General features: G+C 72.4%; 47 protein-coding genes and 2 pseudogenes. 25 read left to right on the top strand and 24 right to left on the bottom strand.

Annotated elements, in window-relative coordinates:
* Positions 1–1,115: CaiB/BaiF CoA-transferase family protein (locus ABZ484_RS21250; protein WP_358867451.1), on the bottom strand; the 1,115-nt coding region annotated here is incomplete at its 3' end.
* A gap of 247 nt (positions 1,116–1,362) precedes the next feature.
* On the opposite strand from ABZ484_RS21250, the gene ABZ484_RS21245 reads away from it, so the two are divergent.
* Positions 1,363–2,541, top strand: coding sequence for a saccharopine dehydrogenase NADP-binding domain-containing protein (locus ABZ484_RS21245; protein ID WP_358867450.1), 1,179 nt, complete (start codon positions 1,363–1,365; stop codon positions 2,539–2,541).
* Here the strand turns inward: ABZ484_RS21245 and ABZ484_RS21240 are convergent.
* Both ABZ484_RS21240 and ABZ484_RS21235 read right to left on the bottom strand, forming a co-directional pair.
* Positions 2,538–3,278: an endonuclease V gene (locus ABZ484_RS21240; RefSeq protein ID WP_358867449.1), complete on the bottom strand. Its 741-nt coding sequence runs from the start codon at positions 3,276–3,278 to the stop codon at positions 2,538–2,540. The genes ABZ484_RS21245 and ABZ484_RS21240 overlap by 4 nt on opposite strands.
* Before the next feature lie 84 nt (positions 3,279–3,362).
* Positions 3,363–3,656, bottom strand: a complete 294-nt coding sequence (locus ABZ484_RS21235; RefSeq protein ID WP_358867448.1) for a plasmid stabilization protein — start codon at positions 3,654–3,656, stop codon at positions 3,363–3,365.
* Positions 3,657–4,088: 432 nt separating this feature from the next.
* On the opposite strand from ABZ484_RS21235, the gene ABZ484_RS21230 reads away from it, so the two are divergent.
* From ABZ484_RS21230 to ABZ484_RS21215, 4 genes are all read left to right on the top strand, one after another.
* Positions 4,089–4,505 (top strand): SsgA family sporulation/cell division regulator, encoded by a 417-nt coding sequence (locus ABZ484_RS21230; RefSeq protein ID WP_358867447.1) that lies wholly within the window; start codon positions 4,089–4,091, stop codon positions 4,503–4,505.
* Between the two features lie 336 nt (positions 4,506–4,841).
* Positions 4,842–6,467 carry an ABC-F family ATP-binding cassette domain-containing protein gene (locus ABZ484_RS21225; RefSeq protein WP_358867446.1) on the top strand — a complete coding sequence of 542 codons (1,626 nt, stop codon included), beginning with the start codon at positions 4,842–4,844 and terminating at the stop codon, positions 6,465–6,467.
* 195 nt (positions 6,468–6,662) lie between these two features.
* Complete coding sequence (ddaH, locus tag ABZ484_RS21220) at positions 6,663–7,439, top strand: dimethylargininase (RefSeq protein ID WP_358867445.1); 777 nt, start codon at positions 6,663–6,665, stop codon at positions 7,437–7,439.
* 228 nt (positions 7,440–7,667) lie between these two features.
* Positions 7,668–8,642, top strand: a complete 975-nt coding sequence (locus tag ABZ484_RS21215; RefSeq protein ID WP_358867444.1) for an acyl-ACP desaturase — start codon at positions 7,668–7,670, stop codon at positions 8,640–8,642.
* Positions 8,643–8,743: 101 nt separating this feature from the next.
* On the opposite strand, the gene ABZ484_RS21210 is transcribed toward ABZ484_RS21215, so the two are convergent.
* Positions 8,744–8,989: a WhiB family transcriptional regulator gene (locus ABZ484_RS21210; protein WP_358867443.1), complete on the bottom strand. Its 246-nt coding sequence runs from the start codon at positions 8,987–8,989 to the stop codon at positions 8,744–8,746.
* A 207-nt stretch (positions 8,990–9,196) separates the two neighbouring features.
* Between ABZ484_RS21210 and ABZ484_RS21205 the strand changes: the two genes are divergently transcribed.
* The gene (locus tag ABZ484_RS21205) at positions 9,197–9,991 is read left to right on the top strand and encodes a VOC family protein (RefSeq protein WP_358867442.1); all 795 of its coding nucleotides are present in this window, start codon (positions 9,197–9,199) and stop codon (positions 9,989–9,991) included.
* Positions 9,992–10,019: 28 nt separating this feature from the next.
* Here ABZ484_RS21205 and ABZ484_RS21200 read toward each other — a convergent pair whose 3' ends face one another.
* Together ABZ484_RS21200 and ligD are read right to left on the bottom strand one after the other, a co-directional pair.
* Positions 10,020–11,057: a LacI family DNA-binding transcriptional regulator gene (locus ABZ484_RS21200; protein ID WP_358867441.1), complete on the bottom strand. Its 1,038-nt coding sequence runs from the start codon at positions 11,055–11,057 to the stop codon at positions 10,020–10,022.
* Between the two features lie 93 nt (positions 11,058–11,150).
* The gene (ligD, locus tag ABZ484_RS21195) at positions 11,151–12,179 is read right to left on the bottom strand and encodes a non-homologous end-joining DNA ligase (protein WP_358867440.1); all 1,029 of its coding nucleotides are present in this window, start codon (positions 12,177–12,179) and stop codon (positions 11,151–11,153) included.
* Between the two features lie 74 nt (positions 12,180–12,253).
* On the opposite strand from ligD, the gene ABZ484_RS21190 reads away from it, so the two are divergent.
* Positions 12,254–13,327, top strand: a complete 1,074-nt coding sequence (locus tag ABZ484_RS21190; protein ID WP_358867439.1) for an ATP-dependent DNA ligase — start codon at positions 12,254–12,256, stop codon at positions 13,325–13,327.
* Positions 13,328–13,382: 55 nt separating this feature from the next.
* On the opposite strand, the gene ABZ484_RS21185 is transcribed toward ABZ484_RS21190, so the two are convergent.
* Positions 13,383–14,573, bottom strand: a complete 1,191-nt coding sequence (locus ABZ484_RS21185) for a zinc-dependent alcohol dehydrogenase (RefSeq protein ID WP_358867438.1) — start codon at positions 14,571–14,573, stop codon at positions 13,383–13,385.
* A 132-nt stretch (positions 14,574–14,705) separates the two neighbouring features.
* Positions 14,706–15,170 (bottom strand): MarR family transcriptional regulator, encoded by a 465-nt coding sequence (locus ABZ484_RS21180; protein WP_358867437.1) that lies wholly within the window; start codon positions 15,168–15,170, stop codon positions 14,706–14,708.
* Between the two features lie 187 nt (positions 15,171–15,357).
* Here ABZ484_RS21180 and ABZ484_RS21175 point away from each other — a divergent pair, with 187 nt between their 5' ends.
* From ABZ484_RS21175 to ABZ484_RS21150, 6 genes are all read left to right on the top strand, one after another.
* Positions 15,358–15,585, top strand: coding sequence for a hypothetical protein (locus ABZ484_RS21175; RefSeq protein ID WP_358867453.1), 228 nt, complete (start codon positions 15,358–15,360; stop codon positions 15,583–15,585).
* Complete coding sequence (gene pcaH, locus ABZ484_RS21170) at positions 15,582–16,355, top strand: protocatechuate 3,4-dioxygenase subunit beta (RefSeq protein ID WP_358867436.1); 774 nt, start codon at positions 15,582–15,584, stop codon at positions 16,353–16,355. Before ABZ484_RS21175 ends, pcaH begins: the two co-directional genes overlap by 4 nt.
* Before the next feature lie 5 nt (positions 16,356–16,360).
* The gene (pcaG, locus tag ABZ484_RS21165; protein ID WP_358867435.1) at positions 16,361–16,966 is read left to right on the top strand and encodes a protocatechuate 3,4-dioxygenase subunit alpha; all 606 of its coding nucleotides are present in this window, start codon (positions 16,361–16,363) and stop codon (positions 16,964–16,966) included.
* Complete coding sequence (gene pcaB / locus ABZ484_RS21160) at positions 16,963–18,324, top strand: 3-carboxy-cis,cis-muconate cycloisomerase (protein WP_358867434.1); 1,362 nt, start codon at positions 16,963–16,965, stop codon at positions 18,322–18,324. Before pcaG ends, pcaB begins: the two co-directional genes overlap by 4 nt.
* The gene (gene pcaD / locus ABZ484_RS21155) at positions 18,321–19,436 is read left to right on the top strand and encodes a 3-oxoadipate enol-lactonase (protein WP_358867433.1); all 1,116 of its coding nucleotides are present in this window, start codon (positions 18,321–18,323) and stop codon (positions 19,434–19,436) included. Before pcaB ends, pcaD begins: the two co-directional genes overlap by 4 nt.
* Positions 19,437–19,500: 64 nt before the next feature.
* The gene (locus ABZ484_RS21150; protein ID WP_358867432.1) at positions 19,501–20,292 is read left to right on the top strand and encodes an SDR family NAD(P)-dependent oxidoreductase; all 792 of its coding nucleotides are present in this window, start codon (positions 19,501–19,503) and stop codon (positions 20,290–20,292) included.
* Between the two features lie 35 nt (positions 20,293–20,327).
* Here ABZ484_RS21150 and ABZ484_RS21145 read toward each other — a convergent pair whose 3' ends face one another.
* On the bottom strand, positions 20,328–23,006 hold the full coding sequence (locus ABZ484_RS21145) for an AAA family ATPase (RefSeq protein WP_358867431.1): 2,679 nt from the start codon (positions 23,004–23,006) through the stop codon (positions 20,328–20,330).
* 860 nt (positions 23,007–23,866) lie between these two features.
* Between ABZ484_RS21145 and ABZ484_RS21140 the strand changes: the two genes are divergently transcribed.
* Positions 23,867–24,958: a DUF2510 domain-containing protein gene (locus tag ABZ484_RS21140; protein WP_358867430.1), complete on the top strand. Its 1,092-nt coding sequence runs from the start codon at positions 23,867–23,869 to the stop codon at positions 24,956–24,958.
* Positions 24,959–25,098: 140 nt separating this feature from the next.
* Here ABZ484_RS21140 and ABZ484_RS21135 read toward each other — a convergent pair whose 3' ends face one another.
* Positions 25,099–25,716: a TetR/AcrR family transcriptional regulator gene (locus ABZ484_RS21135; protein ID WP_358867429.1), complete on the bottom strand. Its 618-nt coding sequence runs from the start codon at positions 25,714–25,716 to the stop codon at positions 25,099–25,101.
* A gap of 195 nt (positions 25,717–25,911) precedes the next feature.
* Here ABZ484_RS21135 and ABZ484_RS21130 point away from each other — a divergent pair, with 195 nt between their 5' ends.
* Both ABZ484_RS21130 and ABZ484_RS21125 read left to right on the top strand, forming a co-directional pair.
* A complete protein-coding gene (locus tag ABZ484_RS21130; RefSeq protein WP_358867428.1) occupies positions 25,912–26,712 on the top strand; it encodes a phosphatase PAP2 family protein in 801 nt (266 codons plus the stop codon).
* Entirely contained in the window at positions 26,709–27,719 is a 1,011-nt protein-coding gene (locus ABZ484_RS21125) for a hypothetical protein (RefSeq protein WP_358867427.1), read from the top strand. Before ABZ484_RS21130 ends, ABZ484_RS21125 begins: the two co-directional genes overlap by 4 nt.
* A gap of 40 nt (positions 27,720–27,759) precedes the next feature.
* Here ABZ484_RS21125 and ABZ484_RS21120 read toward each other — a convergent pair whose 3' ends face one another.
* From ABZ484_RS21120 to ABZ484_RS21100, 5 genes and pseudogenes are all read right to left on the bottom strand, one after another.
* Positions 27,760–28,560, bottom strand: coding sequence for a phospholipid scramblase-related protein (locus ABZ484_RS21120; protein ID WP_358867426.1), 801 nt, complete (start codon positions 28,558–28,560; stop codon positions 27,760–27,762).
* A 52-nt stretch (positions 28,561–28,612) separates the two neighbouring features.
* Positions 28,613–30,667 (bottom strand): phosphocholine-specific phospholipase C, encoded by a 2,055-nt coding sequence (locus ABZ484_RS21115; protein WP_358867425.1) that lies wholly within the window; start codon positions 30,665–30,667, stop codon positions 28,613–28,615.
* Positions 30,668–30,819: 152 nt separating this feature from the next.
* Positions 30,820–30,999: pseudogene (locus ABZ484_RS21110) on the bottom strand (radical SAM protein); the annotation flags it as partial.
* 1 nt (position 31,000) lies between these two features.
* Positions 31,001–31,381, bottom strand: a pseudogene (locus ABZ484_RS21105) (coproporphyrinogen III oxidase family protein); the annotation flags it as partial.
* A 59-nt stretch (positions 31,382–31,440) separates the two neighbouring features.
* A complete protein-coding gene (locus ABZ484_RS21100; protein WP_358867424.1) occupies positions 31,441–32,664 on the bottom strand; it encodes an RNA-guided endonuclease TnpB family protein in 1,224 nt (407 codons plus the stop codon).
* 143 nt (positions 32,665–32,807) lie between these two features.
* On the opposite strand from ABZ484_RS21100, the gene ABZ484_RS21095 reads away from it, so the two are divergent.
* Positions 32,808–32,996: a transposase gene (locus tag ABZ484_RS21095; protein WP_358867423.1), complete on the top strand. Its 189-nt coding sequence runs from the start codon at positions 32,808–32,810 to the stop codon at positions 32,994–32,996.
* 68 nt (positions 32,997–33,064) lie between these two features.
* Here the strand turns inward: ABZ484_RS21095 and ABZ484_RS21090 are convergent, their stop codons facing one another.
* Genes ABZ484_RS21090 through ABZ484_RS21075 form a run of 4 tightly spaced genes read right to left on the bottom strand, consistent with a single transcriptional unit; the run spans position 33,065 to position 37,008 of the window.
* On the bottom strand, positions 33,065–33,880 hold the full coding sequence (locus ABZ484_RS21090) for an ABC transporter permease (RefSeq protein WP_358867422.1): 816 nt from the start codon (positions 33,878–33,880) through the stop codon (positions 33,065–33,067).
* Positions 33,881–33,889: 9 nt separating this feature from the next.
* Positions 33,890–34,753: an ABC transporter permease gene (locus ABZ484_RS21085; RefSeq protein WP_358867421.1), complete on the bottom strand. Its 864-nt coding sequence runs from the start codon at positions 34,751–34,753 to the stop codon at positions 33,890–33,892.
* Positions 34,754–34,755: 2 nt separating this feature from the next.
* The gene (locus ABZ484_RS21080) at positions 34,756–35,952 is read right to left on the bottom strand and encodes an ABC transporter substrate-binding protein (protein WP_358867420.1); all 1,197 of its coding nucleotides are present in this window, start codon (positions 35,950–35,952) and stop codon (positions 34,756–34,758) included.
* Between the two features lie 24 nt (positions 35,953–35,976).
* The gene (locus ABZ484_RS21075; protein ID WP_358867419.1) at positions 35,977–37,008 is read right to left on the bottom strand and encodes an ABC transporter ATP-binding protein; all 1,032 of its coding nucleotides are present in this window, start codon (positions 37,006–37,008) and stop codon (positions 35,977–35,979) included.
* Between the two features lie 237 nt (positions 37,009–37,245).
* Between ABZ484_RS21075 and ABZ484_RS21070 the strand changes: the two genes are divergently transcribed.
* Positions 37,246–37,998, top strand: a complete 753-nt coding sequence (locus ABZ484_RS21070; protein ID WP_358867452.1) for a GntR family transcriptional regulator — start codon at positions 37,246–37,248, stop codon at positions 37,996–37,998.
* A 109-nt stretch (positions 37,999–38,107) separates the two neighbouring features.
* Positions 38,108–39,016 carry a cache domain-containing protein gene (locus tag ABZ484_RS21065; protein WP_358867418.1) on the top strand — a complete coding sequence of 303 codons (909 nt, stop codon included), beginning with the start codon at positions 38,108–38,110 and terminating at the stop codon, positions 39,014–39,016.
* 67 nt (positions 39,017–39,083) lie between these two features.
* On the opposite strand, the gene ABZ484_RS21060 is transcribed toward ABZ484_RS21065, so the two are convergent.
* A complete protein-coding gene (locus tag ABZ484_RS21060; protein ID WP_358867417.1) occupies positions 39,084–39,755 on the bottom strand; it encodes a hypothetical protein in 672 nt (223 codons plus the stop codon).
* 225 nt (positions 39,756–39,980) lie between these two features.
* Here ABZ484_RS21060 and ABZ484_RS21055 point away from each other — a divergent pair, with 225 nt between their 5' ends.
* Positions 39,981–40,637: a helix-turn-helix transcriptional regulator gene (locus ABZ484_RS21055; RefSeq protein ID WP_358867416.1), complete on the top strand. Its 657-nt coding sequence runs from the start codon at positions 39,981–39,983 to the stop codon at positions 40,635–40,637.
* Between the two features lie 368 nt (positions 40,638–41,005).
* Complete coding sequence (locus ABZ484_RS21050; RefSeq protein ID WP_030183610.1) at positions 41,006–41,233, top strand: hypothetical protein; 228 nt, start codon at positions 41,006–41,008, stop codon at positions 41,231–41,233.
* A gap of 176 nt (positions 41,234–41,409) precedes the next feature.
* Here ABZ484_RS21050 and ABZ484_RS21045 read toward each other — a convergent pair whose 3' ends face one another.
* Both ABZ484_RS21045 and ABZ484_RS21040 read right to left on the bottom strand, forming a co-directional pair.
* A complete protein-coding gene (locus tag ABZ484_RS21045) occupies positions 41,410–42,090 on the bottom strand; it encodes a 4'-phosphopantetheinyl transferase superfamily protein (RefSeq protein WP_358867415.1) in 681 nt (226 codons plus the stop codon).
* The gene (locus ABZ484_RS21040; RefSeq protein WP_358867414.1) at positions 42,080–42,946 is read right to left on the bottom strand and encodes a metallophosphoesterase; all 867 of its coding nucleotides are present in this window, start codon (positions 42,944–42,946) and stop codon (positions 42,080–42,082) included. Before ABZ484_RS21040 ends, ABZ484_RS21045 begins: the two co-directional genes overlap by 11 nt.
* Positions 42,947–43,207: 261 nt before the next feature.
* Between ABZ484_RS21040 and ABZ484_RS21035 the strand changes: the two genes are divergently transcribed.
* On the top strand, positions 43,208–44,329 hold the full coding sequence (locus ABZ484_RS21035; protein ID WP_358867413.1) for an ATP-grasp domain-containing protein: 1,122 nt from the start codon (positions 43,208–43,210) through the stop codon (positions 44,327–44,329).
* A 474-nt stretch (positions 44,330–44,803) separates the two neighbouring features.
* On the opposite strand, the gene ABZ484_RS21030 is transcribed toward ABZ484_RS21035, so the two are convergent.
* Positions 44,804–46,141: a 6-phospho-beta-glucosidase gene (locus ABZ484_RS21030; protein WP_358867412.1), complete on the bottom strand. Its 1,338-nt coding sequence runs from the start codon at positions 46,139–46,141 to the stop codon at positions 44,804–44,806.
* Positions 46,142–46,288: 147 nt separating this feature from the next.
* On the opposite strand from ABZ484_RS21030, the gene ABZ484_RS21025 reads away from it, so the two are divergent.
* Both ABZ484_RS21025 and ABZ484_RS21020 read left to right on the top strand, forming a co-directional pair.
* Positions 46,289–47,134: a hypothetical protein gene (locus ABZ484_RS21025; RefSeq protein WP_358867411.1), complete on the top strand. Its 846-nt coding sequence runs from the start codon at positions 46,289–46,291 to the stop codon at positions 47,132–47,134.
* 286 nt (positions 47,135–47,420) lie between these two features.
* Positions 47,421–48,848: a glycoside hydrolase family 16 protein gene (locus ABZ484_RS21020; RefSeq protein WP_358867410.1), complete on the top strand. Its 1,428-nt coding sequence runs from the start codon at positions 47,421–47,423 to the stop codon at positions 48,846–48,848.
* 81 nt (positions 48,849–48,929) lie between these two features.
* Here the strand turns inward: ABZ484_RS21020 and ABZ484_RS21015 are convergent, their stop codons facing one another.
* Positions 48,930–49,841: an AraC family transcriptional regulator gene (locus ABZ484_RS21015; protein ID WP_358867409.1), complete on the bottom strand. Its 912-nt coding sequence runs from the start codon at positions 49,839–49,841 to the stop codon at positions 48,930–48,932.
* 166 nt (positions 49,842–50,007) lie between these two features.
* Between ABZ484_RS21015 and ABZ484_RS21010 the strand changes: the two genes are divergently transcribed.
* Positions 50,008–51,539: transketolase (locus ABZ484_RS21010; protein ID WP_358867408.1), on the top strand; the 1,532-nt coding region annotated here is incomplete at its 3' end.

The following is a 51,539-nucleotide window of genomic DNA, read 5'->3' as shown; positions in this document are numbered from 1 at the left end:
TTTCTGGACATTGTTAGTGGTGTTATGAGGTGTGATATGCGGAGCCGGGCGGGGCCGGTGCGGACGGCGGTGGGGGTGACGGAGAAGCGGGGCGCGGGGGCGGGCTGGGTGAGTCCGGCGTGCTCGGTGAACGTGGCGCGGGCGGCGAGGTGCGGGTGGCGCGGGGCCTCGCGCAGCGACAGCACGGGGGCCACGCACGCGTCGGAGTCCTCGAAGACGGTGGTCCACTCCCGCCGGGTGCGGGATCTGAAGCGGTCGGCGACCGCCTTGCGCAGTTCCTCCCAGCGGGTGATGTCGCCGTGCGCCCCGGCGAGGTCCGGCAGGCCGAGGAGGCGGAGGAACTCGTCGTAGAAGCGCTGTTCGAGCGCCCCGACCGCCATGTACTCGCCGTCGGAGGTCTCGTACGTGCCGTAGTACGGGCAGCCGCCGTCCAGGAGGTTGGAGCCGCGGCGGTCCTGCCAGCCGCCGGCGGCGAGCATGCCGTGGATCATCGTGGACAGGTGGGCGGCGCCGTCCACGATGGCGGCGTCGACCACCTGGCCGGTGCCGGTCGCGCGGGCGTGGTGCAGGGCGGCGAGGACGCCGACGACGAGGTACAGGGAGCCGCCCGCGTAGTCGCCGAGGAGGTTGACGGGCACGGCCGGGGGCCCGTCCGGCTCGCCGATCATGCCGAGGGTGCCGGTGACGGCGATGTAGGCGATGTCGTGTCCCGCGCGCGGGGCGAGCGGTCCCTCCTGGCCCCAGCCGGTCATCCGGCCGTAGACGAGCCGGGGGTTGCGGGCGTGGCAGTCCTCGGGGCCGACGCCGAGGCGTTCGGCGACGCCGGGGCGGTAGCCCTCGATGAGGACGTCCGCGCGGGCGGCGAGGTCGAGGACGCGGGCGGCGCCGTCCGGCGACTTCAGGTCGACGATCACGGAGCGCTTGTTGCGGTTGGTGATGTCGTGGGCGGGGTCGATGCCGAGTCCGGCACCGCCGGGGCGGTCCACCCGCACCACGTCGGCTCCCAGGTCGGCCAGCAGCATGGCGGCGAACGGTCCGGGGCCGATGCCGGCCAGCTCGACCACGCGCACGCCGGTGAGCGGTCCGTGCCGCCCTGGTCCCTGTGCCGTTGCCATCGAGCCCCCTTGCCGCGACCACCGTGACACAACTGATGTCACACCGACGATGCTAAGAACGTGTTCCACCGCGCACAAGCCCTGAACGAGCAAGCGCTTAGCCGAGCCATGGCGAGATGTACCCGATACGGCGGTGGCCGTACCGCTCGGTACCCCTCGCCGTCGGGTCCCGCCGCCCTTCACGCTAGCCTCGGCCACCGACAGCGGCGCGGGCATGTGGGCTGCGGGAGCGACGGCGAGGGGTGTCATGAGCAGGCTGAAAACGACGGAGCGTCCGTACGACATCGTGCTCTTCGGAGCCACGGGCTTCGTGGGGACGCACACCGCGGAGTACCTGGCCGCCCACGCCCCCGAGGGGCTGCGCTGGGCGATCGCCGGCCGCAGCGAGCACCGGCTCCGGGAACTGCGCGAACGGCTGCCCGGCGGTGCGTCCGTCGGGGTGCTGCGGGCGGACGTGGCCGAACCGGACTCCCTGCGGGACCTGGCCCGGCAGGCGCGCGTGGTGGCCACCACCGTGGGCCCCTACGTCACGTACGGGGAGGAACTGGTCGCCGCCTGCGCGGACAGCGGCACGGACTACCTGGACCTGACCGGTGAGCCCGAGTTCGTCGACCTGGTGTACGTCCGGCACGACACGCGCGCGCGGGAGACCGGATCGCGTCTGGTGCACGCGTGCGGGTTCGACTCGGTGCCGCACGACCTGGGCGTGTACTTCACCGTGCAGCAGTTGCCGGAGGGCGTGCCACTGACGGTGGACGGGTACGTCCGGGCGGACGCGGCGTTCTCGGGCGGGACGTTCGCCTCGGCGCTCAACCAGTTCGCGCGTCCGCTGAGCATGCGGGCGGCGGCCCGGGACCGCGCACGGCACGAGCCGCGGCTGATGGGGCGGCGGGCGTCCGCGCCGGTGGGCGCGCCGCGGTTCGCCGGGGAGATCGGCGCGTGGGCGCTGCCGCTGCCGACCATCGACCCGCAGATCGTGGTGCGCTCCGCGCGGGCGCTGGACCGGTACGGCCCGGACTTCCGCTACCGCCACTACGCGGCCGTACGGCACCTGCCGGTCGCGGTGGGCGGGATCGCCGCCGTCGGCACGCTCGCGGCGGCGGCCCAACTGCCGCCCGCCCGCCGCTGGCTGTCCGGCCGGCTCCGGCCCGGCGAGGGGCCGAGCGCTCAGAAGCGCGCCCGGAGCTGGTTCTCGCTGCGCTTCGTCGGCGAGGGCGGTGGCAGGCGGGTGTTCACCGAGGTCGCGGGCGGCGACCCCGGGTACGACGAGACGGCGAAGATGTTCGCCGAGTCGGCGCTGTCCCTCGCCTTCGACGACCTGCCGCACACGGCGGGCCAGGTGACGACGGCCGCGGCCATGGGCAACACGCTCATCGACCGCCTGCGCGCGGCGGGCATCACCTTCCGCACGGCGGCGAGCCGTTAGCGCGGCGCCTGTGTCCCGGCCCCGGCGCGAGACATCCCCTGTGCGTGCGCCGTGGCCTCCCGCAGGGCCCGGCGGCACAGCGCGTCGGCCCTGCGGGTCGTCTCCGGCAGCCGGTAGGCCGGGGTGAGGGCGAGGGTGTGGGCGCAGGCGTTGTCCAGGGTCGTCCGGTGGCCCACGGAGACGAAGACCGGCTTCACCCCGTCCCGGGTGCGCAGGGCGCGGCCGACCTCGTCGGAGCCGGCCAGGAGCGGGGAGGCACTGCCCCGGGGGGCGCCGGGGTCGTCGTAGGTGAAGGTGAAGGGGTTCTTGGCGACGCCGATCGTCGGCAGCCCGGTGAGGACGCCGAGGTGGCCGGCGAGGCCGAAGCGGCGGGGGTGGGCGAGGCCGTAGCCGTCGCAGACGACCAGGCCGGGCGGGCGGTCCAAGGCGTCCAGCGCGGCGAGCACGGTGGGGATCTCGCGGAAGGCGAGCAGCCCGGGCACGTAGGGGAAGGAGATCCGGCCCACGGCGGTGGCCTCGGCGACGACCCGCAGTGTGGCCGCCTCCAGCACCACGGCCGCCGCCGCGACGACGTCCCGCTCGTCGTCGTAGGCGACGTCGACGCCCGTGACGTGCCCCGCGCCGGGCTCCGGCCCCCGCTCGTCCAGCACCACGCGTGCGCGCAACTCGTCCTGCACGGCGCGAGCCTGCTCCTCGGTCACGGGCCAGCCGGCGGGAATGCCTACGGTCGTCGTCATGGTGCTGACGAGGGTACGGCGCACCGTGTCCCCCGGGAACGCCGGGGCGGGGCGGGGGTGGGCCCGCCCCGCCCCGGGCGCGGGTCAGCTCTTGCCCAGGGCCTGCCGCAGCTGCTGCTTGTTCATGTCCGAGCGGCCGTGGATGTTGCGCCGCTTGGCCTCCTCGTAGAGCTGGTCGTAGGTGGGGCCCTCGGAGCCCCGGCCGGAGCGCTGCCCGGACCGGCTCCCGGTCCTGGACTCGCCCGCACGGGCGCGCTCCTTGTTCACCGTGCGCCCGGCGATCTCCTTGGCACGGCCTGCGCTCTCCCCCCGGTCCTGAGCGCTCTCCTTGATGTGCTCGTACTGGCGCTCCCGTTTGGAACTGGAACCGCGTGGCATGCCGTTCACTTCCTCTCTGTCAAGGAACGGATACCCGCATCCTGGAACAGTTCGTCATATCAGGCGATATCCACTCCTCCAGTCGAGCGACCCGTCCCCTGTCGCCCGATGCCCGGCACCCGCGGACCCCGGGCGGCCGTCGGCGCCGGACGCGTCCGTGCCGGCCTCGGGGCCGCCGGACCGCGGCCCACGCCCCAACCGCCGGGCCACGCACGGCCGGAGAGCCGCGCCGTCGGCCCACCGGCCGGACGCCACTCGTAACTTCTGTGAATGAACGCGGTGACAGAGGTCACTCGCACTTCGTGTGCACGGATCGGCTGGTTCCGACGTCTCTTCCAGTGCCCGGCCTCGTCCGTGCGGACGTCCGTCCAGCCGTCCTACGTGATCGTCCTGTGTGATCGTGATCGTCATATGCCACAAGGGAGCAAGGCGTTGTCCACCGTCATCGAGCAGACCGTCGAGGCGCGTCTGGTCGCCGCCGCACCGCGGATGCCCAGCATTCCCGCCACACTCCACTACGACCGGAGCGACCCGTTCGCCGTCCGCATGACCTTCCCGGCCCCGGCCACCCTCGAGGGCGTGGAGGTCTGCTGGACCTTCGCGCGCGACCTGCTGGCGGCCGGCCTGCACGAGCCCGAGGGCCAGGGCGACGTACGCGTGCGGCCGTACGGCTACGACCGGACCGTCCTGGAGTTCCACGCCCCGGAGGGCACCGCCGTGGTGCATGTGCGCAGCGAGCAGATCCGGCGCTTCCTCCGCGCCACGAGCGAGCTGGTGCCGGTCGGCCTGGAGCACCTCCAGCTCGACCTGGACCACGACCTGGCGGAGCTGATGCGCGACGCCTGCTGACGCCCGGCCCGCGACGGCTTCTCGGACGTGCGCGCCGGTGGGCGCCCGGCGCGGTCCGCTATCTCGTTGACAGCCGTCTCGCGCTCTCGTACGGTGTACAGCGGTCCTGTTGCCGTCGATTGGAGAAGGACGTTGCTCGTCTGAGGTCCTGAGACACCGCGTCACACCGAGCAGGTGTGTGCGTCGCGTGCGACCTCGGCGTCCGAGCCGTCCTCCGGGTAGTCCGGCCAGGGCTTTTCTCATGCCCCGTGGGCCCTCCCCATACGGTGATCCTCGCCTTGCGGTGTCTCGACACGCGTTTGCCCCCCAACCGCACCGAGCAACCGCGAGGCGCCCATGTCCGCATCCATCACCTGTACCTCCCTGTCCTTCGCCTGGCCCGACGGCAGCACCGTCTTCAGCGGCCTCGACATCGCCTTCGGCCCCGGCCGGACCGGGCTCGTCGGCGTCAACGGCTCCGGCAAGTCCACCCTGCTGAAGCTGATCGCCGGTGAGCTCACCCCGTCCGACGGCACCGTGCGGATCACCGGCGAGGTCGGCTGCCTGCCGCAGACCGTCACGCTCGACACCGCGCTCCGCGTGGACGAGGCGCTCGGCATCGCGGCGCAGCGGGCCGCGCTGCACGCCATCGAGGCCGGCGACGCGGCCGAGGAGCACTTCGAGACCGTCGGCGACGACTGGGACGTGGAAGAACGCGCCCTGGCCACGCTCGGCGAACTCGGGCTCGGCCACATCGACCTGGACCGCACCATCGGCGAGGTGTCGGGCGGCGAGTCGGTGCTGCTGCGCCTGGCCGCGCTGCTGCTGCGTCGCCCCGATGTCCTGCTGCTGGACGAACCGACCAACAACCTCGACCTGTACGCGCGCCGGCGGCTGTACGCGGCCGTCGCCGCCTGGCCCGGGGTGATGGTCGTGGTCAGCCACGACCGCGAACTGCTGGAGCTGGTCGACCAGATCGCCGATCTGCGCGCCGGTGAGGTCACCTGGTACGGCGGCAACTTCTCGGCGTACGAGGAGGTCCTGGCCGTCGAGCAGGAGGCCGCCGAGCGGATGCTGCGGGTCGCCGAGGCCGATCTGCGCAAGCAGAAGCGCGAGCTGGCCGACGCCCAGGTCAAGCTGGCCCGCCGCAAGCGGTACGGCCAGAAGATGTGGGACAGCAAACGCGAACCGAAGATCGTCATGGGGGCCCGCAAACGCGCGGCCCAGGAGTCCGCGGGCAAGCACCGCATCATGCACGAGGAGCGGCTCGCCGAGGCCCGGGAACGGCTCGACGAGGCGGTGGAGGCGGTACGGGACGACGACGAGATCCGCGTCGACCTTCCCTGCACGGCCGTGCCGCCGGGCCGTACCGTCCTCACCCTCCAGGACCTCCGGCTGGCGTACGGCGCGCGCGTGGACGGCGGCCTCGAGCTGCGCGGTCCCGAGCGCGTCGCGCTGATCGGGCGCAACGGCGCGGGCAAGACCACGCTGCTGCGCACGATCGCCGGGGAGCTGGTGCCGGAGTCGGGCACGGTGGCCGCGCACGTCCCGATGCGGTTCCTGCCGCAGCGCCTCGACGTCCTCGACGGCGAGCTGAGTGTCGCGGAGAACGTGGCCCGGTTCGCGCCGGACGCCACCAACAACCGGGTCCGGGCGCGCCTGGCCCGCTTCCTGTTCCGCGGCGCCCGGGCCGACCAGAAGGCGGCGACGCTGTCCGGCGGCGAACGCTTCCGGGCCGCACTGGCCGCGCTGATGCTGGCCGAGCCCGCGCCGCAGCTGCTGATGCTCGACGAGCCGACGAACAATCTCGACATGGCGAGCGTGCGGCAGCTGACGACCGCCCTGGAGTCCTACGAGGGCGCGCTGATCGTGGCCAGCCACGACCTGCCGTTCCTGGAGTCGATCGGCATCACGCGCTGGCTGCTGCTGGAGGAGGGAGAGCTGAAGGAGACCGACCCGGAAGCCGTCGGGGACCCCGCGTAGCGGCGGGCGCGGGAGTGCGCGCCTCAGGAGCGCACCTCGGGAGCGCATCTCAGGAGGGCCACAGCCCGGCAACGGGGGGTTCAGTCCGTGCCCTCCGGTGACGCATGATGGCCAGTCGGTGCCCTGCCGCGCCTCGCGCCCGCAGGGCACCGGCACCACCGCACCAGTACCGCCCCGCTCGATACGGAGACCCTCGTGCCCAGCCAGAAGGCCCTCGTCCGCCGCCCCGGCCCGCGCCTCGCCGAAGGGCTGGTGACCCACATCGAGCGGGAGACGGTCGACGTGGAGCTGGCGGCGCGGCAGTGGGAGGAGTACGTCGAGGCGCTGCGGGCGAACGGCTGGGAGACGACCGAGGTCGAGCCGGCCGACGACTGCCCCGACGCGGTGTTCGTCGAGGACACCGTCGTGATGTACAAGAACGTCGCGCTGATCAGCCGGCCCGGCGCCGAGTCGCGGCGCGCGGAGACCGCCGGTGTCGAGGAGGCGGTGGCGCGGCTGGGCTGCTCCGTCAACTGGGTCTGGGAGCCGGGCACCCTGGACGGCGGCGACGTGCTGAAGGTCGGCGACACCATCTATGTCGGCCGCGGCGGGCGTACCAACGCGGCCGGGGTGCAGCAGCTGCGGGCCGTGTTCGAGCCGCTGGGCGCGCGGGTGGTGGCCGTCCCGGTCAGCAAGGTGCTGCACCTGAAGTCGGCGGTGACGGCGCTCCCGGACGGCACCGTCATCGGCCACATCCCGAAGGTGGACACGCCGTCGCTGTACCCGCGTTTCCTGCCGGTGCCGGAGGAGTCCGGCGGCCATGTGGTGCTGCTCGGCGGCGGCAGGCTGCTGATGGCGGCGAGCGCGCCGAAGACCGCCGAACTGCTGGGCGACCTCGGCTTCGAACCGGTCGTGGTGGACATCAGCGAGTTCGAGAAGCTGGAGGGGTGTGTGACATGCCTCTCGGTGCGACTGCGGGAGTTGTACGCCTGACCGGGTGAACCGAGCCCTCGTCCGGCGCCGGGACCTGCGGGTCCGAGCGCTGCTCCACCTGTGCGGCGGACACGGCCAACTCCCCCGCTCGAAGGCCTGATCAGCGGTCTTTACGGCGACCTTAACCTACGGGTTCGTAACCTACGGCTTCGTAGCCTACGATCCCGTAGGTTCCGGCACCGCTCGCCGGTACGTCCCCTCTTTCTTGTGCGTCCCCCTGGAGTTCCCGTGACGATCACCTCCCCGCACCTCGGCAGCCCGTCCGCCTGGACCGACGCCCGGCTGCTGTACGCACTGGAGGAAGTGGTCGAGAACGAGCTCAACCGGCACCTGAAGGTCGCCAAGGACTGGATGCCGCACGAGTACGTGCCGTGGAGCGACGGCCGCAACTTCCCCGGGCAGTTCGCGGACGGCGAGGCCTGGGACAAGGAGCAGTCCAAGGTCACGGAGATCGGCCGGATCGCCCTCGTCGTCAACCTCCTGACCGAGGACAACCTGCCCAGCTACCACCACGAGATCGCCACCCTGTTCGGGCGCGACGGCGCCTGGGGCACCTGGGTGCACCGCTGGACGGCCGAGGAGGGCCGGCACGGCATCGTGATGCGCGACTACCTGCTCACCTCGCGGGCGGTCGACCCGGACAAGCTCGAGCGGTTCCGCATGTCGCACATGAGCGAGGGCTTCGAGTCCGACAACCGGCACTCGATGCTGCACTCGGTCGCCTACGTCGCCTTCCAGGAGCTCGCCACCCGCATCTCGCACCGCAACACCGGCCACCAGTCCGGCGATCCGGTCTGCGACCGCATGCTGGCCCGGATCGCGACCGACGAGAACCTGCACATGGTCTTCTACCGCAACCTGCTCAAGGCGGCCTTCGAGATGGCCCCCGACCCGACCATGCAGGCGGTGCGGGACGTGGTGGTCGACTTCCGCATGCCGGGCCACGGCATCCCCGGGTTCGAACGGGCGGCGGCCCAGATGGCCATCGGCGAGGTCTACAACCTGCGCATCCACCACGACGACGTGCTCCAGCCGGTGCTGCGCTTCCTGAAGGTCATGGAGATCGACGGCCTCGGCCCCGAGGGGCGGCAGGCGCAGGAGGAACTCGGCCTGTTCCTGGGCGGTCTCAACGCGGAGGCGACCAGGTTCGACGAGAGGCTGGCGGCCCGCAAGGCGCGCATGGCGGCCCGCGCCGGCGCCTGAGCGAGCCGGCCGCAACCGCGCACGAACCGCGCCCGGTGACGCCAGGACGGACGCCCAGTGACGCCAGGACGGACGCCCGGCGACGCCCGGACGGAAGAGTCCTAGTGCGTCACCCGCCGCAGGTTCTGCCGTTCCTTCTCGGACAGTCCGCCCCAGACGCCGAAGCGTTCGTCGTTCGCGAGCGCGTACTCCAGGCAGGCCGGGCGCATCTCGCACATGCCGCAGATGCGCTTGGCCTCGCGCACGGAGCTGCCCGGCTCGGGGAAGAAGAAGTCGGCCCCGGTCTGCGCGCACAGCGCCTGGGCCTGCCAGGCGGGGTCGGCCGGGGTGAGGGTCTCGATGTGCATGAGCGAGATCGTGCCGGACGGCGAAAAACGTTCGATCAACGCCGGATCAACGGCGCGTGCGGCGACCGCCCGCGGTCTCGATGATGGCGCCGCGACCGGGACCGGCGCACGGCGGCGCGCCCGGGGAAGTCGGCGGCACGCGATTGTCAGTGGGCGGTGCGAGACTCGGCAGAGCAGACGACGGGTCTCTTCCCGAGGAGGGCGGCGATGCTCACCACCCGTTTCGTGGACGGCGCTCCGAACTGGATCGACGTCGGCACCCCCGACATCGACGGCGCCCGCTCCTTCTACGCCGCGCTGTTCGGCTGGCAGTTCCGGTCCGCGGGGCCCGAGGCCGGCGGCTACGGCTTCTTCCAGCTGGACGGCCGGACCGTGGCCGGCGGCATGCAGACCACGGCCGAGCAGGGCCCGCCGGCCTGGACCGTGTACTTCCAGAGCTCCGACGCGGAGGCGACCGCGAAGGCGGCCGAGCAGGCGCACGGCAGGGTGCTGGTGCGGCCCATGGACGTGATGGGCGAGGGCCACATGGCTATCCTCGCCGACCAGGCGGGCGTGCCGTTCGGCCTCTGGCAGCCGGGGCGGATCAGGGGCGTCGATCTGGCCGGCGACCCGGGCTCGCTGTGCTGGGTCGAGCTGTACACGCCGGACATCGCGGCGGCCGCCGCCTTCTACCACAAGGTGCTGGGTCTGGAGACCTCGGCGGCCCCCTTCCCCGGCGGGACGTACACGTGTGTCAACCCCGCCGAGGGCGGCGAGGACGCCATGTTCGGCGGCGTCGTCCCGCTGGCCGACGACCCGACCGAGGCGGAGGCCGGCCCGTACTGGCTGCCGTACTTCGAGGTCGAGGACGCGGACGCCACGGTCGCCCGGGCCCTGGAGCGGGGCGGTACGGTCCGCCGGGCCGCCGCCGACGTCCCGGGCGTGGGCCGCATCGCCCGCCTCGCCGACCCCTACGGCGCCCGGTTCGCGGTCATCAAGAGCGCGCCGCGGCAGCAGGCATGAGGGTCCCGGGCGGGCGGGCCCGGCCGGTCTACGCGGAGGCGCGCCGCACCAGGGTGGTCGGCAGGACGACACTGGCGGGCGCGGTCGCGGCCGCCGCTTCGGGGCCCTGCCGGTCGAGGCCGCGCAGCAGCAGGCGGGCCATCAGCCGGCCCATCTCCTCGATGTCCTGACGGACGGTCGTCAGCGGTGGGTCGGTCTGCTCGGCGACGGGCAGCATGTCGTCGAACCCGACCACCGCGACGTCCCCCGGCACCCGCAGCCCGCGCTCGCGGAGCACGCGCAGGGCACCGGCGGCGGCCAGGTCGTTGGCGGCGAACACCGCGTCGAGGTCGGGGCAGCGGTCCAGGAGTTCCCGCATGCCGCGCTCCCCGCCGGCGGGCGTGAAGTCGCTCTCCACGATCAGCCGGGGGTCGGCGCCGGCCATGACGTCCCGGTAGCCGTCCAGCCGGTCCACCGCCGAGGTCTGGTCCAGGGCACCGGAGATGTGCCCGATCCGCTTCCGGCCGAGCTCGACGAGGTGCCGTACCGCCTGCCGCGCGCCGCCCCGGTTGTCGCTGTCGACGTACACCACGTCCCGGGTGCCCTCGCTCCAGCCGGGCCGCCCGCCGAACACGGTCGGCACCCCGGCGCGCTGGATCAGGCCGGGCAGCGGGTCGTCGAGGTGGAGGGAGAAGACGAGCGCGCCGTCGACATGGCCGCCCGCGAGGTAGCGGCCGACCCGGGTGTGGTCGTCGCGCCCCTCGGTCAGCAGCAGCACGAGCTGGGAGTCGTGCGCCGTCAGTTCCTTGCTGATCCCGCGCATCTGGAGCGCGAAGAACGGGTCGGCGAAGACGCGGGTCTCCGGTTCGGCGATGACGACGGCGACGGCGTCGTGCCGCTTGGTCACCAGACTGCGGGCCGCCTGGTTCGGCACGTATCCCAGTTCCTCCACGGCCCGCCGGACCCGCTCGGCAAGGGGCTCCCTGACTGCGTCCGACCCGTTCACCACCCGGGAGACGGTGGCCCGCGACACCCCCGCCCGCGCGGCCACGGCCTCCAACGTGGGACGCGACGCTGTCTCGGTCACTTCGGACTCTCCTCACCGGCGGTTGCGGATCAGGATAGCCGGGGCCCGCAACAGCCCTGAGAGCGCTCTCGCAACCGGCGACCGGCAGGGGCCCTACGACTCCGGGGAGGCCTTCGCGCGCCGGGCCCGGCTCGGCTGGACCCGCTTCGGCTCGCCCGGCATCTTCGGGTATTCGGGCGGATAGGGCAGGTCGCCGAGGCCGTGGTCGCGTTCGTCCTGGGCGGCCAGCTCCAGGAGCGCCTCCAGGGAGAAGGCGTGGTCGTCCATGTCGGCGTGCACGTCGCCCACGTCGGCGTACCGCGCGGGCATGGTCACGATGTCGAAGTCCTGGGGGCGGGCGACGCCCACCTCGTCCCAGCGCAGGGGGGCCGAGACGGGGGCGTCGGGGCGGGGGCGTACGGAGTAGGCGGAGGCGATGGTGCGGTCGCGGGCGGTCTGGTTGTAGTCGACGAAGATGCGCGCCCCGCGTTCCTCCTTCCACCACTTGATCGTCACCTGCTCCGGCATCCGGCGCTCCAGCTCCCGGCCGAGGGCGATGGCGGCCCGCCGCACCTGGGTGAAGGTCCAGCGGGGTTCAATGGGCACGAACACGTGCAGGCCGCGCCCGCCGGAGGTCTTGGGCCAGCCCCGCAGGCCACCGAACTCCTCCAGCACCGCGCGCAGTTCGTGGGCGGCGCGGACGGCGTCGTCGTAGTCGGTGCCGGGCTGCGGGTCGAGGTCGATGCGGAGTTCGTCGGGGTGGTCGACGTCGTCGCGCCGTACCGGCCAGGGGTGGAAGGTGAGGGTGCCGTACTGGGCGGCCCACACCACGGCGGCCTCCTCGGTGGGGCACATCTCGTCGGCGCTGCGGCCGCTGGGGAAGGTGATGTGGGCGGTCGGGATCCAGTCGGGCATGCCCTTGGGCGCCCGCTTCTGGAAGAACCACTCGCCGGTGACGCCGTCGGGATAGCGCTCCAGGGTGGTGGGGCGGTCGCGCAGGGCGCGCAGGATGCCGGGGGCGACCGCCTGGTAGTAGCGGGCGACGTCCAGCTTGGTGTAGCCGCGCTCCGGGAAGAAGACCTTGTCCGGGCTGGACAGCCGTACCGTCCGGCCGGCCACGTCCAGTTCCACCGCATCGCCCATGCGAGCCACGGTAGGCGTACGCCGCACACCTCGCACACCGGGCGAACGGCATCGTGAGCGCGCACAATCTCAGCATGGATCTGCCCGTGATGCCCCCTGTGAAGCCGATGCTCGCCAAGTCGGTGGCGAAGATCCCCCCGGGCATGCAGTACGAGGCGAAGTGGGACGGGTTCCGGGCGATCGTGTTCCGCGACGGCGACGAGGTCGAGCTGGGCAGCCGTACCGGCAAGCCGCTGACCAGGTACTTCCCGGAGCTGGTGGAAGCCCTGAAGGAGCGTGTGCCGGGGCGCTGCGTGCTGGACGGGGAGATCGTGATCGCCCGGGAGGGCCATCTGGACTTCGACGCGCTGACCGAGCGGATCCACCCGGCCGACTCGCGGGTGCGCATGCTGGCCGAGCGGACCCCCGCGTCCTTCGTGGCCTTCGACCTGCTCGCGCTGGACGACGAGTCGCTGCTCGACGTACCGCTGTCGGACCGGCGGGCGCTGCTGGTCAGGGCGCTGGCGGAGGCCACCGCCCCGGTGCATGTGGCACCGGCGACGACCGACGTCGAGGTGGCGCGGCAGTGGTTCGAGCAGTACGAGGGCGCCGGTCTGGACGGGGTGATCGCCAAGCCGCCCGGCGTGCGCTACCTCCAGGACGAGCGGGCCATGTTCAAGGTCAAGCACGAGCGCACGGCGGACGTGGTGGTCGCCGGCTACCGGCTCCACAAGAGCGGTCCCGTCGTCGGGTCGCTGCTGCTCGGCCTGTACGACGACCACGGCAGGCTCCAGCACGTGGGCGTGTCGGCCGCCTTCCCGATGAAGCGCCGCGCCGAGCTGATCGAGGAGCTGGCGCCGCTGCGGATGGAGGATGTGGCGGGGCACCCGTGGGCGGCCTGGTCCGACGAGGCCGCCCACGAGTCGGCCCGGCTGCCGGGCGCGCCGAGCCGCTGGTCGGGCCGGAAGGACCTGTCCTGGGTGCCGCTGAGGCCGGAGCGGGTGGCGGAGGTGGCGTACGACCACATGGAGAACGGGGCGCGGTTCCGGCACACGGCGCGCTTCCGCCGCTGGCGCCCGGACCGCACCCCGGACAGCTGCACCTACGCCCAGCTGGAGGAGCCGGTCCGCTACGACCTCGCGGAGATCCTCGGCTCCCGGCCCCGCTGAGCCGGGACGTCGTCGTCAGGCCGTCATCAGCGCCTTGAGCGATCAGGGTGAGCGATCAGGGTGTCATCAGCACCTTGATCGCGCCGTCCTGCTTGCGCTGGAACATCTCGTAGGCGTGCGGCGCGTCCGCGAGCGGCACGCGGTGCGTGGCGAAGTCGTCGACGCCGAGCGGGTCCTCGTCGGTGAGGTACGGCAGGATCTCGTCGGTCCAGTGGCGGACGTTGGCCTGGCCCATCCGGATCTGGAGCTGCTTGTCGAAGAGGGTGAGCATCGGCATCGGGTCGGCCGAGCCGCCGTAGACCCCGGAGAGCGAGAGGGTGCCGCCGCGGCGCACCAGGTCGATGGCCATGTGGAGGGCGGAGAGCCGGTCGACGCTGAAGCGTTCGGCGAGCGGGCCGCTCAGGGCGCGCGGCATGGCGGAGGCCGTCTGCTGGACGAGCCGGGCGACATGGCTGCCGTGCGCCTCGGTGCCGACCGCGTCGATCACGGCGTCGGGGCCGCGCCCGCCGGTCTCGTCGTGGATCGCGGCGACGAGTTCCTTCTCGTGGTCGAACTCGCGCAGGTCGTACGTCTCCACTCCGCGCCGGCGCGCCCGTGCCAGCCGCTCCGGGACCAGGTCCACGCCGAACACCCGCTCGGCGCCGCGTGCCTTGGCGATCCGGCAGGCCATGTCCCCGATCGGGCCGAGGCCGAGCACGGCGACGGTGCCGCCCCTGGGCACGTCGGCGTACGCGACGGCCTGCCATGCGGTGGGCAGCACGTCGGAGAGGTAGACGAAGCGGTCGTCGGCCGGTCCCTGGGGAACCTTGATCGGGCCGTAGTGCGCCTGCGGGACGCGCAGGTACTCGGCCTGGGCGCCCGGTACGGCGCCGTACAGACGGGTGTAGCCGAACAGCGCGGCGCCCATGCCCTCGCTGGTGACCTGGGTGGTCTCGCACTGGGTCTGGAGGCCGGCGGAGCACATGAAGCAGTGGCCGCAGGAGATCTGGAACGGCACGACCACCCGGTCGCCGGGCTTCAGGTTCGGAACCTCGGGTCCCACCTCCTCGACGATGCCCATCGGCTCGTGGCCGAGGATGTCGCCGGGTGTCATGAACGGGGTGAGCACCTCGTACAGGTGCAGGTCCGAGCCGCACAGGCCGGTCGAGGTGATCCGGATGACGGCGTCCGTCGGCTCCTGGATCTTCGGATCGGGTACGTCGTCCACCCGGACGTCGCGCTTGCCCTGCCAGGTCACTGCCTTCATGTGTGGCGCCCCTTCCGCCGTGGTCCGTCGCCTTCGCGGTCGCCCGGGTACCCGGGCAGACAGGGGCGAACCGGCGAGACCGGCGGGGCGGGGCGAGGAGCCCGGACCGGGCGGTACGGCGCGGCGACGGGGTCAGGACGGCGCGGCCGTGCGTTCCCCCGGGTTGCGCAGTTCCTCGGCCGCGTCCGCGACCCTGCGGATGAGGTCGAAGAACCGGGTCTGCTCCTCGTCGCTGAGCGGGGCCAGGAAGACCTGGTTCATCCGGGCGGTGCGGACGGTGAGCTTGCGGTGGGTCCGCTCGCCCTCCTCGGTCAGCCGCAGCAGGAAGCGGCGGCCGTCCTGCGGGTCGCGGACCTTGTCGAGCAGTCCCCGGCGGCCGAGCCTGCTGATGACCTCGGCGATGGTGGACCGGTCCAGGCCCACCCGCTCCCCCACCGTGCGCTGGTCGAGCCCGGGCTCGGCGACGAGCGCGTTCAGGACCGCGAACTGCGGCGAGGTGATCTCCTCGGAGACCATCGTGTTCCACAGCAGGTAGTGGGCCTGCTGGAGCCGCCGGGCCAGGTGCCCGGGGTGGGTGGTCAGGTCCACCGCGGCCATGTGCGCTCCCTGATCGATTCGTAGGTGCACTGAACAATACAAGGCGATCGCTCACCTGTCGTTCATCTGGATCAGGGATTCACCGACGTCTTGACGGTTTTAGCCTCCGGTGGCAGCGTGAAGGCATATCGCTGTATTACTCAGTGCCCTGATTAACTCGGTCATTGCGAAGAGACGGGCTGCACGGATGGACAAGGTGGTCGCCACGGCCGTGGAGGCGGTGGCCGACGTGCCGGACGGCGCGTCGGAGGCGGTGGGCGGATGCGGGCTGAGCGGCGTGCCGAACGTGCCGGTCCAGGCGCTCGACGTCCTCGAAGCCGACGAAGCCTTCGCCGCCCAGGTGCTCGGCCGCCCGGCCGAGTGGCCCGAGTTCGCCCTCGTCCTCGAACGCAAGGAAGCGTCAGGTACCCCATGACTCTCACGCAACACGACATCGACCAGGAGATCGCGGCCGAGCACGCCGCGTACGAGAAGCGCCTCGCCGAAGGCGCACCGGTCGAGCACCACCCGCGCCGCGACTACGCGCCCTACCGCTCCTCCGTGCTCCGCCACCCCAGGCAGCCGCTGGTCGCCATCGACGTCGACAAGGACCCAGAGCTGGTCGAGCTGTCCTCGCCCGCCTTCGGCGAGCGGGACATCACCGGGATCGACAACGACCTCACCCGGCAGCACACCGGGGAGCCCGTCGGCGAGCGGATCACCGTCTCCGGGCGGCTGCTGGACCGCGACGGGCGCCCGGTGCGCGGCCAGCTCGTCGAGATCTGGCAGGCCAACTCCGCCGGCCGTTACGCCCACCAGCGCGAGCAGCACGACGCCCCGCTCGACCCCAACTTCAGCGGTGTGGGCCGCACCCTGACCGACGAAGACGGCTTCTACCGCTTCACCACCATCCAGCCGGGCCCGTACCCGTGGCGCAACCACGTCAACGCCTGGCGTCCGGCGCACATCCACTTCTCGGTCTTCGGCTCGGCGTTCACCCAGCGGCTGGTGACGCAGATGTACTTCCCGAACGACCCGCTCTTCCCCTACGACCCGATCCTCCAGTCCGTCACGGACGACGCCGCCCGCCAGCGGCTGGTCGCCACCTACGACCACAGCCTGTCGGTGCCGGAGTTCTCGCTCGGCTACCACTGGGACATCGTGCTGGACGGCCCGCACGCCACCTGGATCGAAGAAGGACGCTGACTGCCATGACGAAGATCGACACCAGCGGCCCGGAGGGCGTGCTGCCCACGCCGTCGCACACGGTGGGCCCCTTCTACGGCTACGCGCTCCCGTTCCGCGGCGGTGAGGAGATCGCCCCCCTGGGCCATCCGGACACGATCACCATGCACGGATACGTGTACGACGGTGAGGGGCGTCCCCTGCCCGACGCGCTGCTGGAGGTGTGGGGTCCCGGCCCGGACGGCGAGCTGCCGGCCGTCGACGGCTCGATGCGGCGCGACCCGGCCTCCGGTGGTTTCCTCGGCCGCAACGGTGTGGAGTTCACCGGCTTCGGGCGGATCCAGACCGACACCGACGGCCACTGGTACGTACGGACGCTGCGGCCCGGCGCACGCGGGCGGAACGCGCCCTACCTCAGCGTGTGCGTGTTCGCGCGCGGCCTGCTCGTGCACCTGTTCACCCGGATCTATCTGCCGGGCGACACGACGGCGGCAGCGTCCGACCCGCTGCTCTCCCGGTTGGACGAGCAGCGACGCGGCACGTTGATCGCCGGGGACGAGGGCAACGGAACCTACCGTTTCGACATCCGCCTTCAGGGCGAGGGCGAGACGGTCTTCCTGGAGTTCCAGTGACATCACCCGCTTCCCCTGCATCGCCGGCATCGTCCGCCGAGGCCGATGCCGGTCTGCTCGGGCCCGGCTGGGCCGGCTCCCCCGCCGCGTCCGCGACGAGCGACACCGCCTTCCTGCGGGCGCTGCTCGACGCCGAGGCCGCCCTCACCCGGGCGCAGACCGCGCTCGGTCTCGCCCCGGCCGAGGCGGCGGACGCGGTGACCCGGGCGGCCGACCCGGCCCGCTTCGACGTGCGCGCGCTCGCCGAGCGCGCCCGCGCGGGCGGCAACCCGGTGATCCCCCTGGTCGCCGGCCTGACGCGGGCCGTGGGCGAGGAGTACGGCCCCTATGTCCACCGGGGCGCGACCAGTCAGGACATCATGGACACGGCGACGATGCTGGTGGCCGTGCGCACCCTGGAGGCGGTCCTCGCCGACCTGGCCCGCACCGAGGCGGCGCTGGCCCGGCTGGCCCGCGCGCACCGCGACACCGTGATGCCCGGCCGGACGCTCACCCAGCACGCCGTACCGACCACGTTCGGCCTGAAGGCGGCCGGCTGGCGATCGCTGGTGCTGGACGCCCGGGACCGGATCGGCCGCGTACGGAACACGCTGCCCGCCCAGCTCGGCGGCGCGGCGGGGACGCTGGCGGCCTTCGCCGCGTACGGCGCCGACGACGCGACGGCGCTGCCGGCGGCGTACGCCCGGGAACTCGGCCTGTGCGCACCGCTGCTGCCCTGGCACACGCTGCGCACCCCCGTCGCCGACCTCGCCGGATGTCTCGCCTTCGCGGCCGGCGCGCTGGGGAAGGCGGCGGCGGACGTGCTGGTGCTCTCCCGTACGGAGATCGCGGAGCTGGCGGAGGGCAGCGGCGGCGGATCCTCGGCCATGCCGCACAAGGCGAACCCGGTGCGCGCCACCCTGATCGCGGCGGCCGCCCGGCGTGCCCCGCAGCTCGCGGCCACGCTGTACGGCTCGCTCGCGGCGGAGGACGAGCGCCCGGCGGGCGCCTGGCACGCCGAGTGGGAGCCGCTGCGCGACCTGCTGCGGCTGGTCGGCGGCGCGGCCCGCGACGCGGCGGAGCTGACCGAGGGGCTGCGGGTGGACGCCGATGCCATGCGCGCCCATCTCGGCCTCACCCACGGGCTGATCGTCTCCGAGCGGCTGTCGGCCGAGCTGGCGCCGCTGCTCGGCCGCACCCACGCCAAGGAGCTGCTCACCGAACTCGCCCGCCGCACCTACACGGACGGCCGTGATCTCGGTGAACTCCTCGCCGAACAGCCGGAGTCGAAGGACATCGATCTCGGCCGGCTCACCGACCCCACCCGCTACACCGGCTCCGCCGGAACCCTCACCGACCGCGCCCTGGAGCGACCTTGACTCTGCACCACCTCGCCGAAGGCCCCACCAGTGCTCCCCCGCTGCTGCTCGGGCCGTCGCTCGGCACGTCGTACAGGCTGTGGGACAAGGTCGCCCCGGAGCTGGCGGTCTCCCACCGGGTGATCCGCTGGGACCTGCCCGGCCACGGCGGTTCGGCGGCGGACCTCGTCGGCGCGGGGGCGACCGTCGCCGACCTCGCCGCACTGGTGCTTCGGCTCGCGGACGGGCTCGGCATCGAGCGGTTCGCCTACGCGGGCGTGTCGCTGGGCGGCGCGGTGGGGCTGCATCTGGCCGTGCACCATCCCGAGCGAGTGGCGTCCCTGGCGGTGATCTGCTCGTCCGCTCACTTCGGTGGCGACAAGGCATGGCGGGAGCGGGCCGAGCGGGTCCGGCGGGAGGGGCTGGCCTGGCTGGTGGAGAGCGCGGACGCCCGGTGGTTCGCGGGCGACTTCACCGTGCCGGAGCTGGTCCGGGACCACCGGGAGACCGACCCGGAGGCGTACGCCGCCTGCTGCGACGCGCTGGCCGCGTTCGACCTGACCGACCGGCTGGACCGGATCGCCGCGCCCACGCTGCTGATCGCCGGCCGTGAGGATCCGGCCACGCCTCCCGCGCATCTGCGGCAGATCGCGGACGCGGTGCCGGGTGCGGCGCTGGCGGAGATCCCGGGGGCCTCCCACCTGGCGCCCGCCCAGCGACCGGAGGCCGTCCTGGCCGCGCTGCGCACCCACCTGGACGGTGCGCCGCGGCGGGGCATGGAGGTGCGTCGGGAGGTGCTCGGCGACGCGCACGTGGACCGTGCGCAGGCCCGGCAGACCCCGTTCACGGCCCGCTTCCAGGACTTCATCTCCCGCTACGCCTGGGGCGAGATCTGGACCGATCCGACGCTCACCCGCCGCGAGCGCAGCATGATCACCATGACGGCGCTGGTCGCGCACGGCCACTACGACGAGCTGGCGATGCACGTACGGGCGGCGCGGCGCAACGGCCTCACCTCGGAGGAGATCGGCGCGGTGCTGCTGCAGAGCGCCGTGTACTGCGGGGTCCCGGCGGCGAACTCGGCGTTCGCGGTGGCCCAGCGGGTGCTGGCCGAGGAGTCCGGCGAAGGGTGACCCTGCTGGTCGTACCCCCGACGGCAGCACCCGGGCGGGCGGCAGGTGTGCCTACGGTGGGGTCATGTCCACTGTTCTGATCACCGGCGCCACCTCCGGTCTCGGCCGGTATGTCGCCTTCGAGCTGGTCCGCTCCGGGCACGTCGTCCTCGCTCACGGCCGGGACCCGGACCGCACCGAGCGGCTGGTCGGGGAACTGCGCGCCGAGGGCGAGGCGGCGGGGTTCGTCGCCGACCTCGCCTCGCTGGCGCAGGTGCGCGAGCTGGGGGCCGAGGTCGCACAGGCGTACCCCGGACTGGACGTTCTCATCAACAACGCGGGCGTCGGCAGCGGAGAGCCGGGCTCCGCGCGCGAGGTCAGCACCGACGGGCACGAGCTGCGGCTGGCGGTGAACTACCTCGCGCCGGTCGTGCTGACCCGGTCGCTGCTGCCGGTGCTGCGCGGGAACGCTCCGGCCCGGATCGTGAACGTCGGCTCGGCGGGCCAGGAGCCGCTCGACTTCGCCGATCCCGAGCTGACCCGCGGCTACAGCGGTGTGGCCGCGTACTGCCGCAGCAAGTTCGCGCTCGCCGCCCACACCTTCTCCCTCGCCGGGGAGCTGGCGGGCACCGGTGTCGCGGTGAACGTGCTGCACCCGGCGACCTACATGGACACGTCCATGGTGCGGGCGGCCGGCATCGAGCCCTGGAACACGGTCGCCGACGGCGCGCCCGGCGTGCTGGCGCTGGCCACCGAGGATCTGGGCTCCGGCCGCTACTTCGACGGCACGCGTCCGGCGCGGGCGCACGAGGCCGCCTACGACCCCGGGGTGCGCGAGCGTCTGGCGGCGGTGACCGAGCAGCTGCTCGGCCTGTGACCCGGGGGCCCATGGCTGACCCGGGGGCCCCATGGCTACCGCAGCCCGCGGCCCGACTCCAGCACCTCGCGGGCCTGGGCCACCAGTCCGTCCGCACCGCAGGAGCGCGCCAGCGCCAGGCCGCGTTCGAGTTCGGCGACCGAGCGGGAGGCGATGCCGTACTCGACGCGGGCGGCGGCGTGTTCGTACTGGCACGGGGAGGCTTCGAGATAGGTGACCGCCTGGGCGGCCAGACGGACGGCTCGCTGGCCGGTCTCCAGGGCGGCGGCGCAGCGCAGTGCCTCTCCTATCGCGGTGTCGGTGCCGAACCGCTCGGCCTGGCGGCGGACGTCGGCGGCGAGCCGGGCGGCCCGGGCCGGGTCCTCGGCGGCGAGGGCGCGGGCGAGGTCGGCCGCCCAGGGCACCATCACCGGGTTGTGGTGGCCGCGCAGGGCCGCCGCCTTCTCGGCCGCCTCCAGTTCGTTGACGCCGTCCTTGGTGCGACCGGCGGCGAGCAGGAGTCTGCCGCGGACGCTGCGCGGGTCGGGGATCACGATGGTGGACGGGTAGGGCGGGGCGAACCCGTACCGCTCGGCGACCTCCCAGGCCTCCTCGGCGTGGCCGCGGGCGAGCAGTGTGTCGACGAGATTGCAGGTGGCGGTCCAGTACAGGGGAAGCCCGCGGCCGACCCGTTCGGCGAGCCGCAGTGACTCGCGCAGGGCCGCCTCCGCCTCCCTGAGCCGGCCGCGCCTGCGGTGGCCGAGGCCGACGTAGGCGTGGGCGAGGGCGAGGTGGCCGCCGCTCCAGCCGGCGGTCTCGTAGGCGCGCAGTGCCTCGTTGTAGAGGGTCTCGGCCCGGTCGAGCCGGTCGCTGTAGGCATAGGCGCTGGCGAGCATCAGCAGCAGTTCGATGCCCCACTCGGTGTCGGTCCAGCCCAGTCCGGGGGCGAGGCGGCCGTTGACGAGGGCGCGGTCGCACAGTTCGACGACCTCCTCGGCGTTCTCGCCGCGGGTCATGGCGTCGAAGCCGCGCAGGATCAGCAGGGCCCGCTCGGAGTTGTCGCGTCCGGTGCAGCCGGCGGCGAGTTCGGCAAGGTGCTCGGAGCGGCCCGATGAGATCGTCTCGCCGACGTGCAGGCCCTCCCACATGTACTGCACGGCGTGCAGGCGCAGCCGGGTGGGTCCCGGTGCGTGGCGGGCGGCCTCGGCCTCGACCGTGCGGACGGCCTCCTCCAGCTGGTTGTTGTGGAGCAGGGCCTGGGAGAGCCGCCACACGGCGTCGACCCGGGTGTCGCCGTCCAGGCCGGGCATGCTCAGGGCCAGCTGGAGGTGCTCGATGGTGGTGGCGGGGGCGGTCAGCAGCGTGGCGCAGCCCAGTTCGTAGAGCACGCGGGCGTGGACCTCGGGGGTGGGCGGTTCCAGCAGGGCGCGCTCCAGGCAGCGGCGGGCCGCGTCGGGGGCGCCGACGGCGAGGTGTTCGCGGGCGGCCTTGCGCAGCTGTTCGACGAGTTCCTCGTCGTCGTCCGGGTGGACCTGGAGCAGATGCCGGGAGGCGGCTGCCGCGCCGAACCCGGAGTCGGTGACGACCTGGGCGGCGATGCCGTGCATGGCGGTGCGCAGGGCGTCCGGGATGGAGTCGTAGACGGCGGTGGCGATGAGCGGGTGCACGAACTCCAGCTCCGCCTCGCCGCCGCGGGCGGTCGCCTGGTCGGGTTCGGTGAGGATGCGGGCGCCGCGCAGCAGGTCCGCGCAGCGCAGCGCGTCGTCGCGGCCCATGGTGGCGAGCCGGGCGACGAGATCCACGGAGATGCCGGTGCCCAGGATGGCGGCGGCCCAGGCGAACCGGGTGGCGTCGATGCCGAGTTCCTCCAGGCGCGCGACGAGTCCGCCGCCGCGGGCCGCGCGGTTCAGGTCCCGCAGTTCTCCGGCCCGGGCCTCGACGGGTTCGAGTTCGCTGTCGCGCACCTTGGCGAGGAGTTCGACGGTCTCGTAGGGGTTGCCGCCGGTGACGGCCCACACCTCGCGGCAGAACGGGGCGTCCACGTGCGGGCCGAGGGCGATGCGGGTGAGGCCTGCGGTGGCCTCCGGTGTCAGGGCGTTCAGGGTGCTCACGCCCGCGGCGGCGGCGACCGCGTCCAGCCACTGGGCGCTCTGCCCGCTCACCTCGCCGAGCCTGCGGGTCACCACGACGAGGACGGACAGGTCGTCGAGGCGTTCGGCGAACGCGGCGAGCCAGCGCAGGGTCTCCTCGTCGGCCCAGTGGGCGTCGTCGATCAGCAGCACCAGGGGCCAGTCGCGCTTGGCCAGCCGGCGCACCGCGGCGACCAGGCCGTCGCACACCCCCTGCGGGTCCGCCTGCCGGTCGCCGGGTTCCGCTATGCCGAGGGCGGGCCCGGCGATGCCGTACCAGTCGCCGAGGTACTCGCGTGCCTCCTCCGGCATCAGCGTGATCAGGGCGGGTTGCAGCAACTGCCGTACCACGTTGAAGGGGACGGAGCGGAGGATCTCGCCGCCGCGCGCCGACCACACGGTGCAGCCGCGCTCCTCGGCGATCCGCCGGGTCTCGGCCAGCAGGGCGGTCTTGCCGAGTCCGGCCTCGCCCTGGAAGACCAGCAGCCCTCCGGTGGACGAGCGGTCGGAGCACAGTGTGTCCACCGCGCGCCGGACGGCGGTGACTTCCTCGTCGCGCTCCCACAGGGAAGCCGAGGCGGTCGCACCCGACCGTACCTCCGTCATCCCGCTACCTCCCCAAGTCGCCCGAACGACGTACGGATCCCGAGCCTAGTCCTCGGACCGCCGCGGCGGAGGCCGGTCGGGGCACCTGTTGCCATGTCGGGTGACCTACGACGCGGCCGGACGACGCACCGACCCCGCGACCTGCGCGGCACTGGGGTGCCTTGTCAACAGACAGCCGTCAACGGCCGTGCCCCGCACGGACTTTCGCGGCGGCCGACCCCAGCGCGACCGTCCAGTCCGGCCCTCACACCGGCCCTGTCCGACGGACGCCCGACTCACCCGGCATTCACGACGGCCTGTGCCCGGCGGGCGGCCCACTCACCCGGCATTCACGACGGCCTGGGCCCGGCGGGCGGCCCACTCACCCGGCTCTGACGACGGTCCAGTCCGGCGAGGACCACTCACCCAACTCTCGCCACGGTCATCGTCCCGTGCGGCGCCTCTCATCCGGCACTCGCGACAATCGCGGCCCGGCCAACACCCGACTCACCCACCTCTCGCGACAACTCCCGGACAACAGACAGCCCACACACCCGGCCTCACGACGGTCACGGTCCAGTGGGCGGCCCACTCACCCAGCCCTGACGACCGTCCAGTCCGGCGAGCCCCACTCATCCGGCACTCGCCACGATCGCGGCCCGGTCAACAGCCGACTCACCCGGCTCTCGCGACAACTCCCGGCCGACAGACAGCCCACACACCCGGCCTCACGACGGTCACGGTCCAGTGGGCGGCCCACTCACCCAGCCCTGGCGACCGTCCAGTCCGGCGCGGACCGCTCACCCGGCTCGCGCGGCGGATCCTGGTCCGAGGGGCGGCCCTCTCATCCGGCTTTCACCGAGGCCTCATACGGTGGGGGCATGACGCAGGTGACTCCCCCCGGGTGGTACCCCGACCCGGGGCAGACAAGTGACGGTCCCGCCACCGAGCGCTGGTGGGACGGTAAGGCATGGACGGACCGGACCCGCCCCGCCGGGTCGGGCGCCGTATGGGGTCCGCCGACGCAGCCGCCCGCGGCAGAGCCCGGGTACGCGGGACAGCCGGGCCAGTCCCCGCAGCCGGGACAGCCGGCGTATCCCGGCCATCCGGGGTACCCCGTGCATCCGGGGTATCCGGGGCAGCCGCCGGCGCGGCGGCGCGGGGTGCGCACGGGTGTCGCCGTCGTGCTGGCCGCCGCGGTGCTGGCGAGCATCGGGGTCGGGGTGTACGCGCTGAGCAAGGACGACGGCGGGAGCGGGAACCGGGCCGGTTCGCACCAGGGCCCGGGTGGACAGGGCGGCTCCGGCGGCCGGGAGGGGTCCGGCGGCGGGGGCGGGCCGTTCGGCGGCCCCGGCGGGGACGGCGAAGACGGCGGCCAGGGCGGCTCCGGAGGATCCGGGGATTCGGGAGGGTCCGGCGGCGGCCGGTCCGAGGCACCGAAGATACGGAGCGGGTCGGTCACCGACCAGGCCAGCGGCATCAGCCTGCCCATACCCGACGGCTGGTACGGCCAGCAGCTCGGCGTGGGCGCCCAGGTCACCTCGGACGACGCCTACAAGTGCCCCGGAGACACCGGCGCCACCTGCACCAAGGGCGGCGCGTACTCGGCGCCCGCGCTGCTGCTGGGGACCCGGGGCGAGACGGCCGAGGAGGTCGCCAAGGCCGACATCGCGGCGAACGCCAAGGAGTCCTACGGCGGCAAGTCCTACGGCGCGATCACCTCGCACCAGGTGCTGGCCTCCAAGGAAGTGACCGTGGCCGGCCAGAAGGGCTACCTGGTGCGCTGGAAGGCGGTCACCGAGAAGGGCTCCGACGGATATGTGGAGTCCCTGGCCTTCCCGTCCCCGGCGGACTCCCGCCGGCTGGTCGTGGTCCGCTTCGGCGTGGACGTCTCCGAGCAGCAGTCCGTGATCGACGACATCACCCGGGGCATCAAGGTGTCCTCGGGCGGGGGCAGCGGCCAGAACGTCTGATCCGGCCGGGTGTTCGCCGGCCGGGTGGCGTCCCTGTCCGCTCAGAGGGACACCACCCGGCCGGGGTGCGCGCCGCCCCCGTCCCCACGGTGCGGCGCGATCAGGTCACCGTCCAGTCATCCCGTGGACGGCGGCCTGGATCATGGGGTGAGGCCGAGTGCGGGGAGCACGGCGGCCTCCACGAACCGGACCAGATAGTCCGGGTCGGCGTACTCCCCCTCCAGCACGGGCCGGATGCGCAGGACGCCGAACATCTGCGCGGGCACGTACTCCAGCGCCGGGTTGTCGGCGCGGACCTCTCCGCGTTCGACCCCGCGCCGCAGGATCTCCCGCAGCGCGGCGAGCTCCGGCTCGACCAGCGTCTCGCGCAGGGCCTGCTTCAGCTCCCGGTCCTGCAGCATCGCGTGACCGAGGGCCTGGAGAAGCCGGGTGTCGTTGGCCGACCACTCCCCCGCGGCGCGCGCCGCCTGTCGCAGGTCTCCGGCGAGCGAACCGGTGTCGATGCCCCCGAACCGGGTGCGTCGGCGGGCGCGCAGCGCGGCCACCACGAACTGCGGCTTGTTCTTCCACTGCCGGTAGAGCGTGGACTTGCTGCAGCGGGTGCTGGCGGCGACGCCCTCCATGGTGACGGCGTCGTAGCCGCACTCGCGGATCTGTTCGAGGACGGCGTCGAAGAACTCCCGCTCACGCTCGGGCGTGATCTTGGAGCGGCGCGAGGAGGCGACCGTCTCCGGTCCGTCCGCGGCCTGCGACGTCATCTCTCTTCTCCTCGCTCGTGTTCCGGCGGCGCTCCGGCCGCTCTCCAGTGTGGCGCGCTAGGTGTGAGGTATTCGATCGATACGCCAGTGTACCGGTACCTGACCGTATCGGTACACTGGCGTATCGGTACGCTACCGTATCGATGGTGTGGGACAGCCACACACACGCATCAGCACCAACGAGGGGGCCGGGGCATGACTTCCCGAACCGAGGCCGCCGCGGTGGGGACCGACCAACCCGCCCGGCCTCCGCTCGTGCGCGAGCTCCTGCTCGTCACGGGCCTGTTCCTCGTCTACAAGCTGGGCCGGCAGCTCGCCGCCGACCACACCGGTGAGGCCTTCCGCAACGCCCACCACGTGTGGGACCTGGAGCGGGCCTTCCACCTGCCGGGCGAGGGCTCGGTCCAGTCCCTGCTGCTGCACGGCGACACCCTCGTGCACCTCGCCAACGCCTACTACGCGACCGTGCACTTCCCCGCCACCGCGGGCCTGTTGGTCTGGCTCTATCTGCGCCGTCCGGCGCACTACGTCTGGACGCGCCGCGTGCTCGCCGCCCTGACGGCCGCGGCCCTGGTGCTGCATCTGACGTTCCCGCTGGCCCCGCCGCGCATGCTGGCTCAGTCGGGCCTGATCGACACCGCGCGCGTGTTCGGGCCGTCGGTGTACGGACCCCCGAAGACCGACCACCTCTCCAACCAGTTCGCGGCGATGCCCTCGCTCCACTTCGGCTGGGCGCTCATGGTGGCGATCGCCCTCATCGTCGCCACCACCTCCCGCCTGCGCTGGCTGTGGCTGCTGCACCCGCTGCTCACCCTGCTGGTCATCGTGGGCACCGCGAACCACTACTGGCTCGACGCGGTGGCGGCGACGGCGCTGCTCGGCCTCGCCCTCGCCCTGATACCCCTGCCGCATCGCCCGGTGGCCGGCATCCCCGCACGGATCCGGAAGACGTCCGTACCGGCCGAGCAGAACACCCTGGTCGGAGCGGCCCGATGAGCGCCGCCGCCCTGCTCGCCGTGGTCCTCTCGCTGTTCTCGGCCGTCGCCTACGCCGCCGCCGCGGTCGCCCAGGAACGGCTCGCCGCGCGTACGGCCGGCTCGGGCACGCTGCGACTGCTGCGCTCGGGCGCGTGGTGGTGGGCCGTGGCACTGAACGGATCGGCGGCGCTGCTGCACGTCGTGGCCCTCAAGTACGGCCCGCTGACCGTGGTACAGCCGCTCGGTGCGCTCACCCTGGTGGCCGCGGTGCCGATGGGTGCGCGGATGGCGGGTCGGCGGGTCGCGGCGGGCGAGTGGCGCGGCACGGCGCTCACCCTGCTGGGACTGGGCGCGCTGCTCGTGGCGGCGTCCGGGCCCGCACCCGAGCAGGTGCTGAGTCCGGCCGAGGCGCTGACGGTCGCGGGCGCCACCGCCGTCCTGATCGGCGCGCTGTCCCGTCCGGGGGCGCGACCGGGCCTGCGGCACGCCACCGCGTCGGGGGTCGCCTCCGGTGTGGCCTCCGCGCTCACCCAGACCGTGACCGTCGCCGCCACCGACCACTCCGGCCCGCTGTTCAGCGCGCGGGTGATCATCGTGGCGCTGCTGGTCGCGGCCTTGGCGACGAGCGGGCTGCTGCTGTCGCAGACCGCCTACCGGGGCGGCCTGGGAGCCCCGCTGGCGGTGGTGACGCTGGCGAACCCGGTGGCGGCCGCGGTGATCGGGCTCACCCTGCTCGGGCAGGGGCTGCACGGCGGCGTGAGCGGGGTGCTGATCGCGCTGTCGGGAGCGGCACTCGCCTCCTGGGGGGTCGTGGCGCTCACGCGGGCGACCCCGCACTCCGCGCCGGCCAAGCGGCCGTACCCGGAGCCCGGCCGCCCGGAAATCGCACAGCACGACGGCCACGAGACGCACCCCGTGGCCGCTGTCCTGGCCCTGGAGCCGGAGTCGGCGTCCCAGGAACCTGCGCTGCTGCCCCGGCGGTCCGGGACGCGCCGCTCCGGACCGGGGCACCTCACGCCCCTGTGACCGCCGCCGCGCCGGGAGTCCACGACCGTACGGCCCTGCGTCAGCCCAGGCCGCGCGAGTCCTGCTTGAGCGCGGTGTCGACGGTCAGCGCCGTCGCCACCACCAGGCTCAGCAGCGGTTCGGGCAGTTGGTAGTGGATCTGGAGGACGTAGTTGTCGGCGGTCGTGAACATCGTCTTGGCCAGGCCCTCCCAGGTCTTGGTGATCCGGGCGACCTCGTTGTCGGCGTGGTCGACGATCGCGAAGTTCCAGGCGCGCCAGTTCTCCGCCTTGATCGCGCCGACCTGCTGGCCATTCGCGTTCATCGCGAAGTTGATCTTGCCGAAGACGTTCTGCTGGACGATCTCGCCGACCTGCGAGCCGTCCGGGCGGGAGACGATCACCCGCGACTTGAAGAACTTCGCGGGCCGGGTGAGCAGCAGCTGCGGCCGGCCGTAGCCGTCCCGGATCTCCAGCTTGTGCGTCATGAACTGGTCGAGGCTGGAGACGAACCGCAGGATCTTCTTCAGCGCGCTCTGCCCGACCTCGGTGACCGCGCCGAGCTGGTTGCCGTTCTGGTCGAAGACCGTGTACTCGTTGGTCAGCTCGATCAGCTTGGCCTTCTGGTTCACCACGAGCACCGGCTCGCTGAACAGCGTGCCGCCGCCGGCGCCGCTCGGGGCGACGCCGGCCTGCTGCTGCACCTGCTGCTGCACGCGCGCGTCGGGCGCGGGGGCGGCGGGGGCCTGCCCGCCCGCGTGGGTGTGCTCGGTCCACTGCGCGCCGTCCCAGTAACGGAGCGTCTGCGCCGCGCCGTGCGGATCCGGGTACCAGCCTGCAGGTGTGTTCGAATGCGTGGTCACCGGGGCACAGTATCGCGAGGCGGCCGGAAAGCAACCGTCGCCCGCCCCCGCCTCAGTCGGTCGCGATCGCCGGATCGCTCACACCGGGACGCCCGTTCTCGACATGTCCGGCGAACCGCCGCACGAACGCCGCGTCCGCCTCGGAGGTGACGGTCAGGTCGTACCAGCGCCCGCTCTCCGCGAGGTCGTAGCGGCGCCGCACCGTGGCGCCCGGCCGCACACTCACCGCCGCCGCGCTCCCGCCGTAGCCGCTGGTCACCTTCAGACGGACCGTACCCGTGCCCTTGTTGGTGAAGGTCAGCTCGACGTCGTCGCCGACGTGCCGTGCGGTGACCTCGGGTCCCGCCGCCCTGCCGGGACCCTTGAAGACCCGCAGGAAGCCGTTCGGGCCGTGCACGGTGAGGTCGTGGGAGCCGCCGGAGTACGCCGAGTTCCAGCTGTCGGAGACGGTCCTGCCCGCCTCGGTGGTGTAGGTCCAGGGGCCGTCGGTGCGGTTGCCGGAGGTGACCAGGAAGGCGGCCCCGGCCTGCGTGCCGGAGGCGAAGCTCAGGGTGAGCTTCCCGGCCGCCGGGTCCACCGAACCGTCCACCTGGGGCGCGTACTTCAGGGGGCGGGTCGGCCGCCGGCCACGCTCCTGCCGGGGCAGGGCGCCCTGGGCGGGCGGGGCCGGCACGTAGTCGGGGTGGCGGTCGCGGTCCGGCGGCTCGTAGCCGGTGGTGTCGGGCAGGGAGACCGGGCGGGTGTCCTCGCGGGAGAAGTCGAAGGCGGAGGTCAGGTCGCCGCAGATCGCGCGCCGCCACGGCGAGATGTTGGGCTCGCGCACCCCGAACCGGCGCTCCATGAACCGGATGATCGAGGTGTGGTCGAGGGTCTCCGAGCAGACGTACCCGCCCTTGCTCCAGGGCGAGACGACGAGCATGGGCACACGCTGGCCGAGCCCGTAGGGGCCGGCGACATGACCGGTGTCGCCCTTGAAGAGGTCCGGGCCGACGTCGACCGTGGACCGGCCCTGGCCGGCGGAGGCGGGCGGGAAGGGCGGGATCAGGTGGTCGAAGAAGCCGTCGTTCTCGTCGTAGGTGAGGAACAGGGCGGTCTTCGCCCACACCTCCGGGACGCTGGTCAGCGCGTCGATGACCTGGGCGACGTACCAGGCGCCGTAGTTGGCGGGCCAGTTGGGGTGCTCGGTGAAGGCCTCCGGCGCGACGATCCAGGAGATCTGCGGCAGCCTGCCGCCCCTGACGTCGGCCTTCAGCCGGTCGAAGAAGCCCTCGCCCTTGCGGGCGTCGGTTCCGGTGCGGGCCTTGTCGTAGAGAGGGTCGCCGGGCTTGGCGTCGCGGTACTGGTCGAAGTACAGCAGCGAGTTGTCTCCGTAGTTGCCGCGGTAGGCGTCGGAGATCCAGCCCCAGCTCCCGGCCGCGTCGAGGCCGTCGCCGACGTCCTGGTAGATCTTCCAGGAGACGCCCGCCCGCTCCAGGCGCTCGGGGTACGTCGTCCAGCCGTACCCGGCCTCGTCGTTGCCGAGGACCGGACCGCCGCCCTGGCCGTCGTTGCCGGTGTAGCCCGACCACATGTAGTAGCGGTTGGGGTCGGTGGAGCCGATGAGCGAGCAGTGGTAGGCGTCGCAGACGGTGAAGGCGTCGGCGAGCGCGTAGTGGAACGGGATGTCGTCGCGGGTCAGGTACGCCATCGTCGTGGTGCCCTTGGACGGGACCCACGTGTCGTAGCGGCCCTGGGCGAAGGCGGCGTGTCCGTCGTTCCAGCCGTGCGGGAGGTCCTGGATGAAGGCCAGGCCCAGGTCGTCGGCGTCGGGGTGGAAGGGCAGGACCTCCTTGCCGCCGCCGTCCGTCTGGTGCCAGACGCTCTTTCCGTTCGGCCAGGTGACCGGGCGCGGGTCGCCGAAGCCCCGGACACCTCTGAGCGTGCCGAAGTAGTGATCGAAGGAACGGTTCTCCTGCATGAGGACGACGATGTGCTCCACATCCTCGATGGACCCCGTGCGACGGTTGGCCGGCAGCGCGGCGGCCCGCTGGATGCTGCCGGCGAGGGCGGTGAACGCCGTGGTGGCGCCCGCGATCCCCAGGAAGCGGCGCCGGTTGACTTCGGACATGGGTGACGGCATGGACGGGTCCTCTCATCCTGACGTGCGGATGGCCGGAACGGACGGAATGCGCGCGCAGCGAGTGTTCCAAGAGCACCGAACGTGAGGGAAGGGTGCGATGTCGCCCATGTGAAAGGAGCAAGTACGCGAGGCGTCGCGTCCTAGCGGGGCGGCATGACGGGCAACCCCGCGGGCATCCGTGCGGGCACCCGTTCCAGGACGCCGCCCGCGAACACGTCGTACAGCGGCAGGGTTTCCAGGTGGACGTAGCCGATGTGGCAGTCGCAGACGGCCAGCGGGCACGGGCGGGGGCGCAGCGCCGTCCGGTAGGAGCCGTCGTAGCTCCACCGACAGCGGGACGGCCCGGAGGTCGGCGCCCATACGGTGTTCGGCTGCGTCGCACAGGCGCTGGAGTTCGGCGGCGGTGAGGAAGGTGGGGGTGCCGCCGCCGAACGCCGCGGTGACGAACCGGACGTCTTCGGTGTCGCCGAGCGCCTCGCGCACGGTGGCCGCCTGGCGGTCCAGGGCGTCCGGGTAGGCGCCGGTCAGCCCGTCGGGGGCGCCGACGCGGGTGAAGAGGTTGCAGAATCCGCAGCGCACCTCGCAGAACGGGATGTGCAGGTACAGCGAGAGGGTGTCCTTGGGCTCCGCCGCCCACAGGGAGCGCAGTGCGGGGCGGTCGGGCAGGCGGCGGTATTCGGCCTTGTGCGGGTAGGCGTACACTTGACTTGCTCCCCTGGTTGAAGCCCGAGGATTCTGGCCTTCTCTCTCGTGCTGTGCCGCTAGGCGGCACGGACTTTGGGAGGGAATCCGCGGCTTCCTGTTTCGTTGCGCTGTGCCAGAGCGGATTCTGGTCTTATCGGCGCTCCACAGGCCGACACCGCCAGTCCGGCGGCCTTTTTCACATTGCGTGCGGAGTTGATGTCCCGGTCGAGGAGGGCTCCACAAGCGGGGCAGGTCCATACCCGGATGTGGAGGGGCTTGGGTCCATCCACATGGTCGCAGTATGAGCAGGTCTGACTGGTCGGCACGAACCGGCCGATCTTGGTCAGGGTGCGTCCGTACCGCTCGGCCTTGTAGACGAGCATGGCCACGAACTGTGACCAGCCCGCATCGTGAACACTCTTGGCCAGTCTGCTGCGCGCCAGTCCGTTCACCGCCAGGTCTTCCACGCCGATGGCTTGGTTCTCGCGGATCAGCTTCGTGGAGAGCTGATGGTGAAATTCACGGCGCGCGTCGGCAACTCGGGCATGCGCGCGGGCGACCTTCAGACGGGCCTTCTCCCGGTTCTTCGATCCCTTCTGTTTGCGGGACAACTCCTGCTGGACCTTCTTCAGCTTCTTCTCCGCGCGACGTAGGAACCGGGGGGAGTCGATCTTCGTGCCGTCATCGAGGATCGCGAAGTGCGTCAGCCCGAGGTCGATGCCGACGGCCTGGTCGCTTTCGGGTGTCCGGGCGGCGTCGGCGGCCGGGTCGGTGTTGATGACGAAGGATGCGAAGTACCTTCCGGCCGCGTCCTTGATCACGGTAACGGAGGTCGGGGTGGTGGGCAGGGTGCGTGACCACTTCACCTTGATGGCCCCGATCTTCGGCAGGCTCAGTCGTCCGCTGTCGGTGACCGACCAGCGGGCGTTGGCGGTGAACCGCATTGACTGCCGGGCGTCCTTACGGGACTTGAACCTCGGCGCCCCCAGTTTGCGCCCCTTGCGTTCGCCCTTGAGGGAGGCGAAGAAATTCTTGTAGGCCGTCTCGGCATCGCGCAGGGACTGCTGGAGCACGACCGCGGAGACCTCGCCCAGCCAGGAGCGGGCCTCGGTCTGCTTGGCTTGGGTGATCAGGCGCGTGGACAACTCCCCGGCTTTCGGGAACGGGCCTCCCGCCGCGCGTGCGTCCTCCCGGGCGCGCACGGCGTCATTGAACACGACGCGGACGCACCCGAATGCCCGTGCCAGCGCCCCACGTTGGGCATGATCCGGGTACAGGCGAAAGCTGTACCGAAGCTGCATGAGAGCCACCGTACGTACTTGGGCTGTGGGAGAGATGCAGGAGATCAGAACTGGTCGACACTGTACTTTCGTGATGCATGTGCACTAGGTCTTGGTGACAAGGCTCCGGGCATAACGTGTTCACGGGTGATCACCTGGTGTGGATGGAGGAGATCACGCTGTCGATCTGCGTGGACTTCGACTGCGAGCGAGTGCAGCCAAACGGCGAGGACAACCGTGTCCACCTGTTGGTGAACTTCCCGCCCAAAGGCGCTGTCGCCAAACCCGTCAACTCTCTCAAGGGGTCTCCTGTGGTGCGTGGCTGCGCGAAAACTTGTTCCAACAGCCACTGACAACGACCACTGGGGGGACCGGAGTCCGGGGATCGTACGGTGGTGGAGCCTGGCCGTTGCCGCCGGGCCTACACCCGGCTCCCGGTCGCCGTGTCCGCCGACAGCCGCTGGGCGACGTAGATCGGCACGACGGAGAGCAGGACGAGGACGGCGGCCACGACGTTGACGACGGGAGCCTGTTGCGGCCGGGTCATGTTGTCGAAGATCCAGATGGGCAGCGTCTCGACGCCGGGCCCGGCGGTGAAGGTGGTGACCACGATCTCGTCGAAGGACAGGGCGAAGGCGAGCAGGGCGCCCGCGAACAGTGCCGAGCGCACGAGCGGGAAGGTGACGTCGACGAAGGCGCGGAAGGTGTCGGCGCCGAGGTCCATGGCCGCCTCCTCGTAGGAGCGGGAGGTGCGGCGCAGCCGGGCGACGACGTTGTTGAAGACGACGACGATGCAGAAGGTGGCGTGCCCGACGACCACGGTGAACAGCCCGAGTCCGACCCCGAGCGGCCGCAGCACCGTGGAGAAGGCGGAGTTGAGGGCGATGCCGGTGACGATCCCGGGCAGGGCGATGGGCAGGACGACCACGAAGGAGACGGTGCCGCGGCCGAAGAAGCGGTGCCGGGCGACGGCGAAGGCGATCAGCGTGCCGAGGACCAGGGCGATGGCGGTGGCGCCGAGGCCCGCCCGCACCGAGGTCCACAGGGCGTCGCGGGCCCCGGAGTTGCGCCAGGCCACCGACCACCAGTGCGCGGTCAGTCCGGGCGGCGGCCAGCTCGCGCTCCGGTCCGGGTTCAGCGAGTTGACGAGGACCAGCAGCAGCGGCACGTAGATCACCGCGAAGCCGAACCCGGCGGCGACGCGCAGCGCGATGCGCGAGGAACGGGAGAGGTGCACGGCGGGCTCCTAGAGGCTGCTCAGGGCGCCGGTGCGGCGCATCGCGAGCAGGTACAGGACGACGACCACCACGGGGACCGTGCCGAGGGCGGCGGCCATGGGGAGGTTGAGTTCGATGTTGGAGTAGACGAGGTTGCCGATCAGCTGGGTCTTGCCGCCGACGATCTGCACGGTGATGTAGTCGCCCAGGCTGAGCGAGAAGGTGAAGATCGATCCGGCTGCGAGCGACGGCAGCACCATCGGCAGCACGACCGAGCGGAAGGTGCGTCCGGGACGCGCCCCGAGGTCGGCGGACGCTTCGAGCAGTCCGGCGGGCAGCTGCTCCAGCGCGGTGTGGATCGGCAGGATCATGTACGGCAGCCAGAGGTACGTCAGGGTGAGGACGGCGGCCGGCAGGCCGAAGCCGGGGCCGCTGAGCCCGAACGGCCTCAGCATCCAGTCGGCGAGCCCACCCTGGGAGAGGATCAGCCGCCAGGCGTACACCTTGACCAGGTAGCTCGCCCAGAGCGGGGTGAGGATCGCCACCACGAGCAGCGGGCGCCACCTGGGCCGGGCGACGCGCGCGGTGTAGAACGCGAGCGGGAAGGCGATCACCGCGCACAGAACGGTGACGGCGAGCGCCACGCCGATGCTGCGCAGGATCACCTGGCGGTAGACCGGCGTGGTGAACAACTCGTGGAAGTTGTCGGTCGACCAGGCCTTCACCACCTCGGAGGTGAAGGAGTTCGTCGTCCAGAACGCCGAGACGAACAGCACGGTCAGCGAGCCGAGGTAGAGCACGGCCAGCCACAGCAGCGGCGCGGTCAGCAGCAGGGACAGCCGGAGGCGGGGGCGCCGGTGCAGCGCCCCCGCGGTCCGCGTCAGCAGGCTCATGCTCAGCCCTTGATCTCGGTCCAGGCCTGCACCCACTTGGCGTACGGCACGCACTTGACGTCCGTGCGGCCGTCCAGGCACTGCTCGATGGGTGTGTTCCAGAAGGCGATGTGCTTCCAGTAGCCCTCGTCGGCGGCGTGGTAGGTGGCGCAGAAGTTCTTGTCGCTGGTGTGTGCGCAGGCCTTGGAGTTGGCGGGGGCCTCGCCGAAGTACTCGGCGACCTGGGCGTTGACCTTCGGCGAGATGATCCAGTTCATCCACTGGTAGGCGCAGTTGGGGTGCTTGGCCTTGGCGTAGATCATCCAGGTGTCGGACCAGCCGGTGGATCCCTCCTTCGGCACGAACGCCTTGACCTTGGCGCCCTCGGAGGCGGCGAGGTTGGCGATGACCTGCCAGGTGGTGCCGACCACGGAGTCGCCGCTCTTGAAGGCGGAGACCTCCTTGAGGTAGTCGCTCCAGTACTCGCCGACGTCCGCGTTCTGCTTCTTCAGCAGGGCGACGGCCGCGTCGAACTGCTTCTGGTCCAGCGCGTAGGGGTCCTTGATCTTCAGCTCGGGCCTGGTGGCCTTGAGATAGAGCGCCGCGTCGGCGATGTAGATCGGGGAGTCGTACGCGGTGACGTGGCCCTTGTACGCGGCGGCGTCGTCGAAGACCGCGGACCAGGAGGTGGGCGCGGGCGTGACCTTCTGCGTGTTGTACATCAGCAGGTTGGCGCCGCGGCCGTGCGGGATGCCGTACATCGTGCCCTTGACGGAGTTCCAGCTGCCGTTCTTCAGGCCGCTGAAGACGTCCTTGTAGTTCGGTACGAGGCCGGTGTTGACCGGGGCCGCGTCGCCGGAGGCGATCAGGCGCAGGGAGGCGTCGCCGGAGGCGGATACGGCGTCGTACTCGCCGGTCTTCATCAGCTTGACCATCTCGTCGGAGCTGGCGGCGACCTTGGAGTGGACCTGGCAGCCGGTCTGCTTCTGGAAGTCGGTGACCCAGTCGACCTTGGGATCGTTGGAGCCGTTCTCGACGTAGCCGGCCCAGGCGATCAGGTTGACCTGGCCCTCGGACGTGCCGAGCTTCGTCGGCGCCTTGAGGTCGGGCGGATTGAGTCCGGTGGCCGGGGAACCGCCGCCGGAGGAGCCGCAGGCGGTGGCGGCGAACAGGAGTGCGGTGGCGGCGGCCGCTGCCTGGAGGGTTCGGGTGAGGCGCACGACGTTCTCCATACGTTGGGGGGATCAGTCGGGAACGTGGACGGTGTGGCGGCGGTGCCAGGTGAGGCGGACCCGGGTGCCGCGGTAGGCGGCGACGTCCTCGGCGGAGGTCTCCAGGTTCTGCTGGAGCGCGGTGAGGCGGCCGCCGGCGTCGAGGTCGACCAGGAAGCGGGTGGTGTCGCCGAGGTAGACGACCTCGGCGACGGTGCCCGTGGCGGTGGCGTGCTCGGGTTCGTCGAGGATGGCGGCTTCCTTCAGGACGCGGATCTTCTCCGGCCGGACGCTGTGGGTGCCGCCGGCGCCGAGGATGCGCCGGGCGGCGTCGCCCCGGAGCAGGTTGGAGGTGCCGACGAAGGAGGCGACGAACGAGGTGGCGGGGCGTTCGTAGATCTCGGCGGGCGTGCCGACCTGTTCGAGGCGGCCCTGGTGGAAGACGGCGATGCGGTCGCTCATCGTCAGGGCCTCCTCCTGGTCGTGGGTGACGAAGACGAAGGTGATGCCGACCTCGCGCTGGAGCGCCTTGAGTTCCAGCTGCATCTGCTCGCGCAGCTTGAGGTCGAGGGCGCCGAGCGGTTCGTCCAGCAGGAGCAGGCGGGGGCGGCCGACGAGGGCGCGGGCGAGGGCGACCCGTTGCCGCTGTCCGCCGGAGAGCTGGGCGGGGCGGCGCCGTCCGTGTCCGTCGAGGCGGACCTCGGCGAGTGCCTTGCGGGCCCGCACCATCCGTTCGGCCTTGGGCACCTTGCGGATCTTCAGGGCGTAGGCGACGTTCTGCTCGACGGTCATGTGCGGGAAGAGGGCGTAGTCCTGGAAGACGGTGTGGACGTCCCGTTCGAACGGGGCGAGCCCGGTGACGTCCTGCCCGGCGAGTTCGACGCGGCCCTCGGTGGGGGTCTCGAAGCCGGCGATCAGCCGCAGGACGGTGGTCTTGCCCGAGCCGGAGGGGCCGAGCATGGAGAAGAACTCCCCGTCCCGTATGTCCAGATCGACCCCGGCCACCGCCGTCGTCTCCCCGAACGTCTTGCGCAGAGCCTGCAGCCGGACCGCAATCCCCTCCATGCGGGAACCTTTCTGGCGCTCACGAACGTTGCTCGGAAACATATGAAGTCATAGTTCAAGGTTCAAGACCGCCTCAGGGCAAAGCTTGGGTCAACGGGCAAGGTGGTGGCCGTGAAGCAACGACACGTCGGGAGCGGGGACGGGGGCACGAGCGGTGGCGGCGGGGCGGGCGGCCTGAGCCCGGGCGGCCCGCGCGTGGGCGTGGGCGGCCTGAGCGCGGGCGTGGGCGGCCTGAGCGTGGGCGTAGGCGAGCGGGGCGGCCCGGGTGAAGTCGGCGCCCGCAGGGCCGTGTTCGCCCCGGTGGAGAGGCGGGCGCGGGTGGACGCGGTGGTCCGCCGGATCGGTGACGCCATCGAGCTGGGTCTGCTCGCCGACGGCGAGCAGCTGCCCGGCGAGAGCGAACTGGCCGGGCAACTCGGGGTGTCCACGGTGACCCTGCGGGAGGCGCTGATGGCACTGCGGCAGCAGGGGCTGGTGACCACCCGGCGCGGACGCGGCGGCGGCAGTTTCGTCTCGCTGCCCGGACGGCCCGGACGGGCACGGCTGAAGAGCCGGCTGCGCGGCTGGAGCACCGAGGAACTGCGCGATCTCGGCGACCACTGGGCCGCGTTGTCGGGCGCGGCGGCCCGCCTCGCCGCGGACCGCACGGAACCGGAGGACCTACGTCAACTGAGCCGCTCGGTCGCTGAGTTCACCGACGCCGCCGACGCGGCGGCGCGCAGCCGTGTCCACGGACGCTTCCACGTGGAGCTGGCGGCGGCGGCGCAGTCGGCCCGGCTCACCCGGGAGCAGGTCGCGTTGCAGACCGAGGTGGGCGCGCTGCTGTGCCTCGTGCTCGGGGACGACGAATATCGTGAAGAAGTCGCAGACCGGCAGCGCGCCGTCGTCCTGGCCGTGCAGGATGGGGCCCGTGATTCGGCCCGTACGCTGGCCGAGCGGTGCGTGGAGGAGTCGGCGGCGCGGCTCGTCGCCCTGCGGCTCTCGCTGTAGGGCCTGGCGCGAAAGCCCCGGCGTCCGCCCGAAAAGGGTGCGGCGGGCGGGACTTCGGCGACGGGGCCCTTGGCCGCACCGCGTCTGGTCCTGTCCGCTGGAGGGCGCCATGAGCACGATCCCGGCACTCGCCGGAGCGCCGGCCGCGACGCACGGCACGGGTGCGGCCGAGCGCGCCGCCGAAGGCGTAGCCGCGCGGGTGGGCCGCGCCCTGGAGGCGGTCTTCGAGGCGGTCGCCGAGACCGCGGCCGAGACGGAGGCGCTGCTGACGCGGGTGGCCGCCGAGGGGCGCCGGCCCGCGACCGCCGATCTGGCCGCGCTGCGGCCGGGGCTGCATCTGCGGCTGGCGCGGCAGGAGTTGGTCTCGGGGGTCGGCTTCATCGCCGCGCCGGGGCTGCTGGCCGACGTACCGGCGTGGCTGGAGTGGTGGCAGAGCACCGGTGAGGGTGATCTACGGCCCCTGCTGCTCGACCTCGATCCAGGCCGGTCGGCGTACGCGGACTACACGCACTGGGACTGGTTCGCGCTGCCCCGCGACACCGGGCGACGGGCGGTGGCCGGGCCCTACGTCGACTATCTGTGCTCCGACGAGTACAGCCTGACGCTGTCGGCGCCGGTCGAGGTGGCGGGCCGCTTCGCCGGAGTGGCCGCGGCCGACGTGTACCTGCGCCACTTCGAGACGGCGGTGCTGCCCCTGCTGCGGGAGTTGCCGGGGCCCGCGTACCTGGTGAACGCCCGGGGCCGGGTGGCCGCCTCCGCCGACCCGGCACATTTGGCCGGATCCCTCACCCGGGGGCCCGGCTTCGCCGCGGTCCTGGAGCGGGCGCGCCCCGCCGCCCGGGGTGCGGTGAGGCTCGTGCCGTGCCGTCACGTGCCCCTGGTCCTCGTGGTGGACGCGGGCCTCGGGTCCACGACGAGCGGGGCGGTCGCGAGCGGGGCGGCGGCGCGCGAAGAGGTGGCGCGGGGGCAGACGGCGAGCGGGGAGGCGGCGAGCGGGGAGGCGGCGAGCAAGAAGTAGCGGGCCGGGAGGCGGCGGGCCCGGCGAGCTCGGCGCCGTCGGCGACCTGAACGCCGACGGTGCCGGCTCAGGACTCGGGCGTGGGCACCACGCTGAGGTGTCCCGCCGTGCGGCGGGTGTTGCGCGGCCTGCGCGGGGCCGGAGCGGGGCGGCGCGGATCGCGCAGCACCATGGTGAGCCGGGTGTAGCCCAGCTCCCGCAGCGTGTCCGGGGCCTCCTCGATGATCCGGCAGTCGGTGGCGCCCCAACGCGGGTCGGGGTGCAGCAGCGGCCGGACGGCGCCGTCGGACCGGGCCGCCGCCTCGCCGACCGTACGGATCCAGTGCGGCAGCCCCTGCCGGTAGGCGGCCTCCATGATCGGGTCCTGGGCGATGTCCCGGCGGATGGCCTGGAGGCCGTGGTCGGGGCCGCAGCGCTCCATGGTGGCCGCGAAGTGCGCCAGCATCGGCAGGCACCAGCGGGACTCGTGGTCGCCGAGGACGGTGCCCGCGTCCGGGTGGAAGAGCACGAAGCGCAGGAAGTTGTCGCCCGGCATGGCCGTGGGATGCGGGCCCACGCCCCGGAAGAGCGAGGTGAAGGCGCTGTTGGACAGGACGACGTCCCAGCGGTGGTCGACGACGAGGGAGGGAAAGGAGACGGCCTCCAGGAGCGCGGCGTAGTCCTGCAGGTAGGCCTGCGCCTCGGGACTGACGGGGACGGGCCGCGGCGCCGGCCGCTGCCCTCCTGCCTGAAATGCCATCGGGAGGTCACCCCTCTTGCCTCTGCGGCCTTCACGCGGCGACCCGATCCTGCTGGTCGGACGCGAGCCGTGTCAACTATCGTGGCATTTCATGCCGGTTGACGGCTGAAATTGGCCACAGTTGTGGCGAGACCTGGATGCGAGTTCGAACAACGGGCTACTCTCCGGGAAGTTCACGGCACCCCGCCTTGTGAGAAGCCTGTGAGAGACGTAGGAGATCTGTCGGTGACGGACGGCATCGAGGATCCGGGCGCCACGGCGTCGGCTGTGCTGCCGGCGGCCGTCGCACGCGTCACCGCGCTCGCCGACCGGCTCGGCGTACCCCAGGCGGAGGTCTTCGACGTCGGCCGCCTGTCCGTGGCCTGTGGCGTGCCCGAGCCCGTGGTCAGGGCCCTGCTGAGCGGGCGGCCCGCGGGCGAGCCGGACGTGCAGGCCCGTTTCCTTCAGCGGCTGGACCTGCTGCGCCGCACCCGGCTCAAACCGAACGGGCGCCGCTACACCCAGCAGGAGATCGCGGACGGCGCGGGCATGTCCCGGCAGCAGGCCGGCGCCCTCATCAACGGCGACCGGCGCCCCACCATGGAGCACTGCGACGCCATCCAGCGGTTCTTCCGCGTGCACGCCGGATTCCTCACCGCCGAGGACCCCGAGGCGCTCGCGGGCGCCCTGCAACGCACCGAGCAGGAACTGCTGCAACGGCTCGCCGACCGGGAGCGGGAGGCGGAGGCCGCCCCCGACGACCCGCTGGAGCGGCTGTTGCAGGACCACGGGGTGCGCGGCATCGCCTGGCGCGCGGCGCAACTGCCCACCGACCAGCACCGGGACAAGGTGGCCGAGTGGCTGGACATGCTGCTGGAGAGCGTCAAACGACCCGAGTCGTGATGCCGCGACGCCGTGATGCCGCGACGCCATGACGTCGTCATGCCGTGACGTCGTAGTGCGGTGACGTCGTAGTGCCGTGACGTCGTCATGCCGTGATGCCGCGACGCCGTGAGCGGTGCGAACGGGGAGGGCCGTCGGCGGCGTCCCCGGCCTCACCGGGGGGCCGTACTCCTGGCGGCCGAGATCCCTGTTTCCGCCCGCCCGTGTCCTTCTGCCTGCGCCGGGCGGGCGAACCGGGGCGGAGCGCGGGGGCGTTGTCAGTGGTGGGCGGCAAGCTGGAGGGTGTGCCGCCGCTGTGCGGGGGCGCCCGCGCCGTCCGGGGGACCGGGCGCGCGACCGTGTGACGCCGAAACCGGGGAGAGCGACCCATGCCCACCGCCGTACTGACCGACCGTGAGCGCGCCGCCGTCCAGGCCTACCTGCGGCTGCTGCACACCGTGCGCGCCGCCCTCGACGGCCCCCCGGCCTCCGGCCGGCCACCGCTCGTCCCGCCGTCCGTCCTCGCCGAGGCGGACCAGGCCCTGACCCGGGCCGGCCTGACGGGCAACGAGGAGGCGTTCTTCCAGCTCCTGCACGACTGCAACCCGCGGGCATGACCTCGGTGCTCGGCCGGGTGCCGCCAGTGCTCGGCCGGGTGCCGCCGTACGGGACGAGAACACCGCCCGCGTGACCGGTCCCGCCGGCACCCGGCGGGGCGCACGCCCCGCTTCGCCCGTCGGCCGGCGTATCCCGTCGGCCGGCGGCGTCCCTCCGGCCGAGGGCGTCCCGCCGGTCAGGGGTGCGGGACCGTCACCGCCGTGGCCACCAGGTCCGGTTCGACGGTCCAGCGGCCGTCGAAGTGGAGGAGGCGGAGGCCGCCCAACACAGGGCCGGGGACAAGGAGTTCGGCGCGGAAGCGGCCGGCGCGCGGGGCGTCCGGATCCGGGGTGATCTCGATGTCCGCCCCCGTGAAGTCGAGCCACCGGCCGGTCAGCGGGAACCACGCCTTGTAGACGGACTCCTTCGCGCTGAACAGCAGCCGGTCCCAGTGGACGCCGGGGTGCCGCTCCGCCAGGTCGGCGAGCCGTCGTCGCTCGGTGGGCAGGGCGACGGCGTCCAGCACCTCCCCGGGAAGCCGCGCATGGGGTTCGGCGTCGATGCCGAGCGAGGCGAGGTCGCGGGCCCGCACCAGCGCGGCGGCGCAGTAGCCGTCGCAGTGGGTCATGCTGCCGACCAGGCCCTCCGGCCAGCACGGGGCGCCCCGCTCGCCGGGCAGGACGGGCTGCGGCGGCACGCCGAGCTTCTCCATGGCGCGCCGGGCGCAGTCCCGCACCGCGGCGAACTCGCGGCGGCGCTTGTCCACCGCCCGCGCCATGACCGCCCGCTCCTCCGGATACAGCGGGGCGTCGCGGCTCCCGTCGTCGCCGTACGCCTCCACGGCCACCACCGTGTCCGGGAGCAGCTCATCGATCACCGGTACCGTCCTCCGTCGGCAGTACGCTGCGGGGTCCGCCCGGCGGCTGCGGGCGCCGCCGCCACTCGCGCGGGTATCCCACCGACACCTCCTCGAATCGGACACCCTCGTGGCGGGTGGTCCGCGGGATGTGGAGATGTCCGTAGACCATGGCGGCCACGCGGAACCTGCGGTGCCAGTCGTCGGTCAGCGTGGTGCCGCACCACATGGCGAACTCCGGGTACCACAGCACGTCCGTCGGGTGCCGGTGCAGCGGGTAGTGGTTGACGAGCACGGTGGGCAGGTCGCCCGGGAGTTCGGCGAGCCTGCGCTCGGTCTCGGCGACCCGGGCCCGGCACCACGCCTCGCGGCTGGGGTACGGGTCGGGGTGCAGCAGGTACTCGTCGTTGCAGACGATGCCGGTGCGGTGCGCGTAGGCGAGCCCTTCCTCCCGGGTGGCGCAGCCGGGCGGCAGGAAGGAGTAGTCGTAGAGCAGGAAGAGCGGTGCCACCGCCACGGGGCCGCCCGGGCCCTCCCAGACCGGGTAGGGATCCTCGGGCGTGGTCACGTCCAGTTCTCGGCACAGCTCGACGAGGTGCTCGTAGCGGGCGACGCCGCGCAGCGTGACCGTGTCGCGCGGATGCGTCCACAGCTCGTGGTTGCCGGGTACCCACAGAACCTTGCGGAATCGGCTCGCCAGGGTCTTCAGGGCCCAGCGGATGTCGGTGACGGTCTCGGCGACGTCTCCCGCCACGATCAGCCAGTCGTCGTCCGAGCCGGGAGCCATCCGCTCGACCAGGGCGCGGTTCTCGCTGTAGCCGATGTGCAGATCGCTGATGGCGAGCAGCCGCCCGGTCCCGCCGACCGTCCCCGTCACCTCTCGCCCCCTGTCGCACACACGTTGGTCACCACGACAACACACCCGGCACCACCCGGACAAGGGCATCCCGGGTCACCGCCGCCACGTGTCCGAATCCGTCACATGCGCGTGGCACGCCACGGCCTAGAAAAGCCGTATGATCGCCCCAACACCACCGCCGACAGCCATCCCTCACGCAGGGCGGTTCGGTGTCCCTCTTTCTCCTTTGGCCGGGCACGGCCTGCTTCGCCCTGCCCGCGAACCCGAAAGGCGGCCCGCATGATCTCTCGCGTACGCGTCTGGCTCAACCGCACGTACGCGGAGAACGTGTTCTTCATCGATCAGCTGCGCAGAAATCCCTGCGACCGGGCCGTCGAGATCCATGCCACGCACGGCGACCCGGACTCCCCCGTGCTCGCCGCCGCCGACACCGCCGAGCTGGAACCGGAGGGCCTGTCCCCGGCCGCGTACGCCGAGTACGCCTTGGACCAGTGCGCGCGACGCGGCATCGACGTGTTCGTGCCCCGGCTGCACCAGGCCGCGATCGTGGCGCACCGCGCCGAGTTCGAGGCGGCCGGTACGGCGTTGCTGGCGCCGACCCCGCAGGCGGTGGCCGTCTTCGAGGACAAGGCGACGGCGTACGAGGCGGTCGGGGCGATCGGCGTCCCCGTGCCGCCCTGGCGGCGGGTGCGAACCGCCGACGAACTGCTCGCGGCCGTGGAGGAGCTGGAGGCGGCCGGGCACCATGCCTGCTTCAAGCCGGCTTCCGGCGCGGGCGGGACGGGTTTCCGCGTCATCACCCACGCGCCGTTCTCGCTCACGCATCTGAGTGGTTTCCCGGGCCCGTACGTCCCTCTCGACCTGGTCCTGGGGGCCCTGGCACGGGCGGAGGAGCCGGTCGACTGGCTGGTGATGCCGCGCCTGGGCCAGCCGGAGGTGTCGGTCGACTGCCTGACGGGGCCGGACAACCGGATCCGTATGGCCGTGGGGCGCACCAAGAACGGCCGTCGCCGCGGTTTCACCCTGCACGAGCAGTGGCTGGAACCGGCCCGGCGGATCGCCGAGGGCTTCGGGCTGCACTATCTGTCCAACATCCAGTTCCGGATGTACGGCGAGCGGCCGGTGCTGATGGACGTCAACGCGCGCCCGGCCGGCGGACTGCACCAGCTGTCACTGTGCGGGGTCAACGCCCCTTGGGCTGCCGTGCGCTTGGCGCTCGGCGAGGACCCCGGGGAGCTTCTGCCCCCGTTCCTCGGGCAGGACTACACGGTGGTGTCCGGGCCGCGTCCGCTCCGGCCGGTGGCCCTTCCCCGGCAGCGGACGGAGGAGGCGGGACCGCTGCTCCCGGGAGTACCGGCACCGGGCGGCGCCGTCACAGCGGCGGAGGCGCTGCCGCTCTAGGGGGTGTCTCGTCGATCAGGCCGGATCAGGGAGCGGTGGCTGGTGCCGTACATCGCAAGGCGGAGGAGGGAGTCGATGCGGAGCATCGGCGACCGACGACAACGCCGCGAGGTGCGGCACCAGGCGCCGCGAGCCCGGCGTGATCGACGAGACACCCCCTAGCTCGATCTTCGGTCTGTGCGGCGCCCGGCCCGGATTTTTTCTGCGGGTTTTTCTGTCCGGGGTGTATCAAGTCCCGCGCCGACGACTCTCAAGGGTGAGGGCGACGGGAACACGGGGGACGCCCGAGGGGAAGACGGGGGAGCCGAGGGGGAGCGACGGGGGATCACGGGGGGTCGGGGCGGCCGGTCGCCGTACGGGGGAGCGACCGGCCGCCCCGGCGCGTGTCACGGCTCGCGGCTCCTTGGGATGCGCCGGGCCGGTGCTCCTTGAGATACGCCGGGCCGGTGCTCCCCGAGGTGCCGCGGGCCGCCGCTACTTGAGGTACGCCAGGCCGGGGTGGACCTGCCTGTAGTCCTCGACCAGCCCGCGGGCCACGTTCACCGAGTCGACCAGCGGGTGCAGCGCGAAGGCCTTCACCGCCGTCTCCCGGGAGCCGGACTCGGCGGCGGCGAGCACCTCGCGCTCGACCGCCTTGACCGCGCAGACCAGGCCGGTGGCGTGACCGGGCAGCGGCTCGACCGCCACCGGGTGCGCGCCGCCCGCGTCGACCAGGCAGGGGACCTCGACGACGGCCTCCGCGTCCAGCGCCGGCAGGGCGCCGCGGTTGCGGACGTCGAGGATCAGCGTGGTGCGCTCGTCGCGGGCGATGGCCCGCATCAGGGCGAGGGCCACCTTCTCGTATCCGCCCGAGAGGTCGTCGGCCTCCCGCTCCCCCGCGCCGGCCGTCCGGCGGTTCTCGGCCATGTAGGTGGCCTCGCGCTCGTGGCGGGTGCGGTTCCAGGTGTCGAGCGCCGGGGCGCCGGGGTTGCGCAACTCCTCGTAGAAGCGGGCCTGCTGGTCATGGAGGAAGGCGCCGCGGGTTCGAGCGGCGCCCTTGTAGGCGCGCACGGTCTCGCGGTTGAAGTAGTAGTAGTGCAGGTACTCGTTGGGGATCGCGCCCAGCGAGCGCAGCCAGTCCGCACCGAAGAGCCGGCCCTCCTCGAAGGAGCCGAGCAGGGCGGGGTCGGCGAGCAGACGCGGCAGCTGGTCGCGGCCGGCGACGCGCAGCCCGCGCACCCAGCCGAGGTGGTTGAGGCCCGCGTAGTCGATCCACGCCGTGCCCGGATCCACGCCGAGTACGCGGGCGATACGGCGGCCGAGGCCCACCGGCGAGTCGCAGATGCCGATGACACGGTCGCCGAGGTGGCGGGACATGGCCTCGGTGACCAGTCCGGCCGGATTGGTGAAGTTGATGAGCCAGGCCTCGGGCGCGAGCCGGGCCACCCGCCGGGCGATGTCGACGGCGACGGGCACCGTGCGCAGGCCGTAGGCGATGCCGCCCGCGCCGACCGTCTCCTGGCCGAGCACGCCGTGCGCGAGCGCCACCCGTTCGTCGTGGGCCCGGCCCTCCAGGCCGCCCACGCGGATCGCGGAGAACACGAAGTCGGCGCCGCGCAGCGCGTCGTCCAGGTCCCTGGTGGCGCGGACCCCGGGCGCGTCCGGTACTCCGGCGGCCTGTTCGGCGAGCACCCGGCTCACCGCGTTCAGCCGGCCGGCGTCGAGGTCGTGCAGGACGACCTCGGTGACCCGGCCCTCGGCGCGGTCGCCCAGCAGTGCCCCGTACACGAGCGGCACCCTGAATCCGCCGCCGCCCAGAATCGTCAGCCTCACCCTCGCACCCTTCCCGACGCCGCCGCCTCGCCCCCTCCCGGAACCCTACTGTTCACCTGCGACGCCTCCCGGCAACGGTGACGGACGGCCCGCCCCATGGTTCCATGCGAACGCCATCCTCACCTTCGTCGATTCGGCAGGTACCTGATGAGACGTCAACTCTTCGCCCTGGCCGCCTTGACCGCGGCCGTCGCACTCGGTGCGGCCACGTCGCCGGCGTCGGCGGCCACGCCGGTCTGGCAGGAGACCGGCACGGCGTACGTCGACTCGCTCGGCGGCGGGCAGGGGCTCGCCAGCCGCGCGGACGGCTCGCTGCTGCACCGCGGCCTCGCCTCGATCCCGTTGAGCCTGCGCATCGAGGGCTGGAACCACGTCGGCGACCCGGACATCGCTCAGGGACACGTGTTCGACGCCTACCAGGGCCCGGACACCGCGACGTCCAAGATGTTCGCGGTGACCACTCCGTCCGGCAAGCGCTACGAGTACGTCCACAAGCTCGACCCGGGCGAGAAGCTGAACAACTCCTTCGCCTCCGTCTCGCCGGACGGCCAGTGGCTGGTGTCGGGCGAGTGGGGCGACCAGAACCGGCTCCAGGTCTTCCCCGCCCCGCTGCTCAACGCGGCCACCCCGCGCACGGGCGGTGCGCTGCCGCAGGCCCCGCAGATCACGCTCGACAAGCCCGTACGCGACATCCAGGGCTGCGACTTCGTGAACGACACCCGGCTGCTGTGCGCCTCGGACGACGGCTCGAAGGAACTCTTCCCCGAGGACCGGCCGCTGCTCCAGGTGGACCTGACGCACCGGCTGGACGGCGGCCCGGTCACCGGCCATGTCACCAGCCTGTTCGCGCTGCCGCAGCGCAGTGTGTGCGGCGGCACGTTCGAGGCCGAGGGCGTCGACTACGACGCGGCGCGCGGCGCGCTGCGCGCCGAGGTCATCTCACCGGGCGTGTGCCAGGTGGCGACGACCGTCTACACGTACCGCCTTCAGTAGGCGACCGCCTTCACCGTCCCGGCCACGCGTGCCTCCTCCGCGTGGCCGGGCACGGGGCATCAGGCTCTGGTGGGGGCGCCCCGGTGCGCCGGACGCCGCCGCCCAGGTCCCGGGTACAACCCGGAAATCTCCGCCTTCATCACCTGAACTCCCGTGCCCGCGAGGGACTTTCCTTGCTTTAACTCTTGACGACTGGGGTGCCCGGGAGCACATTGGCGGCGCGCATCGCGTGAGAGCGCTCTCAGAACGCTCCGATCCCACCACTCCGTACCGAGAGGCACCTCCCATGAGTGAACCCTCCGGCACATCCGCCGGCATACGTGCCGGCACCCACCGCAGACGGCGCTCCGTGCGGCGGGCGCTCGTCGCCGTCCTCGGCACGCTGGGCCTGGCGGCGGCCGCGGCGACCGTCGCGACACTGCCCGCGAACGCCTCCGCCCCCACGCCCCCGTCGGGCTGGTCGCAGGTCTTCCTCGACGACTTCAACGGCTCCGCCGGCTCCGGCGTCAACACCGCCAACTGGCTGTACGACACGGGCACCTCGTATCCGGGCGGCGCCGGCAACTGGGGCACCGGAGAGGTCGAGTCGATGACCTCCTCCACCAGCAACGTCTCGCTCGACGGCAACGGCAACCTGCTCATCACCCCGCGCCGGGACGCCTCCGGCCACTGGACCTCGGGCCGTATCGAGACCAACCGCACCGACTTCCAGCCGCCGGCCGGCGGCAAGCTGCGCGTGCAGGCCCGGATCCAGATGCCGAACGTCACCGGCGCCGCCGCCAAGGGCTACTGGCCCGCCTTCTGGATGCTGGGTTCGCCCTTCCGCGGCAACTACCAGAACTGGCCGGGCGTCGGCGAGCTCGACATCATGGAGAACGTCCAGGGTCTGAACACCGACTGGTCGACGATGCACTGCGGCACCAGCCCCGGCGGCCCCTGCAACGAGACGTCCGGCATCGGCGGTTCGACCTCCTGCGCCGGCACCACCTGCCAGGCCGGGTTCCACACCTACGCAATGGAGTGGGACAAGTCCACCAGCCCCGAGCAGATCCGCTTCTACCTCGACGGCGTCAACTTCGAGACGATCAAGTCCACTCAGGTCGACGCGACCACCTGGGCGAACGCCACCAACCACGGATACTTCATCATCCTGAACGTGGCCATGGGCGGCGGCTTCCCCGGCGCGTTCGGCGGCGGCCCGGACAGCGGCACCGAGCCCGGCCACCCCATGGTGGTGGACTACGTCCAGGTGCTCCAGTCCTCGGGCGGCGGGGGCGGCACCACTCCCCCGCCCTCCGGCAACCGCGACGCCTACAGCCCCGTACAGGCCGAGTCCTACGACAGCCAGAGCGGTGTGAACGCCGAGGCGACCACGGACAGCGGCGGCGGCCAGGACATCGGGTCGATCGCGAACGGCGACTGGGCGCTCTACAAGGGCGTCAACTTCGGCTCGACGGCGGCGAAGCAGTTCTACGCCCGGGTCGCGAGCGGCGCCGCGGGCGGGGTCAGCGGGCTGGTCGAGGTGCGTCTGGACAGCCGTACCAGCACCCCGGTCGGCAGTTTCGCGTTGGCCAACACCGGCGGCTGGCAGTCCTGGCGGACGGTCCCGGCGAACATCTCCGCGGTGACCGGCACCCACGACGTCTATCTCACCTTCACCAGCGGCCAGCCGGCGGACTTCGTGAACGTCAACTGGTTCGACTTCGGCCACTGACCGCGGCGCCCGCACGGACGCCGCACCCGCACGGAGGGGCCCCACGCGCACGCGTGGGGCCCCTCCCCCGTGCGTGGGCGTTCACCGCAGTTCCGCCCGGAAGGCCACCGGTGTCTGCCCCGTGCGCAGCTGGAAGAACTTCGAGAAGTTGGCGGCGTCGGCGAAGCCGACGGCCGCGCCCACCCGGCCGATCGGCAGATCGGTGTGGGCGAGCAGGCGCTTGGCCTCCAGGACGACGCGTTTGTCGATGAATCCCTTGGGGGTCTCGCCGGTGGCGGCGCGGACCGCGCGAACGAGGGTGCGGCGGGAGTAGCCGAGGGCGTCGGCGTAGGCGCTGACGCTGTGGTTGGTGGTGAACCCCTGCTCGACCGCCTCACGGAACAGGGAGAAGGTGGTGTCGGCCTGGTCCCGGGCCGCCCGTGCCGAACTGGCCGCGAGATGGGCCAGGCGCAGCAGGAACGCGGTGAGCGAGTGGCGCAGCACCGCCGTGTGCAGGCTCAGCGGGAGGGTCTCGGTGTCCTCGTACTCGCGGCGCAGCTGGGCGAGGGAGGCGGTCAGGGCGGCGCGCTGGGCCTCGTCGGGGCGGAGCAGGGGCGGCAGGTCGTAGCGGTACAGGCCGGTGGCCTCGACCGTGGCGCGGGGCAGGAAGCCGGGCTGCATGGTCAGGACGGTTCCGCGGTACTCGCCCGCACGGGAGAAGCGATGGACCTGTCCGGGGCGGATCCACAGCACGTCGCCGGCCGCGGCCTCGTACTCGGCGAAGTCGATCATGTGTCGCACCGGGCCGTCGCTGAACAGCATGACCACGTGGAAATCGATGCGGTGGACGCGGTGGAGAGGAGCCTCGGCGTGCCAGGTGTGCCCGGTGCCCATGGGGCCTATCTGGAGCCCGACTCCGAGCAGGCTGAGGTCGACGGGGAAGGGGAAGGTCCTGATTCCCTCTCCGTCGCCGTGCCCGGCGACCGGTCCGCCCTGGGTGGTTGCGTCCGCCATGTCCCTCTCGTACCGCCTCGGTCACCCGCCGTGCGGCCTCGCCCGGCGGGTCGTGTCCCACTTTCACCACAGCCTGACACGCACAGACCTTCCATGGAAAAAGTCAGACTTTTAAGTTCGAACGCGTCCGGCCACCCATCCCGCTTCTTTCGAGGACTTCTTGAAGATGAGCGAGCAGACAACCGACCGCTTCGAGTGGACGGAGCTCGACCGGCGTGCCGTCGACACCGCCCGCCTGTTGGCCGCCGACGCCGTGCAGAAGGTGGGCAACGGCCACCCCGGCACGGCGATGAGCCTGGCCCCGGCCGCCTACACGATCTTTCAGAAGGTGATGCGTCACGATCCGGCCGACCCCGAGTGGACGGGCCGTGACCGCTTCGTCCTCTCCCCCGGCCACACCTCGCTCACCCTGTACACACAGCTCTACCTCGCCGGGTACGAGCTGGAGCTGGAGGACCTGAAGGCGTTCCGCACCTGGGGCTCCAAGACCCCCGGTCATCCCGAGTACGGGCACACGGCCGGCGTCGAGACCACCACCGGTCCGCTCGGCCAGGGGGCCGCCATGGCGGTCGGCATGGCGATGGCCGCGCGCTACGAGCGCGGCCTGTTCGACCCGGACGCCCCCGAGGGCACCTCCCCCTTCGACCACACCGTCTGGGCGATCGTCTCCGACGGCGACCTGGAGGAGGGCGTCTCCGCGGAGGCCTCCTCGCTGGCCGGTCACCAAAGGCTCGGCAACCTGGTCTTCCTCTACGACGACAACCACATCTCCATCGAGGGCGACACCGCCACCGCCTTCTCCGAGGACGTGCTGAAGCGCTACGAGGCGTACGGCTGGCACACCCAGCGCATCGAGCCGGACGAGAACGGCGACATCGACGTGCACGCCCTGTACGCGGCGCTGACGGCGGCGAAGGCCGAGACCGGCCGCCCCTCGATCATCGCGATGCGCACCATCATCGCCTGGCCCGCCCCGAACGCCCAGGACACCGAGGCCGCGCACGGCTCGGCGCTCGGCGAGGAGGAGGTCGCGGCCACCAAGCGCGTCCTGGGCTTCGACCCCGAGCGGTCCTTCCAGGTGGACGAGGACGTGCTCGCCCACACCCGCAGGGCCCTGGACCGGGGCGCCGAGGCGCACGCGGCCTGGGACAAGCGGCTCGGCCAGTGGCGCGCCGGCCAGGTCGAGCGGGCCGAGCTCTTCGACCGGATCGTGGCCGGGCAGCTGCCCGAGGGCTGGGAGGACGCCGTCCCGGTCTTCGAGGCCGGCAAGTCGCTCGCCACCCGCGCGGCCTCCGGCAAGGTGCTCCAGGCGCTCGGCGCGGTCCTGCCCGAGCTGTGGGGCGGCTCCGCGGACCTGGCCGGCTCCAACAACACCACCATCGACAAGACCTCCTCCTTCCTGCCGAAGCGCAACCCGCTGCCGGAGGCCGACCCGTACGGCCGCACCATCCACTTCGGCATCCGCGAGTTCTCCATGGCCGCGGAGATGAACGGCATCGCCCTGCACGGCAACACCCGGATCTACGGCGGCACCTTCCTGGTGTTCTCCGACTACATGCGCAACGCCGTGCGCCTGTCCGCGCTGATGCAGCTGCCGGTCACCTACGTGTGGACGCACGACTCCATCGGCCTGGGCGAGGACGGCCCCACCCACCAGCCGGTCGAGCACCTGGCCTCGCTGCGCGCCATCCCGGGCCT

This window comes from Streptomyces sp. NPDC006393 (assembly GCF_040628575.1).
Taxonomy (GTDB): Bacteria; Actinomycetota; Actinomycetes; order Streptomycetales; family Streptomycetaceae; genus Streptomyces.
The sequence above is the reverse complement of the archived record's forward strand: the minus strand, read 5'-3'. Positions and strand labels throughout refer to the sequence as shown.

Bases quoted from the DNA above. Each gene is read 5' to 3' on its own strand.
- ABZ484_RS21245 (WP_358867450.1), top strand. From the start codon at position 1,363: ATGAGCAGGCTGAAAACGACGGAGCGTCCGTACGACATCGTGCTCTTC.
- ABZ484_RS21240 (WP_358867449.1), bottom strand. From the start codon at position 3,278: ATGACGACGACCGTAGGCATTCCCGCCGGCTGGCCCGTGACCGAGGAG.
- ABZ484_RS21235 (WP_358867448.1), bottom strand. From the start codon at position 3,656: ATGCCACGCGGTTCCAGTTCCAAACGGGAGCGCCAGTACGAGCACATC.
- ABZ484_RS21225 (WP_358867446.1), top strand. From the start codon at position 4,842: ATGTCCGCATCCATCACCTGTACCTCCCTGTCCTTCGCCTGGCCCGAC.
- ABZ484_RS21210 (WP_358867443.1), bottom strand. From the start codon at position 8,989: ATGCACATCGAGACCCTCACCCCGGCCGACCCCGCCTGGCAGGCCCAG.
- ABZ484_RS21205 (WP_358867442.1), top strand. From the start codon at position 9,197: ATGCTCACCACCCGTTTCGTGGACGGCGCTCCGAACTGGATCGACGTC.
- ligD (WP_358867440.1), bottom strand. From the start codon at position 12,179: ATGGGCGATGCGGTGGAACTGGACGTGGCCGGCCGGACGGTACGGCTG.
- ABZ484_RS21190 (WP_358867439.1), top strand. From the start codon at position 12,254: ATGGATCTGCCCGTGATGCCCCCTGTGAAGCCGATGCTCGCCAAGTCG.
- ABZ484_RS21185 (WP_358867438.1), bottom strand. From the start codon at position 14,573: ATGAAGGCAGTGACCTGGCAGGGCAAGCGCGACGTCCGGGTGGACGAC.
- ABZ484_RS21180 (WP_358867437.1), bottom strand. From the start codon at position 15,170: ATGGCCGCGGTGGACCTGACCACCCACCCCGGGCACCTGGCCCGGCGG.
- ABZ484_RS21175 (WP_358867453.1), top strand. From the start codon at position 15,358: ATGGACAAGGTGGTCGCCACGGCCGTGGAGGCGGTGGCCGACGTGCCG.
- pcaH (WP_358867436.1), top strand. From the start codon at position 15,582: ATGACTCTCACGCAACACGACATCGACCAGGAGATCGCGGCCGAGCAC.
- pcaG (WP_358867435.1), top strand. From the start codon at position 16,361: ATGACGAAGATCGACACCAGCGGCCCGGAGGGCGTGCTGCCCACGCCG.
- ABZ484_RS21150 (WP_358867432.1), top strand. From the start codon at position 19,501: ATGTCCACTGTTCTGATCACCGGCGCCACCTCCGGTCTCGGCCGGTAT.
- ABZ484_RS21145 (WP_358867431.1), bottom strand. From the start codon at position 23,006: ATGACGGAGGTACGGTCGGGTGCGACCGCCTCGGCTTCCCTGTGGGAG.
- ABZ484_RS21140 (WP_358867430.1), top strand. From the start codon at position 23,867: ATGACGCAGGTGACTCCCCCCGGGTGGTACCCCGACCCGGGGCAGACA.
- ABZ484_RS21135 (WP_358867429.1), bottom strand. From the start codon at position 25,716: ATGACGTCGCAGGCCGCGGACGGACCGGAGACGGTCGCCTCCTCGCGC.
- ABZ484_RS21130 (WP_358867428.1), top strand. From the start codon at position 25,912: ATGACTTCCCGAACCGAGGCCGCCGCGGTGGGGACCGACCAACCCGCC.
- ABZ484_RS21125 (WP_358867427.1), top strand. From the start codon at position 26,709: ATGAGCGCCGCCGCCCTGCTCGCCGTGGTCCTCTCGCTGTTCTCGGCC.
- ABZ484_RS21115 (WP_358867425.1), bottom strand. From the start codon at position 30,667: ATGTCCGAAGTCAACCGGCGCCGCTTCCTGGGGATCGCGGGCGCCACC.
- ABZ484_RS21100 (WP_358867424.1), bottom strand. From the start codon at position 32,664: ATGCAGCTTCGGTACAGCTTTCGCCTGTACCCGGATCATGCCCAACGT.
- ABZ484_RS21095 (WP_358867423.1), top strand. From the start codon at position 32,808: ATGGAGGAGATCACGCTGTCGATCTGCGTGGACTTCGACTGCGAGCGA.
- ABZ484_RS21085 (WP_358867421.1), bottom strand. From the start codon at position 34,753: ATGAGCCTGCTGACGCGGACCGCGGGGGCGCTGCACCGGCGCCCCCGC.
- ABZ484_RS21075 (WP_358867419.1), bottom strand. From the start codon at position 37,008: ATGGAGGGGATTGCGGTCCGGCTGCAGGCTCTGCGCAAGACGTTCGGG.
- ABZ484_RS21065 (WP_358867418.1), top strand. From the start codon at position 38,108: ATGAGCACGATCCCGGCACTCGCCGGAGCGCCGGCCGCGACGCACGGC.
- ABZ484_RS21060 (WP_358867417.1), bottom strand. From the start codon at position 39,755: ATGGCATTTCAGGCAGGAGGGCAGCGGCCGGCGCCGCGGCCCGTCCCC.
- ABZ484_RS21050 (WP_030183610.1), top strand. From the start codon at position 41,006: ATGCCCACCGCCGTACTGACCGACCGTGAGCGCGCCGCCGTCCAGGCC.
- ABZ484_RS21035 (WP_358867413.1), top strand. From the start codon at position 43,208: ATGATCTCTCGCGTACGCGTCTGGCTCAACCGCACGTACGCGGAGAAC.
- ABZ484_RS21025 (WP_358867411.1), top strand. From the start codon at position 46,289: ATGAGACGTCAACTCTTCGCCCTGGCCGCCTTGACCGCGGCCGTCGCA.
- ABZ484_RS21020 (WP_358867410.1), top strand. From the start codon at position 47,421: ATGAGTGAACCCTCCGGCACATCCGCCGGCATACGTGCCGGCACCCAC.
- ABZ484_RS21015 (WP_358867409.1), bottom strand. From the start codon at position 49,841: ATGGCGGACGCAACCACCCAGGGCGGACCGGTCGCCGGGCACGGCGAC.